The sequence below is a fragment of the Tepidiphilus olei genome, from assembly GCF_006980705.1.
Classification (GTDB): domain Bacteria; phylum Pseudomonadota; class Gammaproteobacteria; order Burkholderiales; family Rhodocyclaceae; genus Tepidiphilus; species Tepidiphilus olei.
The window spans coordinates 1-56,625 of record NZ_SBHO01000004.1; the positions used below are offsets into that span (position 1 = coordinate 1).

Annotated in this window: 52 protein-coding genes, 5 pseudogenes and 1 riboswitch (1 of these 58 only partly in view); of the genes and pseudogenes, 20 read left to right on the top strand and 37 right to left on the bottom strand. The window is 62.4% G+C overall.

Going from position 1 to position 56,625, the window contains the following annotated elements; genetic code table 11:
- Positions 1–418, top strand: a pseudogene (locus EPD80_RS05770) (glycosyltransferase); the annotation flags it as partial.
- A gap of 63 nt (positions 419–481) precedes the next feature.
- On the opposite strand, the gene EPD80_RS05775 reads toward EPD80_RS05770, so the two are convergent.
- The 8 genes from EPD80_RS05775 to EPD80_RS05810 all read right to left on the bottom strand — a co-directional run bounded on the left by EPD80_RS05775 (position 482) and on the right by EPD80_RS05810 (position 11,377).
- Complete coding sequence (locus tag EPD80_RS05775) at positions 482–1,558, bottom strand: hypothetical protein (protein ID WP_142810195.1); 1,077 nt, start codon at positions 1,556–1,558, stop codon at positions 482–484.
- Between the two features lie 266 nt (positions 1,559–1,824).
- On the bottom strand, positions 1,825–2,784 hold the full coding sequence (locus EPD80_RS05780) for a glycosyltransferase (RefSeq protein ID WP_185957722.1): 960 nt from the start codon (positions 2,782–2,784) through the stop codon (positions 1,825–1,827).
- Positions 2,785–2,980: 196 nt separating this feature from the next.
- On the bottom strand, positions 2,981–4,438 hold the full coding sequence (locus EPD80_RS05785) for an ArnT family glycosyltransferase (RefSeq protein ID WP_142810199.1): 1,458 nt from the start codon (positions 4,436–4,438) through the stop codon (positions 2,981–2,983).
- A gap of 92 nt (positions 4,439–4,530) precedes the next feature.
- Positions 4,531–6,267 carry a carbamoyltransferase family protein gene (locus tag EPD80_RS05790; protein ID WP_142810201.1) on the bottom strand — a complete coding sequence of 579 codons (1,737 nt, stop codon included), beginning with the start codon at positions 6,265–6,267 and terminating at the stop codon, positions 4,531–4,533.
- Entirely contained in the window at positions 6,264–7,784 is a 1,521-nt protein-coding gene (locus tag EPD80_RS05795; RefSeq protein ID WP_142810203.1) for a lipopolysaccharide kinase InaA family protein, read from the bottom strand. Before EPD80_RS05795 ends, EPD80_RS05790 begins: the two co-directional genes overlap by 4 nt.
- A complete protein-coding gene (locus EPD80_RS05800; RefSeq protein WP_142810205.1) occupies positions 7,760–9,310 on the bottom strand; it encodes an ArnT family glycosyltransferase in 1,551 nt (516 codons plus the stop codon). The genes EPD80_RS05795 and EPD80_RS05800 overlap by 25 nt, the downstream gene beginning before the upstream one ends.
- Positions 9,307–10,239, bottom strand: coding sequence for a lipopolysaccharide core heptose(I) kinase RfaP (gene rfaP / locus EPD80_RS05805; RefSeq protein WP_221928873.1), 933 nt, complete (start codon positions 10,237–10,239; stop codon positions 9,307–9,309). Before rfaP ends, EPD80_RS05800 begins: the two co-directional genes overlap by 4 nt.
- Complete coding sequence (locus EPD80_RS05810) at positions 10,226–11,377, bottom strand: glycosyltransferase family 4 protein (protein WP_142810207.1); 1,152 nt, start codon at positions 11,375–11,377, stop codon at positions 10,226–10,228. The genes rfaP and EPD80_RS05810 overlap by 14 nt, the downstream gene beginning before the upstream one ends.
- A gap of 58 nt (positions 11,378–11,435) precedes the next feature.
- Here EPD80_RS05810 and waaC point away from each other — a divergent pair, with 58 nt between their 5' ends.
- The gene (gene waaC / locus EPD80_RS05815; RefSeq protein WP_142810209.1) at positions 11,436–12,425 is read left to right on the top strand and encodes a lipopolysaccharide heptosyltransferase I; all 990 of its coding nucleotides are present in this window, start codon (positions 11,436–11,438) and stop codon (positions 12,423–12,425) included.
- A gap of 364 nt (positions 12,426–12,789) precedes the next feature.
- On the top strand, positions 12,790–13,575 hold the full coding sequence (cobA, locus tag EPD80_RS05820; protein ID WP_221928874.1) for a uroporphyrinogen-III C-methyltransferase: 786 nt from the start codon (positions 12,790–12,792) through the stop codon (positions 13,573–13,575).
- Between the two features lie 9 nt (positions 13,576–13,584).
- On the opposite strand, the gene EPD80_RS05825 is transcribed toward cobA, so the two are convergent.
- Both EPD80_RS05825 and EPD80_RS05830 read right to left on the bottom strand, forming a co-directional pair.
- Positions 13,585–14,436, bottom strand: a complete 852-nt coding sequence (locus EPD80_RS05825) for an EamA family transporter (RefSeq protein ID WP_142805344.1) — start codon at positions 14,434–14,436, stop codon at positions 13,585–13,587.
- Positions 14,437–14,505: 69 nt separating this feature from the next.
- Complete coding sequence (locus EPD80_RS05830; protein WP_142810213.1) at positions 14,506–15,393, bottom strand: lysophospholipid acyltransferase family protein; 888 nt, start codon at positions 15,391–15,393, stop codon at positions 14,506–14,508.
- A 205-nt stretch (positions 15,394–15,598) separates the two neighbouring features.
- On the opposite strand from EPD80_RS05830, the gene metK reads away from it, so the two are divergent.
- From metK to metF, 4 genes are all read left to right on the top strand, one after another.
- Complete coding sequence (gene metK / locus EPD80_RS05835; RefSeq protein ID WP_142810215.1) at positions 15,599–16,765, top strand: methionine adenosyltransferase; 1,167 nt, start codon at positions 15,599–15,601, stop codon at positions 16,763–16,765.
- Between the two features lie 250 nt (positions 16,766–17,015).
- Positions 17,016–18,107: a calcium/sodium antiporter gene (locus tag EPD80_RS05840; RefSeq protein WP_185957723.1), complete on the top strand. Its 1,092-nt coding sequence runs from the start codon at positions 17,016–17,018 to the stop codon at positions 18,105–18,107.
- Between the two features lie 58 nt (positions 18,108–18,165).
- A riboswitch (S-adenosyl-L-homocysteine riboswitch) is annotated at positions 18,166–18,235 on the top strand.
- A 72-nt stretch (positions 18,236–18,307) separates the two neighbouring features.
- Complete coding sequence (ahcY, locus tag EPD80_RS05845; RefSeq protein WP_142805347.1) at positions 18,308–19,717, top strand: adenosylhomocysteinase; 1,410 nt, start codon at positions 18,308–18,310, stop codon at positions 19,715–19,717.
- A 65-nt stretch (positions 19,718–19,782) separates the two neighbouring features.
- Positions 19,783–20,628 (top strand): methylenetetrahydrofolate reductase [NAD(P)H], encoded by an 846-nt coding sequence (metF, locus tag EPD80_RS05850; protein ID WP_142810217.1) that lies wholly within the window; start codon positions 19,783–19,785, stop codon positions 20,626–20,628.
- A gap of 5 nt (positions 20,629–20,633) precedes the next feature.
- On the opposite strand, the gene EPD80_RS05855 is transcribed toward metF, so the two are convergent.
- Genes EPD80_RS05855 through EPD80_RS05870 form a run of 4 tightly spaced genes read right to left on the bottom strand, consistent with a single transcriptional unit; the run spans position 20,634 to position 23,583 of the window.
- Positions 20,634–21,233, bottom strand: coding sequence for a lipoyl protein ligase domain-containing protein (locus EPD80_RS05855; RefSeq protein WP_142810219.1), 600 nt, complete (start codon positions 21,231–21,233; stop codon positions 20,634–20,636).
- 41 nt (positions 21,234–21,274) lie between these two features.
- Positions 21,275–21,529, bottom strand: coding sequence for a lipoyl domain-containing protein (locus tag EPD80_RS05860; RefSeq protein ID WP_221928875.1), 255 nt, complete (start codon positions 21,527–21,529; stop codon positions 21,275–21,277).
- Entirely contained in the window at positions 21,526–22,563 is a 1,038-nt protein-coding gene (locus EPD80_RS05865; RefSeq protein ID WP_142810221.1) for an alpha-ketoacid dehydrogenase subunit beta, read from the bottom strand. Before EPD80_RS05865 ends, EPD80_RS05860 begins: the two co-directional genes overlap by 4 nt.
- A 12-nt stretch (positions 22,564–22,575) precedes the next feature.
- Positions 22,576–23,583, bottom strand: coding sequence for a thiamine pyrophosphate-dependent dehydrogenase E1 component subunit alpha (locus EPD80_RS05870; protein ID WP_142810223.1), 1,008 nt, complete (start codon positions 23,581–23,583; stop codon positions 22,576–22,578).
- Between the two features lie 104 nt (positions 23,584–23,687).
- Here EPD80_RS05870 and EPD80_RS05875 point away from each other — a divergent pair.
- Positions 23,688–24,206, top strand: a pseudogene (locus tag EPD80_RS05875) (EAL domain-containing protein); the annotation flags it as partial.
- Between the two features lie 201 nt (positions 24,207–24,407).
- On the top strand, positions 24,408–26,837 hold the full coding sequence (locus EPD80_RS05880) for a sensor domain-containing diguanylate cyclase (RefSeq protein ID WP_142810227.1): 2,430 nt from the start codon (positions 24,408–24,410) through the stop codon (positions 26,835–26,837).
- Positions 26,838–26,883: 46 nt separating this feature from the next.
- Here EPD80_RS05880 and EPD80_RS05885 read toward each other — a convergent pair whose 3' ends face one another.
- The 3 genes from EPD80_RS05885 to EPD80_RS05895 all read right to left on the bottom strand — a co-directional run bounded on the left by EPD80_RS05885 (position 26,884) and on the right by EPD80_RS05895 (position 30,477).
- The gene (locus EPD80_RS05885) at positions 26,884–28,221 is read right to left on the bottom strand and encodes an alanine/glycine:cation symporter family protein (RefSeq protein ID WP_142810229.1); all 1,338 of its coding nucleotides are present in this window, start codon (positions 28,219–28,221) and stop codon (positions 26,884–26,886) included.
- A gap of 60 nt (positions 28,222–28,281) precedes the next feature.
- Positions 28,282–29,307 carry a CDF family Co(II)/Ni(II) efflux transporter DmeF gene (dmeF, locus tag EPD80_RS05890; RefSeq protein ID WP_221928876.1) on the bottom strand — a complete coding sequence of 342 codons (1,026 nt, stop codon included), beginning with the start codon at positions 29,305–29,307 and terminating at the stop codon, positions 28,282–28,284.
- 111 nt (positions 29,308–29,418) lie between these two features.
- Positions 29,419–30,477, bottom strand: coding sequence for an NAD(P)-dependent alcohol dehydrogenase (locus EPD80_RS05895; RefSeq protein ID WP_221928877.1), 1,059 nt, complete (start codon positions 30,475–30,477; stop codon positions 29,419–29,421).
- 286 nt (positions 30,478–30,763) lie between these two features.
- Here EPD80_RS05895 and siaA point away from each other — a divergent pair, with 286 nt between their 5' ends.
- The 5 genes from siaA (at position 30,764) to EPD80_RS05920 (ending at position 36,507) form a co-directional block, all read left to right on the top strand.
- Complete coding sequence (gene siaA / locus EPD80_RS05900; protein WP_142810231.1) at positions 30,764–32,761, top strand: biofilm regulation protein phosphatase SiaA; 1,998 nt, start codon at positions 30,764–30,766, stop codon at positions 32,759–32,761.
- Positions 32,762–32,775: 14 nt separating this feature from the next.
- Positions 32,776–33,318 (top strand): biofilm regulation protein kinase SiaB, encoded by a 543-nt coding sequence (gene siaB / locus EPD80_RS05905; protein WP_142805388.1) that lies wholly within the window; start codon positions 32,776–32,778, stop codon positions 33,316–33,318.
- Between the two features lie 24 nt (positions 33,319–33,342).
- Positions 33,343–33,723, top strand: coding sequence for a biofilm regulation phosphoprotein SiaC (siaC, locus tag EPD80_RS05910; protein WP_142805387.1), 381 nt, complete (start codon positions 33,343–33,345; stop codon positions 33,721–33,723).
- 1 nt (position 33,724) lies between these two features.
- Positions 33,725–34,537, top strand: a complete 813-nt coding sequence (siaD, locus tag EPD80_RS05915) for a biofilm regulation diguanylate cyclase SiaD (protein ID WP_142810233.1) — start codon at positions 33,725–33,727, stop codon at positions 34,535–34,537.
- A 344-nt stretch (positions 34,538–34,881) separates the two neighbouring features.
- Positions 34,882–36,507: a methyl-accepting chemotaxis protein gene (locus tag EPD80_RS05920; protein WP_185957724.1), complete on the top strand. Its 1,626-nt coding sequence runs from the start codon at positions 34,882–34,884 to the stop codon at positions 36,505–36,507.
- A gap of 56 nt (positions 36,508–36,563) precedes the next feature.
- On the opposite strand, the gene EPD80_RS05925 is transcribed toward EPD80_RS05920, so the two are convergent.
- The 7 genes from EPD80_RS05925 to EPD80_RS05955 are packed head-to-tail and all read right to left on the bottom strand — an operon-like array spanning position 36,564 to position 43,140.
- Positions 36,564–37,328: an SDR family NAD(P)-dependent oxidoreductase gene (locus EPD80_RS05925; protein WP_142810237.1), complete on the bottom strand. Its 765-nt coding sequence runs from the start codon at positions 37,326–37,328 to the stop codon at positions 36,564–36,566.
- A 59-nt stretch (positions 37,329–37,387) separates the two neighbouring features.
- Positions 37,388–38,983 carry a class I adenylate-forming enzyme family protein gene (locus EPD80_RS05930; protein ID WP_142810239.1) on the bottom strand — a complete coding sequence of 532 codons (1,596 nt, stop codon included), beginning with the start codon at positions 38,981–38,983 and terminating at the stop codon, positions 37,388–37,390.
- 49 nt (positions 38,984–39,032) lie between these two features.
- The gene (locus EPD80_RS05935; RefSeq protein ID WP_142810241.1) at positions 39,033–40,184 is read right to left on the bottom strand and encodes an acyl-CoA dehydrogenase family protein; all 1,152 of its coding nucleotides are present in this window, start codon (positions 40,182–40,184) and stop codon (positions 39,033–39,035) included.
- Between the two features lie 19 nt (positions 40,185–40,203).
- Positions 40,204–41,028, bottom strand: coding sequence for an SDR family NAD(P)-dependent oxidoreductase (locus tag EPD80_RS05940; RefSeq protein WP_142810243.1), 825 nt, complete (start codon positions 41,026–41,028; stop codon positions 40,204–40,206).
- Positions 41,029–41,059: 31 nt separating this feature from the next.
- Positions 41,060–41,488 (bottom strand): MaoC family dehydratase, encoded by a 429-nt coding sequence (locus tag EPD80_RS05945; protein ID WP_142810244.1) that lies wholly within the window; start codon positions 41,486–41,488, stop codon positions 41,060–41,062.
- Positions 41,485–41,946, bottom strand: a complete 462-nt coding sequence (locus tag EPD80_RS05950; RefSeq protein WP_142810246.1) for a MaoC family dehydratase N-terminal domain-containing protein — start codon at positions 41,944–41,946, stop codon at positions 41,485–41,487. Before EPD80_RS05950 ends, EPD80_RS05945 begins: the two co-directional genes overlap by 4 nt.
- 12 nt (positions 41,947–41,958) lie before the next feature.
- The gene (locus tag EPD80_RS05955; RefSeq protein ID WP_142810248.1) at positions 41,959–43,140 is read right to left on the bottom strand and encodes a lipid-transfer protein; all 1,182 of its coding nucleotides are present in this window, start codon (positions 43,138–43,140) and stop codon (positions 41,959–41,961) included.
- 159 nt (positions 43,141–43,299) lie between these two features.
- Here EPD80_RS05955 and EPD80_RS05960 point away from each other — a divergent pair, with 159 nt between their 5' ends.
- Complete coding sequence (locus EPD80_RS05960; protein ID WP_142810250.1) at positions 43,300–44,223, top strand: delta(1)-pyrroline-2-carboxylate reductase family protein; 924 nt, start codon at positions 43,300–43,302, stop codon at positions 44,221–44,223.
- A gap of 55 nt (positions 44,224–44,278) precedes the next feature.
- Here EPD80_RS05960 and EPD80_RS05965 read toward each other — a convergent pair whose 3' ends face one another.
- The 5 genes from EPD80_RS05965 to EPD80_RS05985 form a co-directional block, all read right to left on the bottom strand.
- Entirely contained in the window at positions 44,279–45,337 is a 1,059-nt protein-coding gene (locus EPD80_RS05965) for a sulfate/molybdate ABC transporter ATP-binding protein (RefSeq protein WP_142810252.1), read from the bottom strand.
- On the bottom strand, positions 45,334–46,230 hold the full coding sequence (gene cysW / locus EPD80_RS05970) for a sulfate ABC transporter permease subunit CysW (RefSeq protein WP_142810254.1): 897 nt from the start codon (positions 46,228–46,230) through the stop codon (positions 45,334–45,336). Before cysW ends, EPD80_RS05965 begins: the two co-directional genes overlap by 4 nt.
- 1 nt (position 46,231) lies before the next feature.
- The gene (gene cysT / locus EPD80_RS05975; protein WP_142810255.1) at positions 46,232–47,065 is read right to left on the bottom strand and encodes a sulfate ABC transporter permease subunit CysT; all 834 of its coding nucleotides are present in this window, start codon (positions 47,063–47,065) and stop codon (positions 46,232–46,234) included.
- Positions 47,062–48,063 (bottom strand): sulfate ABC transporter substrate-binding protein, encoded by a 1,002-nt coding sequence (locus tag EPD80_RS05980; RefSeq protein ID WP_142810258.1) that lies wholly within the window; start codon positions 48,061–48,063, stop codon positions 47,062–47,064. The genes cysT and EPD80_RS05980 overlap by 4 nt, the downstream gene beginning before the upstream one ends.
- 181 nt (positions 48,064–48,244) lie before the next feature.
- The gene (locus EPD80_RS05985) at positions 48,245–48,874 is read right to left on the bottom strand and encodes a DUF5625 family protein (RefSeq protein WP_142810260.1); all 630 of its coding nucleotides are present in this window, start codon (positions 48,872–48,874) and stop codon (positions 48,245–48,247) included.
- A 429-nt stretch (positions 48,875–49,303) separates the two neighbouring features.
- On the opposite strand from EPD80_RS05985, the gene EPD80_RS11580 reads away from it, so the two are divergent.
- Together EPD80_RS11580 and EPD80_RS05995 are read left to right on the top strand one after the other, a co-directional pair.
- The gene (locus EPD80_RS11580) at positions 49,304–49,555 is read left to right on the top strand and encodes a hypothetical protein (RefSeq protein WP_385915996.1); all 252 of its coding nucleotides are present in this window, start codon (positions 49,304–49,306) and stop codon (positions 49,553–49,555) included.
- Positions 49,556–49,730: 175 nt separating this feature from the next.
- Positions 49,731–50,201: pseudogene (locus tag EPD80_RS05995) on the top strand (IS5 family transposase); the annotation flags it as partial.
- 148 nt (positions 50,202–50,349) lie between these two features.
- Here EPD80_RS05995 and EPD80_RS06000 read toward each other — a convergent pair.
- From EPD80_RS06000 to EPD80_RS06010, 3 genes are all read right to left on the bottom strand, one after another.
- A complete protein-coding gene (locus EPD80_RS06000; RefSeq protein ID WP_142810262.1) occupies positions 50,350–50,661 on the bottom strand; it encodes a hypothetical protein in 312 nt (103 codons plus the stop codon).
- 76 nt (positions 50,662–50,737) lie between these two features.
- Positions 50,738–51,070, bottom strand: coding sequence for a quaternary ammonium compound efflux SMR transporter QacL (gene qac, locus EPD80_RS06005; protein WP_142810264.1), 333 nt, complete (start codon positions 51,068–51,070; stop codon positions 50,738–50,740).
- Positions 51,071–51,645: 575 nt separating this feature from the next.
- Complete coding sequence (locus EPD80_RS06010) at positions 51,646–52,245, bottom strand: type IV toxin-antitoxin system AbiEi family antitoxin domain-containing protein (RefSeq protein WP_142810266.1); 600 nt, start codon at positions 52,243–52,245, stop codon at positions 51,646–51,648.
- Between the two features lie 155 nt (positions 52,246–52,400).
- Here EPD80_RS06010 and EPD80_RS06015 point away from each other — a divergent pair, with 155 nt between their 5' ends.
- Positions 52,401–52,550 carry a hypothetical protein gene (locus EPD80_RS06015; protein WP_206673397.1) on the top strand — a complete coding sequence of 50 codons (150 nt, stop codon included), beginning with the start codon at positions 52,401–52,403 and terminating at the stop codon, positions 52,548–52,550.
- A 3-nt stretch (positions 52,551–52,553) separates the two neighbouring features.
- A complete protein-coding gene (locus EPD80_RS06020) occupies positions 52,554–52,874 on the top strand; it encodes a helix-turn-helix domain-containing transcriptional regulator (RefSeq protein ID WP_142810268.1) in 321 nt (106 codons plus the stop codon).
- A 137-nt stretch (positions 52,875–53,011) separates the two neighbouring features.
- Here the strand turns inward: EPD80_RS06020 and EPD80_RS06025 are convergent, their stop codons facing one another.
- The 5 genes and pseudogenes from EPD80_RS06025 to EPD80_RS06045 form a co-directional block, all read right to left on the bottom strand.
- Entirely contained in the window at positions 53,012–53,449 is a 438-nt protein-coding gene (locus EPD80_RS06025) for a hypothetical protein (RefSeq protein WP_142810270.1), read from the bottom strand.
- Between the two features lie 83 nt (positions 53,450–53,532).
- Positions 53,533–54,015 (bottom strand): hypothetical protein, encoded by a 483-nt coding sequence (locus EPD80_RS06030; protein WP_142810272.1) that lies wholly within the window; start codon positions 54,013–54,015, stop codon positions 53,533–53,535.
- A 77-nt stretch (positions 54,016–54,092) separates the two neighbouring features.
- Positions 54,093–54,404, bottom strand: coding sequence for a hypothetical protein (locus tag EPD80_RS06035; protein ID WP_142810274.1), 312 nt, complete (start codon positions 54,402–54,404; stop codon positions 54,093–54,095).
- Between the two features lie 109 nt (positions 54,405–54,513).
- Positions 54,514–55,101: pseudogene (locus EPD80_RS06040) on the bottom strand (N-6 DNA methylase); the annotation flags it as partial.
- 174 nt (positions 55,102–55,275) lie between these two features.
- Positions 55,276–56,000 (bottom strand): annotated as a pseudogene (locus EPD80_RS06045) (transposase).
- A gap of 132 nt (positions 56,001–56,132) precedes the next feature.
- Here EPD80_RS06045 and EPD80_RS06050 point away from each other — a divergent pair.
- Positions 56,133–56,625, top strand: partial view of an STY4851/ECs_5259 family protein gene (locus EPD80_RS06050; protein WP_142810275.1) — the beginning only. Its footprint extends 2,882 nt past the window's final position; only the first 493 of its 3,375 coding nucleotides appear in the window; it begins with the start codon at positions 56,133–56,135; its stop codon lies beyond the right edge, outside the window.

The window sequence follows — 56,625 nt, forward strand, 5'->3', positions numbered from 1 at the left end:
GTGGGAGATGCGCGACCCCAGCAAGGCGGTCATGGTGGTGAAGCACGACTACAAGACCCGCATGAAGCAGAAGTATCTGGGCGCAAAGAACGAAGATTATCCTCGCAAAAACTGGTCCAGCGTCATCCTGTGGAACTGCGGCCATGAGGCCAACAGGGTGCTGACAGCCGATTTCGTGCAACACGCAACCGGTTCGCAGTTGCATCGCTTTACATGGCTGACCGACGACCTCATCGGAGAACTACCGAAGGTATGGAACTGGCTGCCCGACGAATTCGGCGCCAACCCGAATGCCAAATTGCTGCATTGGACACTGGGCACGCCATCCTTCCATGAATTCGCTGACGCACCCATGGCAGGGGAATGGCATCGCGAGCGTATCCTGATGGATTACTGCCTGCAGAGAGGTATCGACTAGACGTCAGGTGTCAATGGCCATTGACATCCCTATGGCGCAGCTTTTTCCTCTTTATACGCAGAATCAGTCGGCAAACAGCGCCAACTGACGGATCAGATTCTGCTGCCTCACCTTGCTCCGATCGCCGAAGACCCATTTGAAATATGCTTCTCTCTGCGGCTGAAAATGATCGGACTCCGCCAGTGATGCGTCGATGATTTGCGCCATATCTCGACTATCCGGCGTCATGCGCATGCCGCAATCGTAGATGGTCAGCAACTTGGCAATGTACTCCTCTTGGATCTCCTTGCTGCGCATCATGGCGGCGATTGCATCACGTGACGAGCCTGCACTCTCCACGAACAACAGCGGCAGGTCATAGTAGAGCGCTTCCTCAGGCGAAGATGCACCATCGGTTATCACCAGATCACTAATGGCAAACAATGTCGACAGTTTGCAGGAAGTCAGATCCAGCAAGGCATTGCCGCGCTCCCGGCGAAGCCGCTGCAGGCGCATGAAGCCGAGCCGGTCCTTGATGCGCGCAGTCACCGACTGGCTGGGGTGTGGGCGCAGAATCAGGTTGTATTGGGAAGGCACGTTCTTTAGCAGTTTTTCCGCCATCACGTCCCAAGAACCATACGGTTTGCCCCTGGGCAAGTACAGGAGGGTCTTCGCGGCCGGATCGAGACCTGCCTGCAGCAAAAATTCATGACGCATATCCGGATCGCGCTCGGGGAAATCGAGAAACGGTAGATATCCGGAATGAAACAGTTTGTCCTGCAACCCCGCCCCGGCCAGCACATCGTACATTCTCGGCCCGATGACGCAGATATGATCAAAATGGCGCAACCCGTCAATCTCGACCTTAGACATGAATGCATAGGTACCATGGAACACCATGTACTTCTCGGCCGAATAGCGTGAGAGCAGCGCACGGTTAGGGGAACCGGTGACGATGGCATCGGCTTGGCGTAACAGCTCGTCGCCGCGAGAAAAGCGTCCGAACGCCTCGCGCAAGAGGGCCACGCGCGTTCCTGGATAGACCCGGCGCAAGGCCCGCCGCGTGCTCGGGCGCGTGGTGACGAACACGCCGCCCAGAGCGTGATACAAGGGCCACAATGCCGGCACGGCCTGGTATTGCTTGGTAAAATAGACAATCATCAGAATTCCCCCGCAGCGGCGCCAAACCCGATACCGTCAGCGACTTACTCTTTTTCAGGTACGGCAAGAAATCAGGGAGACAGTGATTCTCCAGCAGCAACGATCTCGTTTTTGTCTTTGCAGGCTCATTCGTATCCCGCCACACCCTTGTTCCTCTATCGCCCCTAAACTTTCAAGGCGACAACTATCATTCTGACGCAGGGGATAGGCCATCAAGCCATTACCAGCGCGCATGGAAAACGGAAAGCGCCGCTACCATATCCCGCTCAATAGCCATCGGTCTCGCGATAAAACTGCACTTGACGCCTGCGCAACCCTGCGATGATTCCCCCTACTGTGGCGAAATGCTTGAGACCATAGTACCAGCTGCGCTTGAATTTCCGATAGCCGCCGAAGAGCATCACCGGCGCGAAGACGAGACGCAGCGTCCCCTTTACCCCATACTGCACGAGTTCCTTGGCGGCACGGCGTGCGGTTTTTTTGGCTCCGAACAGCTTCAACTCGACATAGATGCGATTCGCCCTCGAACAATATTGGCGTTTCAGGCGCCACCGAATAGTTAACCGGTTAGGCAGGACGACTTCCGACACCACTGCGTCGCTGAGATAAACAATGCGGCCGCCACGATGAACCAATCGCATGAAAAAATCTTTATCTTCTCCTCCCGTCAAAGCCATGTTCGTATCGAATTGCAGCAACCCGCCTTCTGGTCCGAGGAGACTGGTACGAAACATGACGTTGTTCGTGGCAGCGCGCCTGAGCAAGGCACCATGCTTGGTCGAGGCGAAGCGCTTTCTTTCCAACCAATCCTGATAGCCTGGAGGAAAAACAGGGCGCACGGGTCCTACGTAGGCATCCGCATCATACGCCTCCAACCCTCTAGCAAAGGCCATCAGCCACCCTGGATCGGCCTCCTCGTCATCGTCGATGAAAACAATGAAATCCGCATCTCTGGAAACCGCAAAACGACACACGGCGTTCCTGGCATAAGGGATGCCACGTCGCGGTTCGATGAAGTAATGGATTGGATACTTTGATTCGGAAAACGCACTTCTTATCGTCTCCGACGAATCCGATTCGGCATCGTTGTCGACGACCACGATCTCGACTTTCCACTGCGCCGGGCACTCTTGCGCCAATACCGAGGCAAGACAGCGGCGCAGCATCTTGGGACGCCGAAACGTGCAAATACCAACGACGACATGCCAACTCTCGCTCGAATCCATCGACCGGTCTCCAATCTCTTGCGAATCACCCACTGAACAGCTGCCTTGCCCGCCACGCTGCCCACACCCTATCGCCTCGTCGTCCGCAGCAGAATCGTCGGCGCACTGCAAGCAAAAAAACATACATGAAATCCTTTTGCAATACAAAGGCCATGATGTCGGCACGGCCTGGTATTGCTTGGTGCAAAATAGATGCTCATCGGGATTCCTTCCCACAGGCAACTCCAAACCCGAACACCGTCAGTGTCTTGCTACGTTTCAGATATGGCGTGAACGTGCGGAGGCGGCAATCCGCCTGTGGCGCGATCTTCTCGGCGTCGGAGCCCTCGGCCAAGACCATCATGTCGGGATGATGTGTACGTAGTTCTTGCAGGCGCGCGTCGTCGATCACGGGAATGTCGCGTTGAGCATAATAGAGCAGGCGTTCGTCGAGGTCATGGTAGCCAAACAGCGGCAAGGCCGGAGCCGTGTGCAGCCATTGGGTGAACTGCGGAAAAACCGCGACGCGGTAATCGTAGATCTTCGATTCGACAAGGCCGAAATAGAGCGCATAAAGCGCCGGCAAGGCGATCCCCAGTGCCAGCACCGTGCGACGCAGTCGCGCGCCGCCCGTCTCGAGGAGCTCGGCGAGGCGCTTGCCCAGCAAAAGCGCCAAAAGCGGATAGATCGGCAGCAGATACTTGGCGTGCTTGTTGCTGAAGAGTGAATAGAGCAGAAAGGGGATCGCAACGGCGAGGAGCAAGCCCTTGCAGTCGCGATCGCGCCACCATCGCCGTACGGTCGTGATCGGTCGAATCAGCAACAAGAGGGATACCGGGAAGAAATCCCCGACAATCCAAATGATATAATCATAAAATGGATCCGAGGTGGATTCCTGGATTTTGTCGACCATGTCGACCTGGATGATGGATGTCCACACGTCCCAGCCCAGTTTCCAGGTGACCACCGCATACCAGGAAAGCCCTACCAGCAAAAAAATGAGCCACCCCAATGGGTCATAGAGAGCCTGCCAATGACGCGTGCCGCGCGATGACAGGGCCAAGGCGAGGAGCGGCAGCGTGACGAAGAGCAAGACCAGCGGCCCCTTGGTGAGCATGGCCAACCCCAAAAGTCCATAGCTCAGCCACAACCAGGCGCGTCCACCCTCACCCTGAACGTAGCGCAAGGCGGCGAGCAAGGAGGCGACGCACAAAGTGGTGAGCAGCATCTCGATTTCGGCGCGCCGGGCAAAAACGGCGAAACCGGCGTTGGCGATGAGGATCTGCGTCGCGAACAAGGCCGGCCACGATCCGAACACCCGCCGCGCATGGCGGTAGCAGACCCACACGCACAGGCTCGCTGCGAGCGCCGAGGGTAAGCGCACCGCCCATTCGTTGGTCGCACCGAAGAGCCAAGCGCAGGCCGCCGCCAGCCAGTAGAGCAAAGGAGGCTTGGCGAGATAGAGCTCGCCGTTGAGCCGGGGCAGCAGCCAGTCGCCGCTGCGGAACATGCCCTCGGCCGGAACGGCGCGACGCGCCTCGTTGAAGGACAGGAGCGCGATGTCGCCCAATCCCCAGTAAAACACCAGCGCACCAAGCAAAAAAGTGACGAAGAGCAGTCGCCGATAGAGGGCGTCTTCCTCAAGGGGCGGTGCGCTCGCCGGGGCGAAGGACATGGGCGTTCCTGTGGCGTCTCGTCAGAGGATCTGCGATACCGACTTCGGCACGCCGATCGCACAGAGTCCGGCAGCAAACGTTCGGGCATCCATCACGACGTCCCCTCCTTGGTCACCAGGACATCCTCCATGATGAGGTACTGGAGATCGGAACCGAAGAACATGTCTAGAGCATCGCTCGGACTACACACCATGGGTTCGCCGCGCCGGTTGAGCGAGGTGTTGAGCACCACGCCGTTGCCGGTGAGTTTCTCCAGCTCCAGCATCAGGTCGTAGTAGCGCGGGTTGTGCTCGCGCCGCAGCACTTGGGCGCGGGCAGTCCCGTCCTCATGGACCACCTCCGGCACCCGCTGCCTCCATTCGGGAGCCACCTCGAAGGTGATGGTCATGAAGGGGGCGGGATGGTGGGTTTGCAGCATCCGGGGCGCAACGGTGTCGAGCATACTGGGGCAGAACGGTCGCCACCGTTCGCGGAATTTGATCTGGGCGTTGATGCGGTCGGCGATGCCGGGCACGCTCGGGCAGCCAAGGATGGAGCGAGCACCCAGGGCGCGCGGGCCGAACTCCATGCGCCCCTGAAACCAAGCCACTGGATGGCCGTCGGCCAAGATCCGGGCGATCCGCACGGGCACGTCGTCGATCTTCTGCCATCGCGGGCGCGCTGGATGCTTGGCGCAGGCGGCGATGATTTCTTCGTTGGTGTATGCCGGCCCGAGATAGACGTGTTCCATCTTTTCCACCGGCACACCGCGCTGCATGCTGACGTAGGCGGCGGCCCCCACGGCGGTGCCGGCGTCTCCCGCGGCCGGCTGCACGAAGAGTTCCTTGACTTCGGGCCGGGCGACGATCTTCTGGTTGAGCTTGACGTTGAGCGCCCCACCGCCGGCGAAGGCGATCCGACCGGTTTCCCGGATGATGTCTCCGAGATAATAGTCCATCATTTCGAGCGCCAGTCGCTCGAAGAGTGCCTGGATACTCGCGGCGTAATGGATGTAGGGTTCGTCGACGTCGTCGCCCTCTCGCCGCGGTCCCAGCCATTCGATCAGCTTGGGCGAAAAGTAGTACCCCTTGCCTTTTTCCTTGTAGCGGCGCAGGCCAACGACGTTGACGTAGTCGGTATTGACCACCAGCTCGCCGTTCTCGAAGCGCGCCAGACGCGAGAAATCGTAGCGGGTGGGGTCACCGTACGGCGCCATGCCCATCACCTTGTATTCGCCGTCGAGCATCTCGAAACCGAGGTATTCGGTCAGCGCCCCATAGAGGCCTGCCAGGGAATCGGGGTCGTAGAATTCCTTGATCTTGTGGATGACGCCGTTTTCACCGTAGCCGAAGAAAGTGGTTGCATACTCTCCTTTGCCGTCGATGCACAGGATCGCCGTCTTGTCGCGAAAGCCGGAGCAGTAGTAGGCACTGGCGGCATGGGCCAGGTGGTGTTCCACCGGGATGATTTCGGTCTTTTTCGGATCGAAACCGAGCTGCTGCAGGCACCATTCGATGCGTTTCCGGTAGCGCCAGAAACGGCGATTGCCGGCAAAGATCGCATCCAACGCCCGATCGGGCGCGTACCAATAACGCCGGGCATAATGCCAACGCGCCGGACTGCCAAAGAGAGGGATCGGGGCATAAGGGATGGCCACCGCATCCACTTCGTGCGGTCGAATGCCAGCCAATTGCAGGCAGAATTTCGCCGATTCATAAGGCATTCGGTTCTTGGCGTGCTTGTCGCGCACGAAACGCTCTTCTTCGGCCGCGGCTACCAGCTTGCCGTCGATATACAGCGCAGCCGAGGGGTCATGCCCCAAGGCACCCGACAATCCCAGGATTTTCATGTCGTGCTCTCTCGTTCTTCGATGATTTCGATCCCCGCCCGTTTCAGGACGGGATCCGGTCCATAGACTCGCCGCAAGGCCGATTCGAGCATCGCGCGGATCCGCGGTTCGCCTTGCCAATTTTGCAGGAAACGGCGTAGATCCCGGGCGTGACGCCTGCGGTACCATGCTCCACGTGCGTGGCGGTATTGGCGCAAGGCATCCAGATCCAGCAGCCACGGTTCCCGGTCGATGATCTTGAGGTTGTCGGCCTTGAGATCGCCGTGCTCGATGCCCAGCAGGTACAGCTTGTGCAAGAGTTGGGCCAGGCGCAGGGCGAGGTCGCGCCGCAGTTCTTCGCTGACCGAGGGATCGGCGAATCGTTCGGCGACATCGGGGCCGTCCACCCATTCGGCGAAGAAATAGGCCTGTCGCCGTACCGGGCCAAAGCGGCGCTCCACGAGGGCCAAAGGGCGCGCCGTGGCGATGCCGTACATGCGCAGCAGATGGGCATTGCACCAGGAACGGGCGGCACGGGAACGGCGCAGGGCGATCTTCAGACCGTGCCAAAAATTTTTGACGTTGTAGCGCTTGATCACGACGCGCCGCGCGCCGGTGGTCACGACACCGACTGTGCAGGTATTGCCCGTCTTGAGGCGGCGGCTGGCCGGGCCCTCCAGCCAAGCATCGGGGCGCTCGAGGAGCTCGTGCAGCCCGGGATCCTCTTCAGGGCGAGCCACGGCCAGGAAACGATTCCAGCGCCTTTCCACCCGCACGTCGGTACAGCTGCGCAGGACTTTGCTCATGGCGTACTCTTGCGCCACTTCATGGCGATGCTGCCAGACGGCCTTGGCGAGACGGCGCAACATCCGGGCATCGGTCTGCCAGCCACGCACTTTGGCGTAGACCTGCAGCAGATGGGGCAGGTGGACCTCGTCCTCGACGTCGAACTTGGAGAGCAGTTGCGCCAGATTGCGCAGCGCGCGGCGTGGACCGAGCGGCGAGCGTCCTGCCCGAATGCCGTCGCCATCCAGCGTGTGGATGCGCTCTCCCTCGATGAGGAAATTCTTGAGATAGAGATCGCTCTGATGCAATCCCGCCTCGTGATGCCTCGCCACCACCGCCACCAACGCCTCCATCAGGCGCAGGCGAGCCTGAGCATCGCCGCCGAGCGAGGCCAGATGCTCCTCGGCATTACGGGCACCCTCGATGGCTTCGAAGAGGAGCGCCCATCCCGCGCCGTCGGGCAGCTGCGCCTCATGGAGCAGCGCTGGCGTCACGATGCCCCGTTCCTGTAGCCAGCGCACGCCACGGCGATCGCGCTTGGCATGACGCGCGGCGCGCGGGCCGACGAAGATCTTGGCATAGACCGCCCGTCCCTGCCAGCGAGCCCGGCACACGAGGCGGGCACCCGGTACCCGCCGGACGACGTGCTCGCAGACCAGCTGCGTGCCATCGTCCAGAAGCAAGGAGAACGGCCCCTCCTCGTCGAACCGGATTGCCGGCGTAAAAGTCACGGTTTGCGTCGCAGCCTGCATAGATCGAGTTCGTCGACCGAGGCCACGATGTCGACCTCGACGCTTTCGAGCGCCGGCGGTTGCTCGGTGATCAGCCAGATCTCGCCCTGTTTCTCGAGTAAAGCGGGAAGATCTTTCGTCGCCACCGGCGGAATCACACGGCCCGCATAGAAGGAGAGCGCACCGTCACCCTCCCCGCCTTTGATTGATCGGTCCTGATAGAGCGGCACCGACGGATCGGGAAGCTGCATAGCCAAGGTCTTGGCGGCGGTCTTGTGCGGTTCCTTGGACAAATTGGCCTCGCCGTAAAGATAGAGTACCGCGCTCACCACGGCCACCAACAGGACGGGGAAAGCAGGCGCATGGACTTTCAGCAGGCGGTGCAGCAGCAAGGGCAATGCCAGCAGCGCCAGCCAGGGCAAGAACGCCAATGCCGCGTTCCCGTTCTTGAAGACGAGGTACCCCATGGCCGCGATCGCCGCCGCGCAGAACAGCCAGAACAAGATCCGGTTGCAGCGGGCGAATCCACCACCGGCTTCGGTCACATAATGGCCGAGGATCAAGGAAAGCGGCGGTGCGAAGAGAAGCGCGTACTGCATCTGCTTGTTGACGGTGAGCATCAGCAGAACGAACACCACCGCCAGCCACAACCAGGCGAAACGGATCACCGGTGGCAGGCTCCCCAAGCCCCGTTGCCGATAGGCCCACCAGCCGGCCGGCAACAGCAGGATCCCCCATGGGGCGAAGAATTCGAAGAAATGCTGCGGATACCACCACAGCGGCTTGGCATGAGTACCGCTGACGAACGTTTCATCCACCTGCCTGCCGATGAAATACTGGGCAGCATCGGGTAGCGTCGCCAGCAACCAGGCATACCAGCCGAACGCGACGATCAGGAGAACCACCAACCCCGGCAGATTGAAGCAGCTTTGCAGGAAATGGCGCACTCCGCTGCCGCGCCGCTGCAGCACTGACCACGAGAACAGGGTGAGGAGCGGGACGGCGAGCGCCGCCGGCCCCTTGCTGAGAAAACCAAGCCCCAGGAGCAGGCCGAAGAGCAGCCGGCGGAGGGCATCCCCGCCGCGTTCGAGCAGGTCGTAGCCCACGAAGCAGGCGGCGGTGATGAAAAAGAGCAGGATCGGGTCTGCCTCGCCGCTGCGAAAGTAGCGCAGGCCGATGAAACTGATCACCAGGACCAGGGCGGCATTGGCCGATGCCCGTTCACCCAGGCGAGACGCACCCCAGAACGCGAAGAGAAAGGCCGACAGCAGCCCGAACAGCACCGCCGGTAGGCGCGTGGCGATCTCGTTCACGCCAAACAATCGGTAGCTCGCCGCGGTGAGCCAGTAGGGCAGCGGCGGCTTTTGCAACCGCAGCTCACCGTTGTAGCGCGGCACCAGCCAGTCGCCGCTTGCCACCATCTCGCGCGCGGTCTCGGCGATTCGTACCTCCTGGATCTTGTACAGCGGCCGCTCGCCGAGCCCGATGAGCAAAGCCGACAGCAGCAGCGCCAGCATCACGAGTAGTGAGGAATAGGATATTTTCATCGTGGTCGCCCTTCTTCTGGTCGATTCTCGATCTCATCGAATGGCGTCGTCGGCCAGCGCCCGTGGAACTTGTGGTAGAGCCGGCGCGCCCGGCGATCCACCTGCCGCCAGAACGAGCGCTCGCCAACGAGGGTACGGCGCAGGCTACCGCGATAGAGGCGAATGAAACGCAGGCAGTCGCGACGGCTGAGGCCGATGTCCAGGGCCGAGAAATACAAGGCGGCGAGGTCTTTCATCCGATCGCGCCAGGAAGTGGCGCGACGCAAACCGACACGATGCAAATCCATGAGATAGATCAGGATTTCCCCCTGCCGCAGGCGTTCCCCATCGAGGCAGAAATGGCAGAGATAGAAGTCGCGGTGATTGAGCCCATGTTCGTGCAGCGTGCGGGCGATGCGCGCGACTTCGGCGAGGATCGCCCGTTTGTGTGTCAAGGGCGGCGGAGCATGCGGCCAATCGCGGCAATGATCTTCGAGCGAGACGATGTCCCCCAGGTCGCGCGTCATCACGAAAGAGCGCCGCCGGGCAGGGTTCCATCCACGGCTGGCATAGGCCACACCGGGCGTGGTGGGTATGCCCAGGGCTTGGAGCTGCCGGATGGCGCGCCATTCCACGGCAGCGTCCACCACGGGCCATTTGCCCGAGAAGAGATTCTTGAAGATCTCGCGCCACCCCACCCCAAAATGCTGCTTGACGAAATAGGATTCGCCCCCCAGGCGTACCCTCAGAGTACGACGGCCCGGGACGTCGCGAAACACCTCACCCTGCAGTGCCATGACGTGTTCGAACGGATCGCCGGGCGGCAAGAGAGCGAGAATCTCCGGGGGGATATGATCGGGCGGCCGTCCTGTCAAGCGCGGCGACGTAGGTACGGCGTCTCTGGCTCCGTCTGCGGTACGCTGCGCCTGCATGGATTCAGTCTCGACCACGGCCTTTCCTCTTTTCCCTGGCGATCTCCTCCAGCAGCTCAGCCTCCAGCGTAGGAGAACGGCGCGCGGCGATCTCCGCGGTGTAGCGCCTGCCGGCCTCACCCCATTGCGCGCGCTCCTGGGGTGAAGCCAGCATGCGCGCCAAAGCCGCATTCATCTTGCCTTGATCGAAAGGCGACGGCAGTACCAAACCAGCGCCAGCCGCCGCGACGTGCTCGGCGTAGCCGCAGACGTCGGTGACGAGCACGGGCAGACCGGCGGTCATGGCCTCGATGAGCACGAGCCCGGCGAGCTCGGAGCGCGCGGCATGGACGAGAAGATCGGAGCCCATCATCAACCGGGGAACATCTGCACGGCCAGAGGCGATGATCAGGCGATCCACCACCTTCAGGCGCCTGGCGAGTGCCATGAGGGCGTTCGGCCGATCCTCGCCCACGGCGAGCAGCCAGAGGTTGGAGCGCAAAGGCTGCGGCAGGGAAGCCAAAGCCCGAAGGGTACGATCGAACCCCTTGCGCTTGAACACCGAGCCCACCATCAACACGACGGTGGCCGAGCCAGGCAGCCCGAATTCGGCGCGCAGCGCATTTCGCGCCTCGCTCCGGTCGATACCGGCAAACGCGTCGAGTGGAATATTGGGGGGAAGCGGGTGAAAACGCTCATCGGGCGTGTGATACCAACGCTGGTAAATTTTTTTTTCACGCTCCGACAGGAGCAAGATGTGGCAAGAACTTTCGCGACCCATGACCGCCTTTTCGCTCGCGGCGAAAAAACGGTAACGGCCCGACCGGCGGTATAACCAACCACGTTCGCGATGGGCCCGTTCGATGAAACAGGGATCGACCGTGTAATAGACGTCCAAGCCGGGCATGCGGTTGAAGCCGACCACCAGATCCGGCTCGTCCTCACGCAGGCGCGCAGCGATGGCCTCGATCAAATTCTGATGACGCTGATGATTGAACCAGCCGGAAGCCGGCAGACAGACCACTTCGATACCGCCTTCCGGTAGATCCCCGCGCCACTGGCCAGTGTAGATCCGGACTGCATGCCCCCGTGCCGCGCAATCACGCGCGATGCGCAGCATGTCGCGCTGTGCTCCGCCGTAGGGAAAATACTTGAAAATTACGAAGGCAAACTTCATCGAAGACCGTCATCGCCGCCGTACGGCCAAAATCATCATTGTATGCGAAAATTTCCTCATGCCACGCCTGCTCCTCATCAAGACTTCGTCCCTGGGCGATGTCGTCCATAATCTCCCCATCCTCGCCGACATCCGCACCCACTACCCTGACATGCGGTTCGACTGGGTGGTGGAAGAAAGTTTCGTCGACATCCCCGCCTTGCATCCTGCGGTAGACCAGGTCTTGCCCGTGGCGATCCGCCGCTGGCGCCGCGATCTCTTCTCCGCCGCCACCTGGCGCGAGATCGCCACTTTTCGCCGGCAACTCAGGGCGTCTTGCTACGATCTCGTCCTCGACAGCCAGGGATTGCTCAAGAGCGCGCTGATCGCCCTCCTGGCACGGGGCGAGAAACACGGTTACGATCGACGTTCCATCCGCGAGCCGGTGGCCTCCCTGTTTTATGGCCATCGACACGCCGTCTCGCGTACGCTGCACGCCGTGACACGCAACCGGCTGCTCGCGGCGACCGCACTCGGCTATCCCCCACCATCGACGGCCCCCGACTACGGCATCCGCGCCCCGCAGCAGCCCTTGCCGCTCGAGCTGCCGGCACGCTACGTCGTCGCCCTGCACGCCAGCAGCCGCGACTCCAAGCTGTGGCCGAAGGAGCACTGGGTCGAACTCGGGCGCACGCTCGCCGCCACCGGTTCCCCGCTCGTCTTGCCCTGGGGCAACGCGCGGGAACGAGACCGTGCCGAGGCGATTGCCGCCCAGGTGCCGCACGCCCTGGTGCTGCCGCGCCTGCGCCTCGCCCAACTCGCCACCCTGCTCTCCGGCGCCTGGGCCGTGGTGGGCGTGGATACGGGATTGGTCCACCTCGCCGCGGCCCTCGGCGTTCCCACCGTTGCGCTCTATACCGATACCGACCCGCAACGCACCGGCGTCTTGCCGGGACGCGCGCAGTCGGCGATCAATCTGGGCAGCATCGGTCAGATCCCGTCGCCCGCTACCGTTCTGGAAGCGCTGGATCGCCTCACGCAACGCTCGGCCAATTCCCCCGCGCAATGATCAACAGACGGTAAGATTTTCCGCCGGTGATTCCCGCAGCGAGGCCAAGGACGCTCCTCGAGCCTCGCCCCGTTCCTCTTGATCCGCATCAAGGCGCCGGGTGCCGTGCCTCTCTACAGTACGCGCCATGAGCCCCGACGCAGAAAAAGCCCATGAGCACGATCACCACGCGAGTCACCCACGACTGGTTCACGCTGGCGCACCTCATATACCTATGGCGCTTCGCTCCCCACCTCGTCCGTCCGCGTCCGGACGGATGCCCCGGTTGAACACTCGGCTCTTTCGATCTTCCCGAGCGGCATGAATGGACGGACCGAACCGTGGTACAAACCGCAACCAGGAACAAACCGCAAAGGATGAGACGATGGACCGGCAACCGATCGTGCAGAAAGTCTATCTGGTGGGCGCCGGCCCTGGCGACCCGGAACTGCTCACCGTCCGGGCGCTGCGCCTGCTGCAGGCAGCCGACGTGCTCGTCTACGACAACCTGGTGAGCCCGGCCATCCTCGATTGCGTCCGCCCCGAGGCGCAGCGCGTCTTCGTCGGCAAGCGCGCCGGACGGCATACGCTGCCCCAGGAAGAGATCAATGCGCTCCTCGTCGAACTGGGGCAGGCCGGCGGAGTGGTCGTGCGGCTCAAGGGAGGCGACCCCTACATCTTCGGGCGCGGCGGCGAAGAAGCCGAAGCGCTCGCCGCAGCCGGCATCCCTTTCGCGGTCGTACCCGGCATCACGGCGGCCTGCGGCATGGCCGCGAGCCAGGGCATTCCACTCACGCACCGTGACCATGCGCAATCTTGCCTCTTCGTCACCGGTCACCTCAAAGACGGTGCCCTGCTGCTCGACTGGGAGGCGCTCGCGCGGCCACGACAGACGGTCGTCTTCTACATGGGCGTGAGCACTCTGCCCACGATCTGCCGCGAACTCGTCGCCCACGGACTGCCGGCCGACACGCCCGCGGCCGTGGTACGCAACGCGACCCTGCCCGATGCCGAACGCCTCGTCGGCACACTGGCGAGCCTGCCCGCCCTGGCGGCCGCCGCCGAGCTTGCCCCGCCGGCGCTACTGGTGGTGGGCGAAGTGGCGGCGCTCGCGGAACGGCTCGCGCCCCGAGCGGCGGCAGTCGATCAACCCATCCCGCAAGCAACCTGAATCATTCCCTCAGCAGGAAAGTAAAAACAGACCGAACGTAATCACTCCGGCTGCCACCAGCCGCCAACGCCAATGCTCACGCTCACGGAACACCGCGATCGAAAGCACGCTCGCGACGACGATGCCGGCGTTCGTATACGCCACCACCTCGGCGGCCGGCAGGAAACGCATCGCGTGAATCACCAGCGCATAGGCCATGCCGATGCACACACCGCCGATCACGAACAGCGAAAAACGGATGCGCCGCGGCGGCACCCACACCCCCTGCTCCCGCCGCAACTGCAGCGTCAAGGCGAGCCACGACGCCGCATAACCCACGCTCAGATAGCCGAGCACGGCACCGAACGAATCAAGGTAGGCCGTCGCTGCCTTGTCGCTGAGCGAATAGAGGCTCGTCCCCAGCATCGACAGTAACGCCCAAGGCAGCGCGCGCCGCTGCGCCCCCGGCCTCGTTCCGGCGAAAGCGAGCAGCAGCAATCCCACCACCGTCACCACGATGCCCGCCCAAGTCGCTGGCCGCAGCGTTTCCCCAAGGAGTGCGGTGCTCCACAGGGCGATCAAGAGTGGCGAACTGCGCACCAGCGGATAGACCAGCGCCACCGGCGCACATTCGTACGCCTTGCGCAGACCGACGAAGTACACCACGTTGCCGCTCGCCGACAAGAGCATTGCCCCCAAGAGCGCTGGCGACCACGTCGCCTCGCGCCAGAGCAAAAACCATCCGACCGGCGCCAACAAGACGAGATGACCCAGCAACACCCACCACAAGGGGTAAGACGCCGGCGGCTGACGGCGCACCAACAGGTTCCACGTCACGTGCATCGCCACCGAAGCGGCGAGCGCAAGCCCCGCTTCGTTCATCCCCCGCTCACCGCCACATATTCATGTCGCTGCACGCCTTTGGGGTTCCCAAAACCAGCGGCGGCCCTCTCATGCCCTTGTTCGATACACCGACGCACCCCCCGGCGGGCGCGTCTTGAAGCGGCGATGTACCCAATAGTACTGCGCCGGCATGCGGCAGATCTCGCCTTCGAGCCAACGGTTCATGCGCGCCGCGTCGGCCACCTCATCCTCCGTGGGGAAATCCTTCCAAGGCTCGCCGAATCGCGTCACGTAGCCCTTCCCGTCGGGAAGGATCTCGGTGACGCAGGTGAGCACCGCGGCGCCGGTGAGCCGCGCCAGACGCGAGAGCGCCGTGATCGTGGCCGCCGGCACCCCGAAGAACGGCACGAAGACAGACTCCTTGCGCCCGTAATCGAGATCGGGCAGATAGTAGAGCGGCCGACCGGCGCGCAAGGCGCGTACCACCGGGCGAATGCCGTCCTGGCGCGCCACTTGGAGCTGATCACCGAAACGTGAACGCCCCCAGTTGAGCCAGTGATCGGCCACGGGATCCTTTTTCTGGCGCGAATAGACATAGACCCCGTCGTACTCCATCGCCACCCGTGTCCCGCCCATATCGAGGCCGAGGAAGTGCGGCACGAGCAGAATCACTGGCCGCCCTTGGGCCCGAATCGCATCGACGCCCTCTTTGCCTTCGAGCCGCACCAAGCGGCGGATGCGCTCAGCCGGAGCGAACCAGGCGACCCCCCGCTCGAGGATGCTGCGCCCGAGCAAGCGGAAGTGCTCGCGCAACACCGCGCGGCGCTCCTCTTCCGTCCATTCGGGAAAACACAGCCGCAGGTTGACCTCGGCCACGTGCCGGCGCGAGCGCGCCAAGTGAAAGAGCAGCGCCCCGAAGCCACGCCCGATCGTCGCCTGCAGCGACAGCGGCAGCCAATGCAGCACCCATAGCAACGCGACGAGCAAACGAGACATTTCCTCATTCCCTTGGAGAAGATTTATAATTATCCTCTATCCGCCGAGTTAATCCGACAACTTGCGGGGCGGACGAGAAGGGCAGCTCGAAGAACCGTCATGCAGTAGGTTAGTCGAGCTACCCAAGAAATACCGCTAAAGCGTCGCCGCTCCCCGATCCCCAGAGCCGGCACGCCGCCTCATGGGGATCGAAAGGAGCGAATCGATGGCCAAGGAATACCTCTTCACCTCCGAATCCGTCTCGGAAGGGCACCCCGACAAGGTCGCCGACCAGATCTCCGACGGCGTGCTCGACGTCATCCTCGGTGAAGACCCCCACGGGCGCGTCGCCTGCGAGACCCTCGTCTCCACCGGGCTCGTGGTCATCTCCGGCGAGATCACCACCAAGGCGCACCCCAACTACCGCGAGATCGCGCAGGACGTCATCCGACGCATCGGCTACGACGATTCCGACATCGGTTTCGACTACAAGTCCTGCGCCATCCTCACCGCCATCAACCGCCAATCGCCCGACATCGCCCAGGGCGTGGGCAAAGCTTTCGACGACCCGCTCGACCAGGGCGCCGGCGACCAGGGCCTGATGTTCGGCTACGCCTGCAACGAAACCCCCGTGCTCATGCCGCTGCCCATCTACTACGCCCACCGCCTCATGCAGCGCCAGGCCGAAGTGCGCAAGGACGGTCGGCTCCCGTGGCTGCGGCCCGACGCCAAATCCCAGGTGACGGTGCGTTACGTAGACGGCAAACCCACCCAGGTGGAGACCGTGGTCCTCTCCACTCAGCACCACCCGGACATCACCTACGACGAGATTCGCGAAGCGGTGATCGAGGAGATCATCCATCCGATCATCCCGCCAGAGTTGCGCGCCCCCGACATCAAATATCTCATCAATCCCACCGGGCGCTTCGTCGTCGGCGGCCCGCACGGCGACTGCGGCCTCACCGGGCGCAAGATCATCGTCGACACCTACGGCGGCGCGGCGCACCACGGCGGCGGCGCGTTCAGCGGCAAGGATCCTTCCAAGGTCGACCGCTCGGCGGCCTACGCCGCGCGCTACGTGGCGAAGAACGTCGTGGCCGCGGGGCTGGCGGATCGCTGCGAAGTGCAGATCGCCTACGCCATCGGCGTGGCCCGCCCGGTGAGCCTCATGGTCGAGACCTTCGGCACCGGCAAGGTCCCCGACGAGAAGATCGAGGCCCTCGTGCGCCGGCACTTCGACCTGCGCCCGCGCGCCATCATCGAGATGCTGGACCTCCTGCGCCCCATCTATTCCAAGACCGCCGTCTACGGTCACTTCGGCCGCGAGGAGCCCGAGTTCACCTGGGAAATGCTCGACAAGGCCGACGCGCTGCGCGCCGACGCCGGTCTGTGACCTCTCCCGGACGCCCCATGCGGGCGCCGCGGATCATCGCCGCAAGCGGCTGCAGGCAACGCGCCTAGCGTAAGGATGCCTCCCCCATCCGAGGCGATGGGCAAGCATCCGAGCACGGAAACACGTCGCCAGGCAGCCGCGCAGGAGATTGTTCGCAGCCCTCACGAGGTGCGTCCGCAAAGTTTTTCGAACCCATCATCAGGTTTTCCCGGTGCCATACGGGAGATTTGCCAGGATACAATTCGCTTCCATGTCCTCAGACGCTTCCCTCCTGCTTGACTTCGTCCTGCTCTTCGCCGGACTCGCGTTGCTCACCTTGGGTGCAGAATGGCTCGTGCGCGGCGGCGCGCGCCTCGCAACCCGATTCGGCATCTCGCCCCTGGTCGTGGGGCTCACCATCGTCGCCTTCGGCACCAGTGCCCCGGAACTCGCCGTTTCGGTCGGTGCAGGCTTGCGCGGGGCGCCCGATCTTGCGCTCGGCAATGTGGTCGGCTCCAACATCGCCAACATCCTGCTGATCCTCGGCGTCACCGCGATCATCGGGCATATCCAGGTTCACTCTCAACTGTTGCGGCAAGAAATCCCCGTGCTGCTCGGTGCCGTCGCCCTGTTCTGCACCACCTCCTTCGACGGCATCCTCAGCCGCCTCGATGGCCTGATCCTCTTTTCCTCGATGATCGCCTATACGGTCTTTCTCCTGCGCCAAGCGCGCACCCTCTCGCCTCAGGAAGAAGCAGGGCTTGCCACCGACATTCCGCGAAGCCGCTGGGACGAACACGCGGGTGTGCAGATGGCGCTGGTGCTCGTCGGTCTGGGGCTCCTCATCTACGGAGCAGACCTGGCTGTAGGGGCCGCCTCCGGCATCGCCCGCAGCTTTGGCGTGAGCGAGCTGGTGATCGGCCTCACGGTCGTGGCGGTAGGCACGTCGCTCCCCGAGATCGCCACCTCCGTCGTCGCTGCCCTTCGCGGCCATCGCGATATGGCCGTCGGAAACGTGATCGGCTCCTGCACGTTCAACCTGCTCTCGGTACTCGGCGCCACCGCCCTGGTCGCGCCGCACGGAATCCTGGTGAGCGAGACGATACGTCACGTCGACTCCTGGGTCATGCTGGGCACCACGGTGGTGCTGCTACCCATCATCGTCTCCGGCGCCGGAATTCGCCGCAGCGACGGAGCCTTGCTGCTCGCCTTCTACCTCGCCTACCTCGTCCATCTGGGATTGGACGCAAGCGCCCACCCCTGGAGCGAAGGATATGTCCGGCTCATGCTCTCCTTCGTCCTGCCGCTCGCCATGGTCTATCTCATGGTGCGCTACGTGCAATCCATCGAGCGCCGCCAATAGCAGGCTGTTCGAGGCCCCCTAAGCGACTGCGCGACCCTTTGCCTTTGCTATAATCCCCGCAACCGAGGAGCGCTGCAACCCGTCCCCGCGGGCCAGGCTCGGTTCAGATTCAACGGCGCTCACCCGTCTTCTCCGGCCGGACGGAAGACGCAGGTGAGCTGCGCATCCGCTCGGCCTCGTTCCCGAATAGGAGCATTTCGATGAACCAGGCCGTATCTACCCCCGACTACGTCGTCTCCGATCTCTCTCTGGCCGAATGGGGCCGTAAGGAGATCCGCATCGCCGAGAGCGAGATGCCCGCCCTCATGGCGCTGCGCCGCGAATACGCCGAGCAAAAACCCCTCACGGGCGCCCGCATCGCCGGCAGCCTGCACATGACCATCCAGACCGCCGTGCTCATCGAAACGCTAGTGGCGCTGGGCGCTCAGGTGCGCTGGGCCTCGTGCAACATCTTCTCCACCCAGGATCACGCCGCCGCGGCGATCGCCGCCGAGGGCATCCCCGTCTTCGCCAAGAAAGGCGAGACGCTCGAAGAATACTGGGACTACACCCACCGCATTTTCGAGTGGCCCGACGGCGGCCACGCCAACATGATCCTCGACGACGGCGGTGACGCCACCCTCCTCCTGCACCTGGGCGCCAAGGCCGAGCGCGACCCGAGCGTGCTCGATCGCCCCACGAGCCTCGAAGAAAAAGTGCTCTTCGCCCGCGTGCGCGCGCAGCTCGAGCGCGACCCCTCCTGGTACTCGCGGCGCATCGCGGCGATCCGCGGCGTCACCGAAGAGACCACCACCGGCGTGCATCGCCTCTACCAGATGCAGGAGCGCGGCGAGCTGCGCTTCCCGGCGATCAACGTCAACGACTCGGTCACCAAATCCAAATTCGACAACCTCTACGGCTGCCGCGAATCGCTCGTCGACGGCATCAAGCGCGCCACCGACGTGATGATCGCCGGCAAGATCGCCGTCGTCTGCGGCTACGGTGACGTGGGCAAGGGCTCGGCCCAGGCCCTGCGGGCGCTGCGCGCCGAAGTCTGGGTCACCGAGATCGACCCCATTTGCGCCCTCCAGGCGGCGATGGAAGGCTACCGCGTGGTGACCATGGAAGAAGCCTGCGACAAGGCCGACATCTTCGTCACCGCCACCGGCAACTACCACGTCATCACCCACGAGCACATGCGCCGCATGAAAGACCAGGCGATCGTGTGCAACATCGGCCACTTCGACAACGAGATCGACGTCGATTCGCTGCGCCAATACCGCTGGGAAAACATCAAGCCCCAGGTCGACCACGTCATCTTCCCCGATGGCAAGCGCATCATCCTGCTCGCCGAAGGGCGGCTGGTGAACCTCGGTTGCGCCACGGGACACCCGAGTTTCGTGATGAGCTCCTCCTTCGCCAACCAGGTGCTGGCGCAGATCGAACTCTACACGCACCCCGAGCGCTACCCAGTGGGCGTCTATCGCCTGCCCAAACAGCTCGACGAGAAAGTCGCCCGGCTGCAATTGACGCGCCTCAACGTCCAGCTCACCCGGCTCACCCCCGAGCAGGCGGCCTACATCGGGGTGCCCCTCGACGGCCCATACAAGCCTGAACATTACCGCTACTGAGCCCTGCACTGCCGCGCACCGCCCCGCTGCGGAGGGCGTGCACGCGAACGCCGAGGAATCCCGTGATGCAGCACTTGGAACTGTCCGTCGAATTCTTCCCGCCGCAGACGGCGGAGGGCGAAACCAAGCTCGAGGAGGCGCGCCGGCGCCTCACGCAACGCCTGCGCCCGGCCTACTATTCCGTCACCTACGGCGCCGGCGGCTCCACTCGCGAGCGCACCTTCGCCGTGGTCGAGCGGCTGCACCGCGCCGGGCTCGACGTCGCTCCCCACCTCTCCTGCATCGGCGCCACCCGCGCCCAGATCCGCGAGATCCTGCGGCAGTACCAGGCGCTCGGCGTGCGCCGCCTCGTGGCGCTTCGGGGTGATCTTCCCTCCGGCGTGCGCGACCCCGGCGAGCTGCGCTACGCGAACGAACTCGTCGAGTTCATCCGCACCGAGACGGGTGATCACTTCTGGATCGCGGTCGCGGCCTACCCCGAATATCACCCGCAGGCGGTAAGCGCCACGGCCGATCTCGACGCCTTCTCCCGCAAGATGCACGCTGGCGCCGACTGCGCCCTCACGCAGTACTTCTACAACGCCGACGCCTACGCCCACTTCGTCGAGGAATCCCAACGCCGCGGCGTCACCGCCCCCATCGTGCCCGGCATCATGCCGATCACCAGCTTCGCGCGGCTCGCACGCTTCTCGGACGCCTGCGGTGCCGAAATCCCGCGCTGGGTCCGCAAGAAGATGGAAGCCTACGGCGACGATGCCGAGTCGGTGCGCGCTTTCGGCCTGGAAGTGCTCGTTCGCCTGTGTGAGCGGCTGCTCCAACTCGGCGCCCCGGGCCTGCATTTCTACACCATGAATCAGGCCGAACCGACGCTGGCGATCGCCGAGGCGCTGGGGCTAACGGCAGCGCCCTGAGCCACTCACGCCAGCGCCGCCCGCTCCAAACACTGCTGCCAGCGCGCGACAAATGTCTCGGCCTCGATCGGGGCACCGTTGAGCTCAGAAAGGCTCACCGTGCGCGCCCGCAGCAGGGGCTCGTCCTGCGGCCGGGCGAAAGCCGCGCACAGCAGCGCCCAGTCCACGGGGGCAAGCAGCACGCCCACTCCCAGGACGGCGCCTTCGCGCGTGCGCCGCTGGGCGAAACCGGCGAGCTTGCGCCCCTTGGCATCCGCGAGCTCCCACGGGCCGAAGCTACCAAAACAGGCCCAATCCAACGCCTTGTTCGCGATAGGAACGGCACCGGGTGGCACCGCCCGCACCGCTAGCCCCAAATCGGCGAAGAAGGCGACGTGCGCCTCGGCGCAGCGCCGGTAGGCGTCGACGAGGCTCCCCTCGAGCCAGGGATGGCCGAGCGGCAGACGGATGACGGCGCTCACCCACCCCGGGCCGGCGAGCACGGCGCCGCCCCCGGAGCCACGCACCCGCACGCAGACGCCAGCCGGCAGGCGCGACGCCACTTCCGGCAGCAAACGGCGCTGCGCGCACCCGAGCACCACGGCATGATGCACGGGTGCGCTCACTTCCACCCTCGGAGCCGCAATACCGTGGTTTGCCGCTCCCGTCATGCCACCTCGAGCCGCGCGATCGCCCGCTCCCGGCCGAAAGTCTCCCCTTCCGGCACCAGAATCTGCGCCAAGCGACCCGCCTGCGGCGCGCTCACTTCGACGTTGGTCTTGACGATCACGACGTTGGCGATCGGCTGCCCGACCGCGACCTGCTCCCCCTCGCGGACGAGCCACTTGTCGAGCAACGCTTCGACCCCTTCGTCGACGTCCTCCCACACCTCCGGAGGCAGCCGGATCTCGATCACGCTCATGCACGTCCTCCTGCAGCCACGCGCCCTTGCATCGTTTCCTTGGCGGCAGCCACGATGTGCTCGACTTGCGGAATCACGAACTGCTCCAGCGGTCGGCTATAGGGAATCGGCACGTTGGGCACCCCGAGCCGCTTGATCGGTGCTCGCAGCGCGATGCGGTCGAGATGCTCGCCGACGATCGCGGCGATCTCGCCCGTGAGACCGAAGCCGAGATAGTCTTCATCGGCCACCAGCAAGCGCCCCGTCTTGGCCACGGAAGCGAGCACCGCCTCGCGGTCGAGCGGCACCAGGGTGCGCAGATCGAGGATCTCAGCCTCGATTCCTTCCTTCGCCAACATCTCGGCCGCGATCACGGCCTTATGCACCATCTGGCTCAAGGTAACGATCGTGAGATCCTTGCCTTCACGCACGACGCGCGCCTGGCCGAAGGGAATGGTGTAGGGTTCTTCGGGCACTTCGGTCGTGCTGCCCTCGAAGTAGGCCATCCACGGCAAGCCCATGATCCCCTTGTGGAACATGTAGAGCACGGGATTGTCGTCGCGGATCGCCTCGATGAGCAGACCCTTCGCATCGTACGCGTTCGAGGGCACCACCACCTTGAGCCCCGGCACGTGCGCGAACACGCCGTAGAGGCACTGTGAATGCTGCGCCGCGTCGTTGTAGCCGCCGCCGATCGCCGTGGTGATCACCACCGGCAAGCGCACGTTACCGCCGGACATGTAGGTGTTTTTCGCCAGATGGTTGTAGATCTGGTCCATGCACACGCCGAAGAAATCGACGAACATCAGTTCGGCCACGGGGCGCATACCCGCGGCTGCCGCCCCGATCGCCGCCCCGATGAAACCGGTCTCGGAAATGGGCGTATCCATCACCCGCTCCGGCCCGAACTTCTCGATCAACCCTTTGGTCGCGCCGAAGATGCCCCCATAGACACCGACGTCCTCGCCCATGATGAATACGTTTGGATCGCGCTCCATCTCCTGTGCGAAGGCTTCAGAAATCGCCTCCGCCATCGTCAGCCTACGTCCAGCCATTTCTCACCCCCCTCAAACGAACACGTCTTCGAGCGCCTCTTGCGGCGCGGGATACGGACTCTGGCGGGCGAAGGCGAACGCTTCATCCACGCGCTGCCGCGCCCGCGCGACGATTGCCTCCTCCTCTTGCGCCGTCAGCACGCCATCCTGCTTCAGCCTCGCGGCAAGCTTCGGGATCGGGTCGAGCGCACGCAGATGCTTCACCTCGTCCTTGGGACGATAGACCTCTGCGTCCCCCTGGAAGTGGCCGAAATAACGGAAGGTTTTCACTTCGATGAGCGTCGGCCCCTCGCCCCGGCGGGCGCGCGCCACCGCTTCGCCCACCGCCTCGAATACCTGCAGCGGGTCGTTTTCCGGCACGCACACGCCCGGCATGCCATAGGCACAGGCGCGATCGGCCACCGAAGCCACGCTCACCGCCTTCTCTTTCGGTACCGAGATCGCCCAGTGATTGTCCTCGCACACGAAGATCGCCGGCAGTTGCCACAGGGCCGCGAGGTTGAGTGACTCGTGGAACGCCCCCTGGTTCGCCGCCCCTTCGCCGAAGAAGGCCACCGCGACGCGATCCTGGCCGCGCTTCTTTGCCGCGAGCGCCGCCCCGCAAGCCGGCGGCAGGCTTGCCCCGACGATGCCGCTGCAGCTGAAATTGTGCGCCGGGTCGAAGAGGTGCATGTGCCCTCCCTTGCCTTTGCCCAGGCCCGTCTTCTTGCCGAAGATCTCGGCCGTCATCTTGTCGAGCGGCACCCCCTTGGCGATAGCGAAATGGTGCGGCCGGTGCGTGCCCACCACCGTATCTTCATCGCGCAGATGAGCGCACACGCCCACCGCCACCGGTTCCTGCCCCGCGGCGAGGTGCATCTCGCCGGGCACCGGCCCCGAGCCGATGTCGAAAGCCAACCCTTTCTGGATATGGGGCGGCAACTTCCCCTCCATATAGACCTTCGCCATCGTCTCCTCGTAATAGCGAATCTCGACCATCTTCTCGTACATCCAAAGCAGCTGCGCTTTGCTCGGTGACATGGTGTCCTCCTCCTCGATTCCTCTGGCCATCGATCATGGCCCGATTACAGCATAGCGCAGGCTGCGCAAGATTACCTTAGCCGTCGTCTCATTGGGAACATCGCCGTTGCGGGCGTCTCGTTCCCGTAGTGGTCAACCTCTCGCCGCGACAGCTAGAGCTCCTGCGCCTGCGCGGCGAGTCGCTCGACGATCACGTGCGCGGCCTGCTCGAACGTCACGGCCTTCCACCCCACTGCCTCGAACTCGAGCTCACCGAATCCTCCCTGATGCAGCAGGAAGAGACAGCACTCGCCGAATTGCAGCGGCTACGCGATCTGGGCATCTCGCTTGCACTGGACGACTTTGGCACAGGTCATTCCTCGCTCGCCCGCTTGCAGCAACTGCCGGTAACGACGCTGAAGATCGACCGCAGTCTCGTCAAAGGCGTCATCGGAAACGCCCGCCATCACGCCCTCCTCGGTTCGGTGATCAACCTGGGATGGGCCCTGTCCTTGAATGTCGTCGCCGAAGGGATAGAGACCGTGGAAGAGGCAGAGATTCTGCGTCAATTGCATTGCCCAATAGCACAAGGCTATTACTTCCATCGTCCGTTGCCTGAAGCGGAATTTGCCGCGCTATTGTAAAGTACACGGTACACACACCATGGGCCCGCCCAAACCCAGCCGTACTCGCCATCCATTCAGCAAATGGCAAAATTGAATGGGAGAAGCCGCCGCAAATCTGCGCGGCACCATGATCCCAGGATGAACACCACGCGACCGCCACGCCCGGGTGGGTCGGGTTTTTCATGATGATTTTTTTGGAGAGGCACTTCCCCGCCCCCCATGCGCACGACCCCCGACCTACTCGCTGGCCCTCTGTTCGCCCACTCGCCCGACGCCATTCTCATCGCCGACACGAATGGGGTCGTGCTCGACGTGAACCCTGCGTTCACGGCGCTCACCGGCTACACGCGCGACGAGATCGTGGGCAAGACGCCGCGCCTGCTCAAGTCCGGCCACATGTCCCTCGAGTTCTACCGCACCCTCTGGCAGACGGTACTCTCCGGCAAGCGCTGGCGCCACGACATCCTCAACCGACGCAAGGACGGTTCCCTCTACTGGGCCGACGAGATCATCCAGCCGATCACGCTCGAGGAAACGGACCAGACCGTACTCGTCTCCTTTCAGCGCGACGTCACCGAACTGCGGCGGACCCGAGAAGCGCTGGACGAAGAACGTGCCCGCCTGGAGGGGTTCCTTCGCGCGAGCCCTGCCGTGCTCTACGTGGTCCCGGCCACGGGGACCACCCAGCCCATTTTCGTCAGCGACAACGTCCAGGATCTCCTGGGAATCGCCCCGGCGGAACTCCTCTCCGACCCTTGCTGGTGGCTGGAGCGCATCCACCCCGAGGATCGCGAGGCGGTGGAGCGCACGCTCGACTTCCACCGCTGGCCGGACGACACGCTTTTGCGACGCTACCGCCTGCGCCATGCCGATGGCCACTACGTCTGGGTGGAAGACAAGGTCACGCTGGTACACGACGAACGGGGCGAACCGCGCCTCCTCAGTGGCGCCCTGCTCGACGTCAGCCGCGAAGCCGAACAACGGGCGCTGCTCGACAAGCTCGCCCGCCACCTGCCCGGGGTGATCTACGTCTTCAAGCGCACGCCGGACGATCACATGTCCTTTCCCTACGCGAGCGAAGGGATGCGCCGTATCTGCGGCGTCGACCCCGAAGCAGTCCGCGAAGACGCCACGCCCTTCTTCGCTTCGGTGCATCCCGAAGACCAGGCGGCCATGATGGAGACCTCCGACCATTCCGTCGCCACGCTCGAACCCTGGCGGTTGCTCTACCGGCACGTGCATCCCGACGGGCACGTCGTCTGGGCCGAGGGCGAAGCCACCCCCGAGCGCCAGCCCGATGGGTCCACCCTGTGGTACGGCTTCATCGCCGACGTCACCGCGCGTGTCGAGGCCGAACGCCGGTTGCGCGAGCAGGAGCTCCTCTATCACACCGTGCTCGACAACCTGCAGGAGATCTGCTACGTCGCCGAAGTGACCCCCGAAGGGTTTCGCTTCCAAGTGGGCAATAACAGGCTCTATGAACTGCTCGGCATTGCCCCGGAGCGCTGGATCGGCGCACGCCCCCGGGATCTCTTTCCGGCGCAGACCGCCGAACACATGGAAAAAAATCTCCGCCGCTGCCTCGAGGAAGGACGGACTCTGCGCACCGACACCGCGATGGCCACCGCCCGCGGCTGGCGCGAGTTCTCGGCTTCCCTCACCCCTTTGACAGACAAAGATGGTACGGTGCGCCATATCGTCGGTCTGGTGATGGACGTCACCGACTACAAGCGCGCGATCCGACACGCCCAGGAAGCCTCGAAGCTTGCCACCGAACGGGCGCAAACGCTGGAGACCCTGCTCGATGCCGTCGGCGAGGGCATTTTCGGCATCGATCCCGAAGGAACGATCACCTTCTGGAACCCGGCGGCAGAACGCATCCTCGGTTATCGCGCCGAGGACGTCATCGGCCTGGACGCTCATCAGACCTTTCACGATCGTCTGCCGGATGGAACGCCGTATTTGCGCGACGCTTGCCCGGTGCTGCGTGCCATCTGCGAAGGACGGATGTTTTCCCGCAAGGAAGAGTATTTCCGTCACCGCGACGGTCACTGGGTCGCGGTGCTGCTCACCGTCACCCCCATCCCCGGGGATGGCGCCGTGGCCGTCTTCACCGACATCACCGAGCTCAAGAAGATGCAGGAAGACCTGCGTCGCCAGGCCGAGACCGATCCGCTCACTAGCCTGGCCAACCGCCGCACTTTCTTTACCGCCCTGCTACACGCAGGAGAACGGATAGTCCGCCACGGCGATCGCTGCGCCATCCTGATGCTCGACCTCGATCATTTCAAGGCGGTCAATGACCGCTACGGGCACGCCGTGGGCGATGCCGTCCTGCGCACTTTCGCCACGGTACTGCGCAACGCCTTGCGCGGCAATGATCTCCCCGCCCGCATCGGCGGCGAAGAATTCGCCGTGCTTTTGCCGCACACCGATCTTGCCGGCGCGCTCGCGCTCGCCGAGCGGATCCGTCGCGCCGTCGCCAACTACTGTCGCGTGCCGATGCACCCCGAACTGCGCATGACGGTGAGCATCGGCGTGAGCGAGCTGCTGCCCGACGATCCCACGCCCGAAGCCGCGCTCGCCCGTGCCGACGCCGCCCTCTATCGCGCAAAGCAAGAGGGGCGCAACCGGGTGGTGGTCGCCTGAGCGACCTCCCGGCCCGATCGGCCCGGCGCGCCCTCGCTCTGATCGCTCAAGACGACCCGCCTTTCTGGCCGAAATAGCGCTCCGTCTCCGCCTTCACCACCCGGGCGAGCAGCACGAGCGCCACCAGGTTCGGCAAGGCCATCAAGCCGTTGGCCACGTCCGAGAAATTCCACACGAGTTCCAGCTTCACCGTCGCCCCCACCAGGATCACGGCCACGAACACCGTGCGGTAAATGCGGATCGCCTTGTGCCCGAAGAGGAACTCGAACGCCTTTTCTCCGTAGTAGCTCCAACCAAGCACGGTGGAATAAGCGAAGAGCACCGTGGAGAGAATCACCACCCCGGCCCCCGCGTTTCCGAGGTTGTGGGCGAAGCTGCGCATCGTCAGATCCGCCGGAGAGCCGCCTTCGAGCCAGTGCGGCGCCGTCAAGATCACCAGCGCCGTCATGGTGCACACCACCAGGGTGTCGATGAAGGTCTGGGTCATCGACACCAGCGCCTGCTTCACCGGATCGTCGGTCTTGGCCGCCGCCGCGGCGATCGGCGCAGAGCCGAGCCCCGATTCATTCGAAAACACGCCGCGCGCCAGGCCATAGCGCATCGCCGCCGCCACCGTTGCCCCGGCAAAACCGCCAGCGGCCGAGTAGGGGTTGAAGGCGTGATAGAAGATCAACCCGAGCGCCGGCAATAGTTGGTCCCATTGCAGCACGAGCACGACGATCGCCGCCAGACAGTAGAAGAAAATCATGAAAGGCACGAGCCAGGCGGTGAAGCGCCCGATGCTCTTCACTCCACCGAGGATCACCAAGGCGGTGAGAAAGAGCATGACGCCCCCCGAGACCCAGGTCGGAACGCCGGCGGTGGAAGCAAGCAGTTGCGACACCGAATTGACCTGGGTCATGTTGCCGATGCCAAACGAGGCGATGACGGTGAAGATCGCGAAGAGCACCCCGAGCCAGCGTAGCCCCAGACCGTTGGTGAGGTAGTACATCGGTCCGCCTTTGTAGCCGAGCGCGCCCGGCTCGCGGTATTTCACCGCCAGCACGGCCTCGGCATACTTGGTGGCCATCCCCACTAGTCCCGTCACCCACATCCAGAACACCGCCCCCGGCCCGCCCATGGCGATGGCGGTAGCCACACCGACGATGTTGCCGATGCCGACGGTCGCCGCGAGCGCCGTGGTGAGCGCGGCAAAGTGGCTGATGTCGCCCGCGGCGCTCGGTTCCTTGTGGAAAATCAGCCGAAAAGCATGCCCCAGCGCACGGAACTGCACGCCCCGCAGCACGACGGTAAGATACAACCCCGTGCCCACCAGCAGCACCAGCATCGGCACGCCCCAGACGAAGTTGGCCACGGTGGAGAGCAATTGGTTCAAGGCGTCCATGGTGCCTCCTTGTTCTCGTTATCGATCAAACAATGAATTTCGCCATCATGGACATCGATTTTAGTCGATCGCGGATCGAGCACGATCCGGGGTGCGATTGACCTCGATCGTCAAGTGGCTCAAGGCGGAAAGATCCTTGAGCCGCTCCTTGTACTGCCGGGCGCTTTCGGGCCGTGGGGAATCGAGCGTAACGATGCAGGCATAGGTCTGCGGCCCCAGGCGCCACACGTGCAGGTCGGTGACGCGGGTGAGGCCGTCGCGCTGCAGGCGCTCGACGATCTCGTGCTCGAGCACTCCGAAATCCTCCGCGTCGAGCAGCGAGCGCATGGACGTGCGCGCGAGCCCTACGCTCCAGTAGAGGATCACGGCGGCACCGACCAGGCCGATCAGCGGGTCGAACCAGGCCCATCCTCCCCACTTCCCAGCAGCCAAGGCGGCGATCGCCAGCACAGAGGTGAAGGCATCGGCCAACACGTGCAGAAAGGCACCGCGGTAGTTTGGGTCCGCCGACGGCGCATGCCCGAATCCCTTCGCGGTGACGGCCATATCGTGATGGTGCGCCGCCTCCGTCGCATGCTTTCCCTCGTGCGCATGCCCATGATCGTGATCATGCTCATGCCCTGCGCCGAGAATGAGTGCGCTCACCAGGTTGACGGCAAGCCCGATCACCGCCACGAGGAGCGCCTCGTCGTAGGCGATCCGCTGCGGCGAGAGCAGCCGCCCGACCGATTCCCACACCAACCCCAGGGCGACGAGGGCGAGCAGCAGCGCGCTGGTGTAACCCCCGAGCGCGCTCACCTTGCCCGTGCCGAAGGTGAAGCGCGGATTGGCGGCATGCCGTTCGGCATAGTAATAGGCGAACACCGCCACGCCCAGCGCCGCCACGTGCGAGCCCATGTGCCAACCGTCGGCGGTGAGCGCCATCGACCCGGTGAGATAGCCGAAGGCGATCTCGAAGATCATGGTCACGAAGGTGAGCACCACCACCCAGGCAGTGCGGCGCATGCGTTGCCGCGCATGAGGATCGACTTCGAAGGGATGCTGCCAGGGAGCCAGAGGCGGGAGCGATGACATGGTCGAGGCCATGAAAAAATCCGGTGCATGAACGATTCTCATTCTAGCACCGGATCGATCGGAGAAAGGGAAGAGCGCAAAGGGGGCAAGGGGCAAAAAAAGCCCCCGGCCCCTCGCGTTACGTCACGGTTTGATCGCGACCTTCAGCACGCCATCGCGCTGATTGGCAAAGAGGTCGTAGGCAGCCACGATGTCGTCGAGCTTGAAGTGGTGCGTCACGAGGGCCGTGAGATCGACGCGGCGGCTGGCGACCACTTCCATCAGGCGCCGCATGCGCTCTTTCCCGCCTGGACACAGGGTGGTGACGATTTTGTGGTTGCCCAGGCCGGCCGCGAAGGCATCGAGCGGCATTTCCAGCTTGCCGGAATACACGCCCAAGCTCGAGAGCGTCCCGCCGGGTTTGAGCACGCGCAAGCAGGCCTCGAAGGTTTGTTGCGTGCCCAGCGCCTCGATGGCGACATCGACACCGCGTCCGTTGGTGAGCTCCATGATTTTCTGTACCGGATCGACTTCCTTGAAGTTGATCACGACGTCGGCCCCGAGCTTACGCGCGATCTCGGCGCGCGCCGGTACCGCCTCGACGGCGAAGATCTTCGTGGCCCCCATCAGCTTGGCTCCGGCCGTGGCGCAAAGCCCGATCGGCCCCTGGGCGAAAACCGCCACCGTGTCGCCGATGCGCACGTGCCCTCTCTCGGCACCAGAAAAACCCGTGCTCATGATATCGGGGCACATCAGCACTTCTTCGTCCGTGAGGCCGTCGGGAATCAGCGTGAGGTTCGCCTGCGCGTTGGGAATGCGCACGTATTCGGCCTGACAGCCGTCGATGGTATTGCCCAGCTGCCAGCCACCCATGTGTTTGTGGCCGCATTGGCTCGATTGGCCATCGAGGCAGCTATTGCACTGGCCGCAGGGCGTGATCGCCCCAGCGATCACGCGTTGGCCGACTTCGTAGCCGGTCACGGCGCTGCCGAGTTTCTCGATGACGCCCACCGGCTCATGACCGACGATGAGACCGGACCGCACGGGGTATTCCCCTTTGAGGATATGCACGTCGGTGCCGCAGATCGTCGTGGTCGTGACGCGCAGCAGCGCATCGGTGGGCCCGATTTCGGGGATCGGACGCTCCTGCAGTTCGATACGCCCCGGCGCCACGAACACGGCGGCTTTCATGGTCTTCTGCATAAGGTTCTCCTTTCACGACGGTGAAGCGGCACCATGCGGCCTCACGCTCCTTTCAGCATAGCACCATCCCCTCGTCGAGAACAGGGAAGCATCCGATTTTGTGTCATAAAGGTATTTGCCAATTTGACTTCGGAAGTGCACTTTTCCCAGCATTCGACCCGAGGAATCCCGACACACGCCTTCCCTTGCCAGATCACCACGTCCCAGAGAAAATTTTTCTCCAACAATACATTACGGCATCGGTTTCCCCTCTATACTATTGCGCCAACGACGAGGGAGCGCCGACATGGCCAAATGGGGGTTCGGGATACGAGCGAAATCTACCCTGGCGCTCTTGCTGGTGTGTCTCGTCGTCCTCGTTCCCGTCGCCGCCATCGGCATGCAGCTCTTTCAGGGTCTGCGCGAGCACTTCGCCGAAACTTGGGCGCGCAATTTCACCGAACTGCACGGCGAGCGCATCGCCGGGCCCCTGTCGCGCGAAGTCGCTCTGGCTCGGCGCTTGGCCGGATCGATGTCGATCCGCAATTGGTTGCGCCGTGAAGACGACGAAGCCTTACGGCAGCAGGCTCGGCTCGAAGCCGAAGGCTACCGGCGCGATTTTCTCGGCCGTGCCTGGTTCCTGGCCAGTCGCGGCAGCCTCGCCTATTACTTCGACGACGACGCAACCTCCGAAAGTCTCGTCCCCCGCTATCGCCTCGATCCCGAAAAACCGGAAGACGCCTGGTTCTTCGCCACCTTGGCCGCTCCCACCCAGGTCAACATCAACCCCAACCCGGACCGGTGGCTGCAACAGGTCATGGTATGGATCAACGTCGTCGTGGAAGACCAGGGAGAACGCCTGGGCGTGGCAGGAACCGGAGTCGATCTCACCACGTTCATCTCCTCCTTCCTGCACACCACGGAAGCCGGGGTCACCCCCATCATCATCGACCGCAAGGGCGCCATCCAGGCCCACCCCGACCCCCAACGCATCGCCTGGTCCTCCGGCGCCACCGGCACCGTCTCACCCGCGCACACGTTCTCCGAGCAGCTGACCGGCACAGAAGACGCGGCGCACCTGGCCGCCGCCATGCAGCGCACCGCCGCCACCCCCGGCACGGTCGAGGTCATGCCCGCCCTCCTCGACGGACGCCGGCAGATGCTCGCGATCACCTGGCTCGAACCCTTGCAGTGGTATCTGATCACCGCCGTCGACCTCGAAACCGTCCATCTGTTCGAAGATACCTGGGTGCGCATCGCCGTGGGCATCGTCGTGCTCGTGCTGCTCTCCGTTCTGACCCTCTTCACGCTGTCGGTCGATCGTCTTCTGCTCCAACCGCTACGCGGCCTGCACCGTTCCGCCATGGCACTGGCTTCCGGTCGCTTCGACGTTCCCCCTGCCGATGCAGGGCGAGACGAGCTCGGCGACCTCAACCGCGCCTTCGCCCACATGGCCCGGCAGATCGCCAACCAGACCCAAGAACTGGAGGACGAGGTTCGGGCACGCACGGCCGAGCTTCGGGATGCCAATGCCGCCATGGCTGCCAGCCAGAAAAAACTCGGCGACTCCATCCAATATGCCAGCTTGATCCAGCGTGCGCTGCTGCCGGACCGTGCGCTTGCCACACTGCTGGGCGAACACCATTTCGTCTTATGGCGACCGCGGGACATGGTCGGCGGAGACTTCTATCTCTTTCGCGCCGAACCCCAGCACTACCTCATAGGCATCGTCGATTGTGCCGGGCATGGCGTACCCGGCTCATTGATGACCATGCTCGCCCGCACCGCCTTCGACGATGCCATGAACCGACATGGCATCGAACATCCAGCCGTACTGCTGGAGCAGGCCGACGCCACCCTGCGTGGCATGCTGGATCAGGCCCATCTGCCGCGTGCCATCGCAGCGAGTACCGATGCCGCCCTGGTGTATGTCGACCGAAACGCCCGGCGGCTTCGTTATGCCGGCGCCCGCATCGACCTCTATTGGAGCGATGGCGATACGGTACATGAGCTGTCCGCCGAACGACGCTCGCTCTGCGACCGCAAAAAAGGGGAATACACCGAAATCGAGATTCCCTTACGAGAAGGCGTCACCTACACCCTCGTCACCGATGGTTATCTGGACCAGGCGGGAGGCGAGCACGGTTTCGGGTTTGGCGACACCCGCTTTCGCGAAGTTCTACGGCACGTCGCCCGCCTGCCCTTCGATCACCAGGCTCAAGCCGTGGATGCAGCGCTCGAATCCTGGCGCAGCGGACTGCCACAGCGCGACGACATCACCCTGTTGTCCTTTCGTATCGATTGAACGGAGTACCTACCATGTTGGACATGGATTTTCTCTGCTTGCGCGAACTACTACAGAATCATCGAATTCTGCTCTGTTTCAATGGTCCGATCTCGCGCAGCCTGATCGAGGAGATAGGATTCGCCCTGAAAAACTACCTCGAAGCCGACCATGCTCGCCCATCGGCTGCAATGGATGTCTTTGGAGCCTATGTCGAGCTGACCCAAAATATCCGTCACTACGCTGCGAGCAAGGGATATGGGGATACCGACAGCGCTGCCACCATCCTCGTGGCCTGCGACGAGGATGGTGCCTACCTCATCCAAACGGGGAACGTCGTCGATGCCGCCGACGCGAGCCCGCTCCTCGAACGCATCGCCCAGCTCGCCGCCATGGATCCGATCGAACTCAAGCACGCCTACAAGACGCAGTTGCGCCGCCCTATCGCCCACGGCGCTTCGAGCGGTGCGGGTCTCGGCCTCATCGACATCGCCCGCAAGGCCAGGCGCCCCTTGATCGCCACTCAGCGGCCACTCGATGACGGAAAGATCTTCTTCAGTCTGCGCGCCATCCTCTGATCGCCCCCGACTCGGAGCATGCACATGAGCACCTCGTTCACCCTGCCCGGCACCCAAACCACGCCAACGATCGTTGCCGATTGGAATGAGGGATTGCTGCAGATGTCGGGCGACTCCTACCCGGAAAACTCCTTCGACTTCTTTACCGGCACGCTCGACTGGGTCGAATCGTTTCTCAAACGAGAGCGACGCCCCCTGCGCCTCGAGCTTCGTTTGCTCTACATGAACACCAGCTCGGTCAAAGTCATGATGGACATCTTCGACCTCCTGGAAGATGCCCACAAACTGGGACAAGAAGTCAGTGTCGTCTGGCGTTTCGACCCTCGCAACGAGCGAGTCGAGCTCCTCGCCGAAGAATTCCGCGAAGACTGCACTTTCCCCTTCCACATCTGCGCCGAGGTCTAGGATGAAGGGACTGCCCGTCTCACCCTTTGGTCAGACCGACGAGTCGGCTCTGCTGGAAGAAATCGACCGGTTCCTTGCCTCCGGCGCACATCAGGACAATCCTTTGCGCGATCTACTCGTGCGCCTGCTCACACTGCACCGCCAGCAAAACGAACGATTGCTGCGCCTCATCCACCTCTCCGACGGCTACCACGACCTCGGTCGCATGCAATCCGCCTCCCTGGCGCAACGGCTCGAACGCCACCTGCACCGGCTGGAGAAACTCGCTCGTATTTCGGACAGATACCAGGATCAACTGCGATCACTCAACGATGCCCTGCTCAAGTCTTCGCTCAAAGACCCGCTCACCGAACTTGGCAATCGACGCTATCTCATGGAACGCCTCGGCGACGGACACTTCCCGGCGAGCAATCCGACCGAACCATGCTGCATCGCCATGCTCGACGTCGACCACTTCAAACGCATCAACGACGGCTGGGGCCACGAGATAGGCGACGAGACGCTCAAGCATATCGCCAGCGCCTTGCGAGAAACCATACGCCATAGTGACATCATCGGACGCTGGGGAGGAGAAGAATTCCTCCTGATCTTCCCCGCCACGGAACTCGCCGAAGCCCTCGTGATCGCCGAACGCATACGCCAGGCGATCATGGCCATCTCCATTGCCCATCCTCTCGGCCCTGTCACCGTCTCGGCCAGTATCGGGCTCACCCTACGCCGGCACGACGAGCCGCTCACCATCACCCTCAGCCGCGCCGACGAAGCCCTGCTGCAAGCCAAACGAACGGGACGCAACCGCACCGTGACCGATTAACCGTCGGGCCGCAGAAAAGCAAGAAAACCATCGCAATCCGCTTCAGGGCAAGGCGCCCGAAGCGCCGATAAAGAACGGCGCGCGGGCCCATCCTCCCCGTCGAGCTCCGCGCAGACGCTCACCCGGAAGCGTCGATCTACATTGGATGTAGACCGCCTGCACCGCCGTGGCAGGCCCGAATGCGCGCCAGACGCTCGTGCGGCGAGACAGGCTCGATCACACGATCGTCCGCTTCGACATTCATGCTGATTTGGTGGTAAAAAACCCGATTATTTTGGCATTCGTCGGTCGCCTCCCGATCTAGAATGAAGTTACATCCCGCAACAAAACCCGAGGATCGTCCCATGGCACTGACCGTCAAGACCAAGCTCGTCGCCTCTTTCTGTGCCGTCGCCGTAATGATCGCTTTCGCCATCGTGCTCACTAACTACAACCTCGGACGCATGGCCGAGGCCACCGACGAAGTCGACCGCTCCCATCAAGTGATCACCGACCTCACGCGCATGCGCGAGGCGCTCATCAACATGGAGACCGGTGCCCGCGGTTTCGCGCTCACCGGAAAAGAAAGTTTCCTCGAGCCGATCAGCATCGGAGAAAAGGCACTGGAATCAGCTTTTCAAGACGCGCTTGCCAAAACGCGCAACCCGCAGCGCCGAGCCAACATCGAAAAGCTGTACCAGATGGGCAAGGAATGGGGCGAAGAAGGGCTCAAGCCCATGATCACCCTGCGCCGCGACGTCGATGCCGGCAAAGCCTCGCTCGAAGATCTGCAAGCGTTCGTGCGCACCGAGCGCGGCAAGCAAAAAATGGACGAGATCCGCGCCTTTGCCGCGCAGATCATGGACGAACGCCGCCGCCTCCTCGAGCAGAGACTCGAGGAACTAAAGCAGGCATCGAGCCAAACCGAGATCGCCCTCTACAGTAGCGGCGCCATCGCCTTCGCCCTGGCGATCGCACTCGCGCTGGCGCTCGCGCGCAGCATCGGGGGACGCATCACCATTGCCCTGAACGCGGCCGAGGCCACCGCCGCCGGCGATCTCACCACGCCGGTGCGCGTCGAAGGCGGCGACGAGATCGGCCGCATGCTGCAGGCGGTGGCCACGATGCAGCAGTCGCTGCGCGAAATGCTGGGCGAGATCCGCCGCAATACCGACCAGCTCGCCGAGGCGGCCACGGCGCTCGCCGTCGTCGCCGGTGACGTGGAGCGCGCCGTCAATGAGCAGAACGACGCCTCCTCGACCATGGCCGCAGCGGTGGAGGAGCTCACGGTGAGCATCGGCGAAGTAGCGAAGAACGCCGAGGAAGCGAGCAACGTGGCGCACGAATCCGGCGAGATCGCCAAGGAAGGCAGCGAAGTGATGCGGCGCACCGTCGACAGCATCAAGCGGATCGCCGAGCGCGTCACCCAGGCGGCGCAGGACATCGGTCAGCTGGAAAAACACTCCGCCGAGATCAGCTCGATCGTCAACGTGATCGAGACGATCGCCGAACAGACGAACCTACTCGCCTTGAACGCCGCGATCGAGGCCGCCCGTGCCGGTGAATACGGCCGCGGATTCGCGGTGGTGGCCGACGAGGTGCGGAAACTCGCCGAGCGCACCACCGTCTCGACCCAGGAGATCACGGAGATGGTCGCCCACATCCAGCAAGGCACGAAACAGGCCGTGGCGACGATGGAGACCAGCGTGACCGAAGTCGAGGAAGGCGTGCAGCTCGCCAACGCTGCCGGCGAATCGATCGAGCGCATCGCCGAGGGCTCGGGCCGCGTCATCGACTACGCCAGCCACATCTCCGACGCCCTCAAGGAACAATCCATCGCCAGCAACCAGGTGGCACGCAACGTCGAGACCATCGTGCAGATGGCCGAGAAGAACCATCAAGCGGTCAACCGCGCCAGCGCCACGGTGAAACTCATCGAGGAGGCGATGCAGACCCTGCGCAACGCCGTCGGACGGTTCAAGATCAATTGAACGTCATCGATCATCCGATGCTCCTTGCGACTCGGAACGAGCGCAAGGAGCATCGTTCAGCGGCAGGTATAGCCCCCGTCGATGACCAACTCCGAGCCGGTGACGAATTTCGCCTCGTCGCTGGCGAGGTAGACGGCGCCCCAGGCGATGTCGTCCGGTTCGCCCAGATGACCCAAGGGATGCAGCGCTTCGAGCGCCTTGCGCGCTTTTTCTTCTTCCGGCAACTGATGCAAATACCCTTCGACCATGGGGGTGGCGATGAATCCCGGATGGATGGAATTCACGCGGATGCGGTCGGCGGCGTAGAGCAGCGCGTCGGTCTTGGTCATGAGCCGCACCGCCCCCTTGGAAGCATGGTAAGGAGGCGAATCAGGCGCACCGACCAAGCCATAGATGGACGAGAGATTGATGATGCTCCCTCCTCCACCTTTTTTCAGGTAGGGCACGGCGTGTTTGGTGCAGAAGAACACCCCTTTGACGTTGACCGCCATGACCGCGTCCCACTCGGCTTCGCTGATCTCGTGGGTGGGCTTGTTGACCCCGGCGATGCCGGCGTTATTGACGAGCACGTCGAGCCGACCGAAATGCGCCACGACCTCGGCGAACACTTGCTGCACTTCGGCCTCGCGCGTAACGTCGCAGCGCCAAGCTCGCGCTTGGTACCCCGCGTCGACCAGCTCCTGCGCCACCGCCTGCGCTGCTGCCAGATCCACATCGAGCACAGCCACCTTGGCTCCCTCCTGGGCCATCCGCCGCGCGGTAGCGGCGCCGATTCCCTTGCCAGCACCGGTGACGAGGGCGACTTTTTCTGAAAGGCGCATTGGACTTTCTCCTTGATGAGTGAATCGTCGCCCAACGAGGGCGCCGCTGGCATGAGGAATCACGCTTGCATCGATTGAGCGTACCGCTCCCGCAGCGCCCGCTTCAAGAGCTTACCAGCAGAAGTCGTGGGCAGTTCGTCAGTGAAGAAAATATATTTTGGTACTTTGAATGCGGCCAAACGTTCGCGGCAAAAACGACGTACCTCCTCCTCGCTCAGCTGCTTTCCAGGCCGCACGACGATGGCCACGGCCACCGCTTCGCCCCAGCGTTCATCGGGCAGACCGAAGACCCCGCACTGCAATACGTCCGGATGCGTACCGATCACCGTTTCCACTTCTTGGGTGAAGACGTTCTCCCCGCCCGTCTTGATCATATCCTTCTTGCGATCGGCGAAGAAGTAATTTCCTGCCTCGTCACGAAAGAGGACGTCTCCGGAATGAAACCATCCATCACGAAACGCCTTGGCCGTCGCCTCGGGATTGCGGTAGTACCCCTTCATCACCACCGGTCCGCGTACCAACATCTCTCCGGGCTCACCAGGGGGCACCTCTTGGCCGTCCTCGTCGACGAGCTTGAGCTCGGCCCCATAAACGACGGGGCGCCCTACCCAACGCCCGTCCCCGTTGGGGACCTCCGCCCACGTTCGGAACAAGCTCTCGGTCACTGGCGTAGCCGTCGTCTCTGAAGACCCTTGCACGGTGAGGAACTCGGCGTTGGGCGCGAGCCGGTTCCAGCCATCGACCATCGCTTGGGGAATGGTCGAGGACCAGGACATGAGCACGCGCATGCGCGGTAAAGTAAGCTCGGGCGAAGCCTCCTTGAGGAGGGCTACATACAAAGCCGGAGGCAGGGCGATCAAAGTGATTCCCCGCTGTTGCAACAAAACGAGCATCTGTCTAGGCACCGGCAGCTGAGTCATGACGACTGTCTGTCCCGCCACGTGGGCCATCAACGTGATGTCGAACCCAGCCATGTGGATGAGCGGCAAGGAAATGAGCCATACGTCTTCGGGTCGAAGACCGACGGTGAGCGCGAAGGTGGTGTGCGAAGCGAAGAAATTGCGATGTGTGGTCAACACGCCTTTTGGGGCGCTCTCGGTGCCACTGGTAAAGAACATGGTTGCCACGTCCTCGTCTTCGATCGCCACCTCGGGAATGGAGGTCGAAGACTGCAGCAGGGCTTCGAAGCGTAGTCCTTGCGAGGGTGGAGGGTCGCTACCCAAGGAGATCCACACCACCTGCTCGAGCGAAGCCGGTGCCTGCGAAAGCGCTGGAGCCACGAGATCGTGCAAGCCGTCTTCGACGAAAAACAGCTTGGGTTCGGCGAAATGCAGCAGATGGGCGATATCTTCACTGCGCAGCATAAAGTTGATGGGCACGAACCAGGCCCCGAGCTTCATGAGGGCGTAGGCAGTGAGCACCATCTCCGGGGCATTGTGCGACACCACGGCTACCCGGTCTCCCTTGCGCACCCCAAGCGCATACAGGCCGGCAGCCAGACGCTCGATCTGCTCCCCGAGTTCGGCGTAAGTGAGGGTGCGCTCACGTCCGTCGGCGTAATGGTAGGACAGAGCCACCCGATCAGGATAGCGGGTCGCAGCGCGGCGCAAGGCGTCACTCAAAACGCCCCGGCGCAGCAGATTCATGTCGTCCATTTTTGTCTCCTCCCACGATCCAGGGGATGTCCCTCCCCTTGTGTTCGCTTCATCCAAAAGTACGCGCGATCAGCTCTTTCATGATCTCGTTGGTACCGCCGTAGATCTTCTGCACACGGGCATCGGCGTACATGCGGGCGATGGGGTATTCGAGCATGTAGCCGTAGCCGCCGAAGAACTGTAGGCACTCGTCGATGATCTCGCACTGCTTCTGCGTGGTCCACCACTTGGCCATGGAAGCGGTGGGCGCATCCAGCGTCCCTTCGAGCATGCGCTGGACGCAGTGATCGACGAAGAGGCGCCCGATGTAGGCTTCCGTTTGCCGCTCGGCCAGCTTGAAGCGGGTATTCTGGAAATCGAGGATGCGATGTCCGAAGGCCTTGCGCTCGCGCACGTAGTTCAAAGTATGGTGCAGCGCCGCCTCGATCACGGCGATGGCGCCCACCGCGATGATGAGACGCTCGCGCGGCAGCTGGTTCATCAGCTGATAGAACCCTTTGCCTTCCTCACCACCGAGTAGGTTCGCCACGGGCACGCGCATGTCTTCGAAGAAGAGCTCGGCAGTATCCTGTCCTTTCTGGCCGAGTTTCTTCAGCAAACGACCGCGCTTGAAGCCGGGCAAGTCACGCGTCTCGGCGACGATCAAAGAGACGCCTTTGGCTCCGGGCACGGTCGTGTCGGTTTTACAGACGATGATGAGCAGATCGCAGTGATAGCCATTGGAGATGAACGTCTTGGAGCCGTTGATCACATAGTCGTCGCCACGGCGCTCGGCCCGCGTGCGCACTGCTTGCAGGTCGGAACCCGTTCCCGGTTCGGTCATGGCGATGGCACCGACCATCTCACCCGCGGCCATCGGCGGTAGCCAGCGCCGCTTCTGCTCTTCGGTGCCGTAGGCTTCGATGTAATGGGCCACGATCTCGTGCACGCCCTTGGCCCAGCTGGTGTTACCCGCATAGGCCTGCTCTTCGAGAATCACCGCCTCATGGGCGAAAGTAGCCCCTCCTCCGCCGTATTCCTCGGCCACGTCGGTACACAACAGACCGGCGGCGCCAGCCTTGCGCCAGAGATCGCGGTCGACATATTGCCGCTCGTTCCATTCGTCTTCATGCGGCGTGATCTCTGTGGCGATGAAGCGGCGGGCGCTTTCGCGCAGCAGCTCGAGCTCTTCGTTCATCCAAGGGGATGGCAATTGTCTCATCGTCTCGTCCTCATGATTCTTACATCGTGAATCCGCCGCTCACGAGCACCACCTGCCCGCTGACGTAGTTCGACTCGGGGGTGCACAGGAGATAGACGGCGTCAGCGGCCTCCTCCGGCGTGCCGGCGCGCCCGAGCGGAATCGTCGCTTCCATGGTCTTCAGGAGGTCGGGATTGACGCCAACCTTGATCTTGCGCCCTTCGACGTCGATGGTGGCGTCGCTACCGGCCGGGGCTTCGGTGAGGCGAGTACGAATGAGGCCAAAGGCGACGCAATTCACGTCGACCTTATAGCGCCCCCATTCACGCGACAGCGCCTTGGTCAGCCCGATCACGCCCGCTTTGGCCGCGGAATAGTTCACCTGACCTGCGTTGCCGCCAATGCCGGCAATGGAGGAGATGTTGACGACTTTGCGAAATACTTCTTTCCCTTCAGCCGCCTCTTTCTTCGCCTGATCGCGAAAGTAATCGGCTGCGGCACGCAAGATGCGGAAAGGAGCCGTGAGGTGTACGTCGATGATGGCGTACCACTGCTCGTCGGTCATCTTCTGGATCACGTTGTCCCAGGTGTAACCGGCGTTGTTGACGATGATGTCGAGCCCGCCGAAGCGCTCGATCGCGGTATCGACGAAACGCCGAGGAAAGTCGGGATCGGTAACGCTCCCGGAACAGGCGAAGGCACGCCCCCCTTTGGCCGTGATCTCGGCCACCACCGCTTCGGCGGGTTCAGGGTCGAGGTCGTTGACGACGACGGCTGCCCCTTCGGACGCCAATTTGAGCGCGATCGCCCGGCCGATGCCACGGCCAGAGCCGCTGACGATGGCCACTTTACCTGCAAGTTTCATGTCTTTTTCCTTTTTGGACAAAATGAAAAAATCAAGGCAAGGCGACAAGGGCCTCGCCGATCAGCTTTGCTTCGCCCTGCAAGTCGGCGGCGACGAGCTCGAGGGCGACGAGTCGCTCTCCGCCCTCCTCGCGCCTGTCGACGACCTTGCCACTGCAGCGCAGCTGGGTCCCCACCGGCGTGATGGCAACGAAGCGCACGCCGAAACGGCGCAAACAAGGCTGTGGGGCCCAATGGGTGAGATAGCGCCCGAGCAAGGCCATCGAGAGCATGCCGTGCGCGAACACATCGGGCATACCCGCGGCACGGGCGAAATCCAAGTCGATGTGAATGGGATTGTGGTCACCCGAGGCGCCGGCAAAGAGCGCCAAGGTCGTCCGGGTGATGGGGGGAAAGGTCATCGGCGGCAACTCCTGGCCGATCTGAATCGCGTCGTAGCGCGGAGCGTTCGAAGTGCTCATGCGGCGGTCTCCTGTGGATGGCGCACGACGATGACACTGCGCATCTCGACCATGCAACGCCCCGAAGCCAGATCGGTGAGCGTCGAATCCTTGACGATGAACTCGAGCGCACCGCCTTTTTTGGCATAGATATCGGTGATGCGCGACAGCAGTTCCAGCCGATCGCCTGCGCACACGACCCCATGGTAAGTGAAACTCTGCTCACCGTGGAGCACGCGCTCGATAGGAATGCCGAGGCGATCGAGAAGGATTTCCGTGGCCCCCGAATCCATCTCGGCAGCCATCAAAAAAGTGGGGGGCGCCGGGATGCTGCGATAACCGGCCGCGCGCGCGGCGTCTTCGTCGAAATATTCCGGTCGGGTCTCGCCGATCGCTTTGGCAAAGAAGCGCAGGCGTCCCTTCTCCACCTCGAACTGAAACGGCGGCAGCGTCGTGCCGATATGGCTGCGATCGATCATCTCGCTCCTCCTTCAGACTGCTTGATAGAGGGTGACGACGCAGGCACCACCCAGCCCCAGATTGTGCTGCAAGGCGAGACGCGCCCCCTCGACCTGGCGCGACCCGGCGCTACCGCGCAGCTGGTGCACGAGTTCGGTGCATTGGGCCAAACCAGTCGCCCCGAGCGGATGTCCTTTCGAGAGCAGCCCTCCCGAGGGGTTGGTGACGACGCGCCCACCATAGGTATTGTCGCCATCCTCGACCATCTTCTCGCCTTCCCCTTCGCCCGCCAGCCCCAGGGCTTCATAGGTGAGGAGCTCATTGGTGGCAAAACAATCGTGCAGCTCGACGACGTCGATTTCCTCGGGGCCGACGCCTGCAGCCTCATAGACGCGGCGGGCCGCCTCGCGGGACATGTCGTAGCCGACGAGTTGCATCATGTTGCGCGCTGCGAAGGTGCTGGGCGTATCGGTGGTCATCGCTTGAGCGAGGATCTTCACCCGCCGCTCGAGCCCCTTCTTCTTGGCGTAGTCTTCGGAGCAGACGACGGCCGCTGCTGCGCCACAGGTAGGCGGACAGGCCATGAGGCGAGTGAGCGGCCCCATCAGCACGGGCGAGGCCATGACTTCTTCGGGCGTGACCTCTTGGCGGAACAGCGCCAAGGGATTGCGCGCCGCGTGGCGGCTCGCCTTGGCGCGGATCTTGGCAAAGGTTTCGGGGCGGGTGCCGTAGCGCTGCATGTGCGCAAGACCTGCTCCGGCAAAATAGCGAATCGCCAAGGGAACGTCGGACGCGCCGACGAGCTCCTCACACACTTCGTCGAAGGGTTCGAAGGGCGATGGGCGATCGGTGTAATTCGAACCGAGCGCACCAGGGCGCATCTGTTCGAACCCCAAGGCGAGCACACAGTCGGCTGCCCCTGATTCCACCGCCTGCCGGGCCAGGAAAAGTGCCGTCGAGCCGGTGGAGCAGTTGTTATTCACGTTGACGATGGGAATCCCCGTCATCCCGAGGGGATAGAGCGCCCGCTGACCGCAGGTCGAGTCGCCATAGACATAGCCGACATACGCCTGTTCGATGTCGGCATACTCCACGCCGGCATCGGCCAGCGCACGCCTTGCTGCCTCGGCACCCATTTCGTAGTACGGTGCACTCGCCCCCGGCTTGGCGAACGGAATCATCCCGACGCCGCAAACATAGACTGCTCTTGCCATCACTTCCTCCTCGTGTGTATCCCGGCCTCTAGGGTGCGACGACGCTTACCCAATGACCGATTGATTCGACCATAACAAAAAGTTTACTATCGGTCAATAGATTGATATTTATGTTTGAATCTACGGTGTACCCACAGAAAAGCAAAAGGCGCAAAAACGATGAACACGAGCAACGACGCAGACAGGACGACAGAGACGGCAAAACTGTTGCCTTATGGGGACTTGGCCGAGGAAATCGCGGCCTTACTACAGCGGGACGACATCGTGATCCCCCAACGCCTGGTCATGCCCTTGGCCAGCGGGGGCTCGTTTTTCATCATGCCGGCCACGGACGGAGAAGTGGCGATCAGCAAGGTGATCACATTTACGCCGACCAATCCAGCCAGCGGACGTCCTACGATCATGGGCGACGTCCTGGTATTCGAAGTTGCCACTGGCGAGCGCACGCTGATTCTCGACGGCCCGAGCGTGACCGCCCGGCGTACCGCTGCCGTTTCACTGCTCGCAGCGCAGCGCCTGGCACCGAACCCTGCAGGCCCTTTGTTGATCGTCGGCGCCGGGGTCCAGGGGCGAGCCCATCTAGAGGCTTTCGTGTCGGAGTTGCCCTTGACCGAAGTGTGGATCACCTCGCGCACGCGTACAAGTGCCGAGCGCTTGCGCGACTATGCCCGCACCTTGGGGGTTAGCGCCGAGATTTGCGAGGATCCGGACCAGGCCCTTCCCGACTGCCCCTTAGTCGTCACGGTCACACCGGCCGACAAGATCGTCATTCATGGCACTCCCCGCAAGGATGCCTTTATCGCCGCCGTGGGCGCATTCACCGCCAAGATGGCGGAACTTTCCATCGAAACCTGCCGCTGGATCGCAACCCATGGCACCATCGTGCTCGATAGCCCCGACGCGGTCCACGAAGCAGGCGACCTGTTGCAGGCCGGACTGGAAACAAACCAGTACCCCACCCTCCAGGACGTCATGCGCACCCCCGACCACCCTCGCACCGGCCCCGTACTTTTCAAAAGCTGTGGCTGGGCGGGTTGGGACCTTGCCGCTGCCCGCCTCGCCCACCGCCTCAACCGTTCTTGATCTCTCCCTGCCCACCGCACTCGCCTCGGGCTGGCCATACAAACTGGGGACCTCACTATTCCACCGCGAACACCCGCAGCCGGGCCGGCACGAGCCGCACCGGCTGGCCGGGAGTGAGCCCCAGGGCGGTGCAGCGCTCGCGCGGTAGCTCCACTTCGAAGCGGCGCGCGGGCTCACCCTCTCCGTCGAGTTCCACTCGGGCGCTCGCGCCGAAGGCGAGGATACGGGCCACGCGGGCCGGCACGCCCCGATCCGACTCGGCCGGCACGATGTCGAGCTCGAAGGGCCGGGCGAAGGCGATCACTGCTTCGCCCGCAGGAAGGGGCGCCTCGTGCAGCAGGAGCGCCTCGCCCACGCGCACCCCCGATTCTTCCACCCGCCCCTCGAAGCGGTTGACCGAACCGAGGAAGTCGTAGACGAAAGGAGTGGCGGGATGATGATAGACCTCCTCGGGCGAGCCCACCTGTTCGACCCGGCCGCGGTGCATCAGCACCACACGGTCGGCCACTTCCAGCGCCTCTTCCTGGTCGTGGGTGACGAAAATGGAAGTGACGTGCAGCTCGTCGTGCAGGCGCCGCAACCAACGGCGCAGCTCCTTGCGCACTTTCGCATCCAGCGCCCCGAAGGGTTCGTCGAGCAGCAGCACCTTGGGTTCGACCGCCAGGGCCCGGGCGAGCGCGATGCGCTGGCGCTGCCCGCCGGAGAGCTGCGAAGGGAAACGATCGGCGAGCCAGTCGAGTTGCACGAGTTCGAGCAGCGCCATCACGCGGCGGCGGATCTCGGCCTCGCTCGGGCGCTCGCGCCGCGGTTTCATGCGCAGACCAAACGCCACGTTGTCGAACACGCTCATGTGCCGAAAGAGCGCGTAGTGCTGAAAGACGAAACCGACGCGGCGCTCGCGCACGTGGGTGTCGGAAGCGTCCTCGCCGTCGAAGAGCACCTGCCCCGAGTCGGACTGCTCCAGCCCCGCGATCACGCGCAATAGCGTCGTCTTGCCGCAGCCGGAGGGACCCAGCAACGCCACGAGTTCGCCGTCGGGAAAGGCGAGCGAGACGTCGTCGAGTGCGGTGAAGGCGCCAAAGCGCTTGCAGATGTGTCGGACTTCGATGCTCATGTGCGACTCCCGCGACGCAGGGCGGCAAAATCGCCGCGCCGCTCGATGGCGTGCTTGACGACCAGGGTCACCAGGGCGAGCAGCGCCAGGAGCGAGGCGACGGCGAAGGCTGCCGAAAACTGGTATTCGTTGTAGAGGATCTCGACATGCAGCGGCAGGGTGGTGGTCTGGCCGCGGATGTGCCCGGAGACGACGCTCACCGCACCGAATTCGCCCATGGCGCGGGCATTGGTGAGGATCACCCCGTAGAGCAGACCCCACTTGACGTTGGGCAAGGTCACGTGCCAGAAGGTGCGCCAACCGCTCGCGCCCAGCACCACCGCCGCCTCTTCCTCCTCGCGCCCCTGCGCCTGCATGAGCGGCACGAGCTCGCGCGCCACGAAGGGGAAGGTGACGAAGACGGTGGCGAGCACGATGCCGGGCACGGCGAAGAGGATTTTCACCTCGTGCGCCGCGAGCCAAGCGCCGAACCAACCGGAACCGCCGAAGAGCAGTACCAGCCCCAGACCCGCCACCACCGGCGAAACCGAGAAGGGCAGATCGATCAGGGTGAGCAGCAGCGCCTTGCCGCGGAAGGAGAATTTCGCGATTGCCCAGGCAGCCGCCACCCCGAAGACGAGGTTGAGCGGCACGGCGATAGCGGCGGCCAGCAGCGTCAGTTTCAGGGCGGCGAGCGCATCGGGCTCGACGAGCGCGGCCAGATACACCGCCCACCCTTTGCGCAGCGCCTCGACGAAGACCGCCAGGAGCGGCAGCAGCAGGAAGAGACCGAAGAAGGCGAGCGCGAGCGCGATCAGGGTGCGCCGCACCCAGGCGGGCTCGGTGGTGACCGGCCGCACGGCAGCGCGGCGGGCGGGCAGTTCGAGCGCGGGCAACGCGGCAACGGCGTCCATGTCATTGCTCCTTGCCGCCGCGGCGGGCGGCCCAAGCTTGCAGGGCGTTGATGACGAGCAAGAGGGTGAAGGAAATGACCAGCATCACCGTAGCGATGGCGGTGGCGCCCGCCTCGTTGTACTGTTCGAGCTGGCCGATGATGAGCAGCGGCACGATCTCCGAGACGAAAGGGATGTTCCCGGCGATGAAGATCACCGAGCCGTACTCCCCCACGGCACGGGCGAAGGCGAGCGCAAACCCGGTGACGGTGGCCGGCAGCACGTGAGGCAGGATCACGTGACGGAACACCTGCCAGCGGCTCGCCCCCAGGCTCGCGGCCGCCTCTTCGAATTCCGGCTCGAATTCCTCCAACACCGGCTGCACCGTACGCACCACGAAAGGAATGCCGATGAAGACGAGCGCCACGAGAATGCCCAACGGCGTGAACGCGACCTTGACCCCGAGCGCGGCGAGCCACCCGCCCAACCAGCCGTTGGGCGCGTAGAGCGCGGTGAGTGCGATGCCGGCCACCGCCGTGGGCAAGGCGAACGGCAGGTCGATGAGGGCATCGACCAGGCGCTTGCCTGGAAAGGAGTAGCGCACCAACACCCAAGCGAGCAGCAGACCGAAGACGGCATCGATCGCCGCCGCCGCGAGCGCCGCCCCGAAAGAAAGCCGGTAGGCGGCGAGCACCCGCGGGTTGCTCACCACGTCCACGAATTCCCCCCAACCCAGCTCCAGCGTCTTGCCGAACACCGCCGCCACCGGCAGCAGCACGATGAGGGAGAGGTAAAAGAGTGTATAGCCGAGCGTAAGGCGAAAGCCCGGCAACACACCCGTATGCACCGCCATCATTTCTTCCCAATGATTTGGTCGAACACACCGCCATCGGCGAAATGGGTCCGCAGCACTTCTGCCCAGCTACCGAAGCGCGCTTCGACCGTGAAGGTATCCACATTCGGAAAGCGATCGGCATGGCGCTGCCGTACCCGAGGGTCGCTCGGTCGCAAGTAATGCTTGGCCATCACCTCCTGCGCCGGTTCGCTGAAGAGAAACTGCAAATAAGCGCGCGCCACCTCCGCCGTGCCGCGTTTGGCCACCACCGGCTCCACCACCGCCACCGGCGCCGGCGCCTCGATGGAGACGGACGGATAGACGATCTCGAACTCCTTGCCGCCCAGCTCCTGCGCGATCAGGCGAGCCTCGTTCTCGAAGGTGACAAGCACGTCGCCCACCCCGCGCTGGGTGAAGGTGGTGGTCGCCCCGCGCCCGCCGCCGTCGAGCACCGGCACGTTGCGAAAGAGCCTGGTGACGAAGTCGCGTGCCCCCTCGTCCGACCCCGTTTTCTGGAGCGCATACCCCCAGACGGCGAGATAGGTATAGCGGCCGTTGCCGGTCACCTTGGGATTGGGCACGATCACCTGCACCCCCTCGCGCACGAGGTCGTCCCAATCGCTGATGGCCTTGGGATTGCCCCGGCGCACGAGGAAGACCATGGTGCTGGAATAAGGTGCCGCCTGATTGGGAAAACGCGTGCGCCAGTCGGGCGCGACGAACCCTCGCTCGGCCAGGAGCTCGAGGTCGGATGCCTGGTTCATGGTCACCACATCCGCCTCCAGCCCCGCCGCCACGGAAAGCGCCTGCTTGGACGAGCCGCCATGCGACTGGCGGATCGTCACCGCCTCCCCTTTGCTCGCCTGCCACGAAGCAGCGAAGAGCGGATTGATCTCTTTATAGAGCTCGCGCGAGACGTCGTAGGACACGTTGAGCAAGCTCGTCTCGGCCCTCGCCGCACCGGCAGCGACAAGGGTCAGCAAGGCCATCAAGGCAGCAAGAAAACGCCAGAATCGCATCGTCCATCCTCCCGTTCGATGAGGAGGATGGTAGCGAGCGGGTATAGGCGGTTCAACGGGGCGGGGGTTGGTAGGTTATGGCGAAGGGGAATAAGGGGGCGAGGGGTGAAGTCGATCAGGGGGTCATGATGGGATCGTCGGGGACGTGACACATAACGTTAAGTTGAGGGGCGCGCCGCCGCTAGGTGGAGCGTCCCCTCGAACGATATGTTAGACCTGCACGCCAGAACAAAAGCACCATGGCATATACGGCCGCAGGCCACGCGAGAAAGATGTAGCCCATGGATCCCCACCACACGAGCCCCATTTGCCATGTAGTAGCGGTCTTGGGCTGAAGTTCGATTGCAATGTGCGTTCGAATATGCGACAGCTCCTGTACTGGCCGAGTTACCTCTGCCTCGAATATGTATTTGCCCGGCTGAACTTGGATGACGCCTACACCGCGGTAAACGTGCGCGCGCGACCAGCCGTTTGAATCAATAGACTCGACTAAGCCACTGGAAGCTGTTGCTCCAGTTTCACCGTTTTTCAACGACCACCGAATTGGAACGGGCACACCCTTTGAACATTCCTCCTCGGGAAGGCAGATGCCCATCGCGCCAATCAACTTTTTGAGTTGATTAAATTCGATGCCGTCTCGTTCAAATTTGAGTTGAACCATGTAACGCTCTGGGATTCGTATCTCGACTTCGTCTCGAACAGAACCCGGAGGCGAGAGTGAAATGACAGCATCCAATGGGTTCTGCGTAACCCAGTCACTCCAGATGGGAAAGGCAACAATCCATAGCGCCGCCACGATAAGCAATGCCATGAGTCGCCACTGCTGTATGCAGAACTCGCGCATAGAAGGTCTAACTGTCAGGTCCCGGACGATTGCGTGGAATTTTCATGAACAATTCAGGTTTTTCGGCGTACCATTTCTTCATGGCCTTTCTGGAGGATGTGGTGATTGTACAGCCAAACGTGATGGGCGCCCCGAAAAACCCTCTCCACCCCCGCCCCTGATAAAATTCCCATGTCCTGATTCGTGAGGAGCCCAAACCATGACGCGCCGCACTGCGATCCAACCCGATCTTTTTGCTGCAGAGGAGCATCGCGCCAAGCTCGAGCGACTCGGCGATCCCCTGCGGGAGATGGAGGCAGTAGTCGACTTTGCGGCGTCGACCGCGGAAGTGGAGAAGATTGCTCCGCTCGAGGATCAACCCAAAGGCGGGCGGCCCCCTGTCGGATCGAGACGAGGGTGCGCATCGCGGTGTTGAAGCGCATCCACGGGCGCCTGGACGAGCAGATGGGTTTCCACGGCAAGAGCCACTACGGCTACAAACTTTCGGTCTGTGTCGATCGCAAGCACAAGCTCATCCGGCGCCTGAAGACCGACACGGCCCGCACCCCCAGCCATGCAAGAACCGGCTTTGCCCTCACCCTGATGGCCGCCTGCTACAACATTCGGCGCACGGTGTGGCTCGTGAAGTCCAACGCCATCCCCTGGTGAGGCCCACCCACGGCCGCAGTGTGCCCGCAGCGGCCGGGGGCAAGGAAAAACCGGGGCACGAGGCCGCAACGAGCGGCCAGAACGGGGGGAAATCGGGTGGAATTCAGTGCCGGGTGTCATGAAGAGCCAGTTTCACCGCGAATTTCCCGGAAAATGGGGGTTGATCGAGGTTCCCCAATGGCACTTCGGCATGAAGGCGCACATCGGTGTGGATGCCACTTCGGGCCTGACCCACACGCTGATCGGCACCGCGGCCAATGTCGGCGACGTCACACAAGCCCAGGCGCTGCTGCATGGGGACGAGACGGACGTCTTTGGCGATGCCGGCTACCAGGGGGTGGAGAAACGAGCGGAGAACCTGGAGCTTCCCGTACGCTGGAACATCGCCCTGAAGCGCGGCCAGCGCAAGGCACTGGCCAAGGACGAGGAAGGCCAAACCCAGGCGCGCCTCGAGCAGCTCAAGGCGAGCATCCGTGCCAAGGTCGAACACCCCTTTCACGTGGTGAAGAACCTCTTTCGTCATCGCAAGACCCGCTATCGGGGCTTGGCCAAGAACACGGCTCAGCTTTTCACCCTCTTTGCGCTGGCCAATCTGGTGCTCGCGCGCCGGTGGTTGTTGACACCGGACACCCGGATTGCGTCCTGAATCTGAGCGCAAGGGGGGTTATTCGACCCCCGAGGCGCTCCGGGAGACAGGATATCCCCCGTATCGGACCATTTTTGCCCCGTTTTGTCCTGAAAACGGGGTACGTCTTGACAAGAGGGGACCAAGGGCTTACTTGTTCAGCGGTTCCTTAGAGGGTTTCACGGGAAGATAACCAAGACCAAGCCAATGCCGCTGCCTTTTCATGGCTGAAGCCACGGAAAGCAGCCCAAGGAGCATTGGGTCTGTTTTCGTCAGACCCCGAAGCCAACAGCCACATTTTAGGCCCGCAACGTGAGTGACCGGCGATATACAAAACACCCTCTTCCATTTCGATAGTCGCGCATTTTCCAAATGACTCCACGTATGCATCATCAATTTCCGGAAGATCAGGCGGACGAATTGATTTGCTGCTTGTGTTGTCTTCGAGGTTCAAGACATAGAGATAGCGATTTGGGTTCAAGATAGCATCCTCCAACGCCTGAATCAAGCCGCGTTGCGAAGCGGCGTCGGCTTGAATGAATTAAATGCCAACCAGATCAATGTGCGCTGACCTTGGAAAGCAGGTTAAGAACGGCTACTCCACTCACAATGAGGCCCATGCCAACGAATGCCCATAAGTCGAGTTTCTGACCATGAAAGATCCAAGCGATAGCTGCTACCAGCAAAATTCCGAGCCCGGCCCACACAGCGTATGCAATACCCACCGGAATGGACTTGAGTGCAAGAGATAAAAAGTAAAAAGCAATACCGTACCCTGCCACAACCACAACAGATGGAACCAATTTTGTGAAGCCATGACTAGATTTTAACGCTGAAGTTGCGACAACTTCGCCGACGACTGCAATGGCCAAGAACAACCAATTCTTCACGCTCTTTCTCCTCGGTACAATGAAGAGATGGTAGTTCCTATAAGAGGCAAACAACAGTCTTGCGGCAATGTTTTTCTGTGAGCACACAAACGCCAAACATGGAATCTAAAAAAACAGTATGACACTTCGAAAGACCCTCTCCCTCCTCGTCTCTGATAAAATTCCCCTGTCCTGATTCGAGAGGAGCCCAAAACCATGACGCGCCGCACCGCGATCCAGCCCGACCTCTTTGTCGCAGAAGAACATCGCGCCAAGCTCGAGCGACTATATAAAATACCATTAGCATAATAAATAGTAGTTGTCCTAACAATGACTATCGACACCTCCGGCGTTTTTTCATCATCATAACCACGTTCCACAAAAAATCAATTCCCCATAACTCTTTTCAATACCTCTCCATGCAGCTCCGCAAATCTCGCCTCCGTGCGCTTGATGCGAGTGTGCATCATGTGCGCCCTCTCCTCACTGCGCCACGATGCGATCGAACACGCTGCCGTCGGCGAGATGTTCCTGCTGCCCCTCCTGCAGGCCGCCGAAATCCTTGGTGCACATCGAGGAAGTCACATTGCGTCCGCTCACGTCAGCGCCGCCAGATAGGGGCGCATCACATTGGCCACCCGACAGACTTGGGCGCAGTGCCACAGGTCATCCATCTTCACGCGCTTGGCGTTCCAAGCTTCGCGCAGGGCTTCGAGCGCGACGTCCAGTCCGATCTTGTTGCGGTACTTGAAGCAGTCGACCACCGTCTTGGCCACGCTCGTCACCTGCACGGTGACGCCATCGACCCGGTGCTCTTCCACCCCTTCGGTCAGCGCCTCGCCACTGAAGCGCACGATGCGCAGCGGCGGGTAGTCCATCTTGTGGGCTCGCGCCTTGTTGGGAATCGCTACCCATACCTCGAACGGTGATTGAGTGGTCAGGCCGTGAAACTGCAGTGCCGACAACAGGCACACCACGACATTCGGGTGCTTGCCGGCCACCGCGGCCAGGGTGACGTGCTCGGACATCGGTCGATCCGGCAGCGCGTAGAGGCCGCGGCACAGCCGGGTCAGCTTGCCTTTCCGGGCCAGCGTGCTGAGTACCATCCGCGAAAATCCGCACACCTCCACGTCGCGTGGGCGCAGCAGTCCTTGGCGGCGAGCCAGTTCGAAAATGAAAGTGTGGGCATTGTTCATAAAAACATTATTTCATAATGTCGGTAATTGTAAATTTTTACCGACTTTTTGAAAAATCCGGACCTGACCCCCTCATTTCTTGGCTTCACGCACCTCTGCGGCAAACGTCCCTCCAGTGGTAACCATTGCCACAATTGGCGAGAAAGGGAACTTATATGTCACTCTATTTCAAAGACGGCTTGAAGCTCATTGTCCTGCTCGGCGGCGGCAGCAAGAAGCGACAACAGAAAGACATCGATGAGGCGCTGGCCTTGTGGGAGGACTACAAGCGCCGCAAGGCACTCCAGCCGAACAAAGGAGCGTGAACCATGGCACTGACCCGTGATTTCAAAGAAACCGTGGCAGCCCGCGTGCAGAGCGACCCGGCTTTTGCCCAGGCGCTGCTCGACGAGGCGATCACCCTGTTCATCAATGACGAACCCGAGACCGCCAAACCCATCCTGCGCGATCTGGTCAATGCGACGATCGGTTTCGAATCCCTGGCCGAAGAGATTCACAAGCCGGCCAAGAGCCTGCATCGGATGCTGTCGGCCTCGGGCAATCCCACCATGAGCAACCTCTCAGCGATCTTCGCCGCCATCAAGCGCGCGCTGAATGTGGAAGTCCACACCCGCGTCGTCATGGCATGAGACTGCTTTGCCGGTCAAGAGCGCCCCTGCGACCCGGCGCACCATCCAAGGTTCGAACCTACCGGTGCCCTTCGATGAACCGTTCCAAGCGCATGGCATCGAGAATCGACTGATCTTTTCATAAAAACACCGCGTAATCATCCGGGACCTGACACTTGGGGGGGTCGCTCAGCATGGCGACGAAACTCCGGCCAAAGCAGCACAAATAGACAGACGAGGCAACAGCCGGTGAGAACCAAGCCCTGAGCAAGAGCGATAGGCGTGAAGCTGAAGCCGGACAAAATGCGACCGACATTGTTGCCCACGATGGTGCCAAAAAGCCAAGTGGGGAACAGGAGAAGAACGGCGCATACGCGGCGGCAGACCTTCAAAAAACGTGGGTAGCGCGGAGGAACAATGGCTGGAAGCCAAAGCGGGATAGCCAAAGCCACACCGGCAACAAACCAAAAAACAAGAATGCTGTTCGAAAATTGTTCAGGTTCCGCAGCCCGCGAAAACCCGGCGCCAGAGAGCGCGAAAAACCCTCCGCAAAGGGTTGCGCTCATGAGCAAGACCACACGCGAAAGCAGGGGCATGAAAATCACCTAACGTTCAAGCTCAGGGGCGCAAAGCCGGCTTGCCGGCGAAGCGTCCCTCTGGAGCGGAGGGTTAGCCAGACCTACTCGTTGCATGGCAGGTTACGGAAAGCGCCCCGATTTACAACTTGTAACAGACGCGCGGTATCGAAGACCGTTGACTCAGTGCGATCAGCGACATAGTCAGTTACTTTAACAGTGGCCTCAAGACGATAGCCGCACGCACCCTTTGGTTTCTGGTTCGGCACTTGCAATAACTTCATCGCAGCGATGCGGTTTGAGAAGCAAAACCACGGGTCTCTTGGGTCATCCACTCCGCGCGGGATGACCTTAGCCGAGACCTTCTCGGGAAACAGGCAGACTTGGTCTCCAATCATTTCGATGGAATCGTCGTCGGTTCTACGTTCAATGGTTCCAGACACGGTGACTTGGCCAGAGTAGTAGACAAGACTGCCCTTGGTGTTGATCTTTACCAGTCGCTCGTTTGACGGACCTTCGGCATTAGCGCCTATCGAAGCCGCAAGAAGAAATACAAGCACGAATGTTGAAAGGAGTCGAGACGGCATGTAATACCCTTGGCTAACGTTCAAGCTCAGGGGCGCGAGCCAGCGTAGCTGGCGAAGCGTCCCTCTGGAGCGGGATGTTAGGCATGTTTCCTCCTTGGGTGGTGATAACGCCAATTAGCCAAGCAGAGGTAACCAAATGAAAAGACGCCGAGACTGAAGCCGACCCCATAACACCACGGTTTTAGTTCAGGGGATGGTGCCAATGTTCCTGCCATCTCCGCAAAAAACCAGCCAACAGGTGCGAATATCAGAAGCGGTGTCATGACCAACATGGCCACGCCTTCTCCGAAGTGTAAGCGCAGCGGAAAATAGGCCCAAGGCAGAACAGAAATGGCGAGCAAAATGCACCAATCTCGTCCATCAATTTTCCATTGAAATCCCAGCTTCATCGCCAGATCCGGGCAAACAGAACAAACAGTATACACCTTAACAAGTGTATACTCAGCACAAAACAGGTGTATATCACCCAGCTTTTGTTGATTCGAGTACGTCGACCAACTAGGGCAAAGGCGGCAGCCCGAGTTCCGCGAGAAATGCATTATGCCGCTCGGTCGCCTCCTTGATCTTCTGATCGATGGCGAGCAGCTGCGCATGAACCGCAGCCAGGTCGATTTCCTCTTCTTTTTGCGCCGTGCTCACGTAGCGCGAAATGTTGAGGTTGAAATCATTGCGCTCGATCTCATCCAGGCTCACGCGCCGCGAATAGCGGGGCTCCTCCTTGCGATATTGGTAGGTGTCGACGATCTTGGCGATGTGCTCGGGCAGCAGCAGGTTTTGCCGCTTGCCTTTCTCGAAATGCTCCGCCGCGTTGATGAAGAGCACGTCGTCCGGCTTGCGGCATTTCTTGAGCACCAGGATGCACACCGGAATACCCGTTGAATAAAAAAGGTTCGCCGGCAGGCCGATCACCGTGTCGATGTGGCCGTCTTTGAGCAGCTTGGTGCGGATGCGCGCCTCGGCGCCGCCGCGAAAGAGCACGCCGTGCGGCAGGATGATGGCCATCACGCCGTCGTCCTTGAGGTAGTGAAAGCCGTGCAGCAAAAAAGCGAAATCCGCGGCGGACTTGGGCGCCAGGCCGTAATTCTTAGGAACCTCGATCACCCCCATTTTCCGGGAAACTCGCGGTGAAACAGGCTCTTCATGACACTCGGCACTGAATTCCACCCGATTTCCCCTTGTCTTGGTCGCCTGTCGCGGCCTCGTACCCCGGTTTTTTCCTGCCAACGGCCGCTGCGGGCACCCTTTGGCCGTGGGTGGGCTTCACCAAGGGATGGCACCGGACTTCACGAGCCACACCGTGCGCCGAATGTTGTAGGAGGCGGCCATCAGGGTGAGGGCAAAGCCGGTTCTTGCATGGATGTGGGTGCGGATCATCTTGCCGCCCATGGCCTCGATCGCGGCAAACACGTGCTCAACCCGGGCACGGACGCGGGCAATGCGCGTGTTGCGTATTTTTTGCCGCTTGGGCAGTGGCTGGTGGGGCTTGGCCTTGCGCTGGATCTGCGGCCGGTAGCCTTTGGCCTGCAGCGCTTCTTCCCTCTCCTTGCCCGCATGGCCCCGGTCGGCATGGACGTCGCGGCACGTGTTGCCGGAATCGAGCAGCGCCTCGAAGTGCCGGCTGTCGTGGGTGCTGGCCGTGTCGGTCTTCAGGCGCCGGATGAGCTCGTGCTTGCGATCGACACAGACCGAAAGTTTGTAGCCGTAGTGGCTCTTGCCGTGTTTCTTGGGCTTGAAACCCATCTGCTCGTCCAAGCGCCCGTAGAGACGCTTCAACACCACGATGAGCCCCTCGTCTCGATCGGATAGGGCGGCCGTCCGCCTTTGGGGTGATCCTTGAGCGGGGCAATCTTCTCCACTTCCGCCACCAACGCTGCAAAATCGATCACCGCCTCCATCTCCTGCAGGGGGTCGCCGAGTCGCTCGAGCTTGGCGCGATGCTCCTCTGCAGCAAAAAGATCGGGTTGGATCGCAGTGCGGCGCGTCATGGTTTGGGCTCCTCACGAATCAGGACATGGGAATTTTATCAGAGCGGAGTAGAGGGGTTTTTCGAGATGCTCTATGGATTCAAAAATCTGAGTTAAACTGATCAGCACGCGTTCGCCAAGTAGAGGAAATTGATGGCGTTTAGCATTTTTATAGACTGGAAGCGCAAATTTTTGGCCAGTCGAGGTCTTGAACAACCTGATCGTCGGGCACTCTTCCAGTATCGAGTAACGGAAGCCGAATTCATCGAGCTCGAAAACCTGCTACGCAAATGGCTCGGCATGCTGCTGGTGCGATTCGAACTCGGAAAAATCACCTCACTGAGTGGATTTTCAGCACTTTTCGTGCTCTACGCTGCCGAATGGTGGCGCCGCCGGTTTGACGGTTCGCATTGGTCTTGGGACCCCATTCTGAAAGACCTCAACGCCGACCCCGACGATTGGAGCCAGGCCCAGCGCAGTGCATGTATCGAGCGAGGACTCCAGGATTGGGGACTTTCAGTCAAAAAAAGCGGTGGACTGCGTTTCCTTGGAAGTGTCGCCGTCCAAGGCGGGCTACCGCTCAAGCTGCTAGCAGAGGCTCGGGGCAAAATCGGTTTGTTGCTCAGTCAGGTGTTAAAGCAAGCCG

Bases quoted from the DNA above. Each gene is read 5' to 3' on its own strand.
- EPD80_RS05810 (WP_142810207.1), bottom strand. From the start codon at position 11,377: ATGAAGTTTGCCTTCGTAATTTTCAAGTATTTTCCCTACGGCGGAGCA.
- EPD80_RS05895 (WP_221928877.1), bottom strand. From the start codon at position 30,477: ATGCAGAAGACCATGAAAGCCGCCGTGTTCGTGGCGCCGGGGCGTATC.
- EPD80_RS05880 (WP_142810227.1), top strand. From the start codon at position 24,408: ATGCGCACGACCCCCGACCTACTCGCTGGCCCTCTGTTCGCCCACTCG.
- EPD80_RS05980 (WP_142810258.1), bottom strand. From the start codon at position 48,063: ATGCGATTCTGGCGTTTTCTTGCTGCCTTGATGGCCTTGCTGACCCTT.
- siaD (WP_142810233.1), top strand. From the start codon at position 33,725: ATGAAGGGACTGCCCGTCTCACCCTTTGGTCAGACCGACGAGTCGGCT.
- siaA (WP_142810231.1), top strand. From the start codon at position 30,764: ATGGCCAAATGGGGGTTCGGGATACGAGCGAAATCTACCCTGGCGCTC.
- EPD80_RS05985 (WP_142810260.1), bottom strand. From the start codon at position 48,874: ATGGCATTGCTTATCGTGGCGGCGCTATGGATTGTTGCCTTTCCCATC.
- EPD80_RS06030 (WP_142810272.1), bottom strand. From the start codon at position 54,015: ATGCCGTCTCGACTCCTTTCAACATTCGTGCTTGTATTTCTTCTTGCG.
- EPD80_RS05940 (WP_142810243.1), bottom strand. From the start codon at position 41,028: ATGAAACTTGCAGGTAAAGTGGCCATCGTCAGCGGCTCTGGCCGTGGC.
- EPD80_RS05920 (WP_185957724.1), top strand. From the start codon at position 34,882: ATGGCACTGACCGTCAAGACCAAGCTCGTCGCCTCTTTCTGTGCCGTC.
- EPD80_RS06035 (WP_142810274.1), bottom strand. From the start codon at position 54,404: ATGAAGCTGGGATTTCAATGGAAAATTGATGGACGAGATTGGTGCATT.
- EPD80_RS05795 (WP_142810203.1), bottom strand. From the start codon at position 7,784: ATGCAGGCTGCGACGCAAACCGTGACTTTTACGCCGGCAATCCGGTTC.
- cobA (WP_221928874.1), top strand. From the start codon at position 12,790: ATGGACCGGCAACCGATCGTGCAGAAAGTCTATCTGGTGGGCGCCGGC.
- metF (WP_142810217.1), top strand. From the start codon at position 19,783: ATGCAGCACTTGGAACTGTCCGTCGAATTCTTCCCGCCGCAGACGGCG.
- EPD80_RS05790 (WP_142810201.1), bottom strand. From the start codon at position 6,267: ATGAAAATCCTGGGATTGTCGGGTGCCTTGGGGCATGACCCCTCGGCT.
- EPD80_RS05775 (WP_142810195.1), bottom strand. From the start codon at position 1,558: ATGATTGTCTATTTTACCAAGCAATACCAGGCCGTGCCGGCATTGTGG.
- EPD80_RS05825 (WP_142805344.1), bottom strand. From the start codon at position 14,436: ATGAACGAAGCGGGGCTTGCGCTCGCCGCTTCGGTGGCGATGCACGTG.
- siaB (WP_142805388.1), top strand. From the start codon at position 32,776: ATGTTGGACATGGATTTTCTCTGCTTGCGCGAACTACTACAGAATCAT.
- EPD80_RS06020 (WP_142810268.1), top strand. From the start codon at position 52,554: ATGGCACTGACCCGTGATTTCAAAGAAACCGTGGCAGCCCGCGTGCAG.
- EPD80_RS05930 (WP_142810239.1), bottom strand. From the start codon at position 38,983: ATGGACGACATGAATCTGCTGCGCCGGGGCGTTTTGAGTGACGCCTTG.
- cysW (WP_142810254.1), bottom strand. From the start codon at position 46,230: ATGGACGCCGTTGCCGCGTTGCCCGCGCTCGAACTGCCCGCCCGCCGC.
- ahcY (WP_142805347.1), top strand. From the start codon at position 18,308: ATGAACCAGGCCGTATCTACCCCCGACTACGTCGTCTCCGATCTCTCT.
- EPD80_RS05800 (WP_142810205.1), bottom strand. From the start codon at position 9,310: ATGAAAATATCCTATTCCTCACTACTCGTGATGCTGGCGCTGCTGCTG.
- EPD80_RS05865 (WP_142810221.1), bottom strand. From the start codon at position 22,563: ATGGCTGGACGTAGGCTGACGATGGCGGAGGCGATTTCTGAAGCCTTC.
- EPD80_RS05785 (WP_142810199.1), bottom strand. From the start codon at position 4,438: ATGTCCTTCGCCCCGGCGAGCGCACCGCCCCTTGAGGAAGACGCCCTC.
- EPD80_RS05860 (WP_221928875.1), bottom strand. From the start codon at position 21,529: ATGAGCGTGATCGAGATCCGGCTGCCTCCGGAGGTGTGGGAGGACGTC.
- EPD80_RS05925 (WP_142810237.1), bottom strand. From the start codon at position 37,328: ATGCGCCTTTCAGAAAAAGTCGCCCTCGTCACCGGTGCTGGCAAGGGA.
- EPD80_RS05935 (WP_142810241.1), bottom strand. From the start codon at position 40,184: ATGAGACAATTGCCATCCCCTTGGATGAACGAAGAGCTCGAGCTGCTG.
- EPD80_RS05960 (WP_142810250.1), top strand. From the start codon at position 43,300: ATGAACACGAGCAACGACGCAGACAGGACGACAGAGACGGCAAAACTG.
- EPD80_RS05830 (WP_142810213.1), bottom strand. From the start codon at position 15,393: ATGTCTCGTTTGCTCGTCGCGTTGCTATGGGTGCTGCATTGGCTGCCG.
- EPD80_RS06025 (WP_142810270.1), bottom strand. From the start codon at position 53,449: ATGCCCCTGCTTTCGCGTGTGGTCTTGCTCATGAGCGCAACCCTTTGC.
- EPD80_RS05955 (WP_142810248.1), bottom strand. From the start codon at position 43,140: ATGGCAAGAGCAGTCTATGTTTGCGGCGTCGGGATGATTCCGTTCGCC.
- EPD80_RS05965 (WP_142810252.1), bottom strand. From the start codon at position 45,337: ATGAGCATCGAAGTCCGACACATCTGCAAGCGCTTTGGCGCCTTCACC.
- EPD80_RS06010 (WP_142810266.1), bottom strand. From the start codon at position 52,245: ATGAACAATGCCCACACTTTCATTTTCGAACTGGCTCGCCGCCAAGGA.
- EPD80_RS05840 (WP_185957723.1), top strand. From the start codon at position 17,016: ATGTCCTCAGACGCTTCCCTCCTGCTTGACTTCGTCCTGCTCTTCGCC.
- EPD80_RS05950 (WP_142810246.1), bottom strand. From the start codon at position 41,946: ATGATCGATCGCAGCCATATCGGCACGACGCTGCCGCCGTTTCAGTTC.
- dmeF (WP_221928876.1), bottom strand. From the start codon at position 29,307: ATGGCCTCGACCATGTCATCGCTCCCGCCTCTGGCTCCCTGGCAGCAT.
- waaC (WP_142810209.1), top strand. From the start codon at position 11,436: ATGCCACGCCTGCTCCTCATCAAGACTTCGTCCCTGGGCGATGTCGTC.
- siaC (WP_142805387.1), top strand. From the start codon at position 33,343: ATGAGCACCTCGTTCACCCTGCCCGGCACCCAAACCACGCCAACGATC.
- EPD80_RS05780 (WP_185957722.1), bottom strand. From the start codon at position 2,784: ATGGATTCGAGCGAGAGTTGGCATGTCGTCGTTGGTATTTGCACGTTT.
- metK (WP_142810215.1), top strand. From the start codon at position 15,599: ATGGCCAAGGAATACCTCTTCACCTCCGAATCCGTCTCGGAAGGGCAC.
- EPD80_RS05945 (WP_142810244.1), bottom strand. From the start codon at position 41,488: ATGAGCACTTCGAACGCTCCGCGCTACGACGCGATTCAGATCGGCCAG.
- EPD80_RS06015 (WP_206673397.1), top strand. From the start codon at position 52,401: ATGTCACTCTATTTCAAAGACGGCTTGAAGCTCATTGTCCTGCTCGGC.
- EPD80_RS05870 (WP_142810223.1), bottom strand. From the start codon at position 23,583: ATGTCACCGAGCAAAGCGCAGCTGCTTTGGATGTACGAGAAGATGGTC.
- EPD80_RS05885 (WP_142810229.1), bottom strand. From the start codon at position 28,221: ATGGACGCCTTGAACCAATTGCTCTCCACCGTGGCCAACTTCGTCTGG.
- cysT (WP_142810255.1), bottom strand. From the start codon at position 47,065: ATGATGGCGGTGCATACGGGTGTGTTGCCGGGCTTTCGCCTTACGCTC.